This is a genomic window from Huaxiibacter chinensis, assembly GCF_022171985.1.
Classification (GTDB): Bacteria; Pseudomonadota; Gammaproteobacteria; order Enterobacterales; family Enterobacteriaceae; genus Enterobacter; species Enterobacter chinensis_A.
In genome coordinates this window covers 451,796-509,466 of record NZ_JAJVHF010000001.1, presented here as the reverse complement: position 1 = coordinate 509,466, position 57,671 = coordinate 451,796, and the positions used below count along the sequence as shown (strand labels likewise).

42 protein-coding genes (2 of these 42 running past the window's edge) are annotated in these 57,671 nt (G+C 54.5%); 31 read left to right on the top strand and 11 right to left on the bottom strand.

Going from position 1 to position 57,671, the window contains the following annotated elements; translation table 11 throughout:
* Nucleotides 1-1,833: the 3' portion of a macrolide ABC transporter ATP-binding protein/permease MacB gene (gene macB, locus LZP96_RS02490; RefSeq protein ID WP_064325534.1), read on the top strand. Its footprint begins 108 nt before the window's first position; 1,833 of the gene's 1,941 nt are visible here — the last part of the coding sequence; its start codon lies off the left edge, out of view; it ends in the stop codon at nt 1,831-1,833.
* 84 nt (nt 1,834-1,917) lie between these two features.
* On the opposite strand, the gene cspD is transcribed toward macB, so the two are convergent.
* Nucleotides 1,918-2,139, bottom strand: a complete 222-nt coding sequence (gene cspD, locus LZP96_RS02485; RefSeq protein ID WP_064325535.1) for a cold shock-like protein CspD — start codon at nt 2,137-2,139, stop codon at nt 1,918-1,920.
* Between the two features lie 267 nt (nt 2,140-2,406).
* Between cspD and clpS the strand changes: the two genes are divergently transcribed.
* On the top strand, nt 2,407-2,727 hold the full coding sequence (gene clpS, locus LZP96_RS02480; protein WP_064325536.1) for an ATP-dependent Clp protease adapter ClpS: 321 nt from the start codon (nt 2,407-2,409) through the stop codon (nt 2,725-2,727).
* 28 nt (nt 2,728-2,755) lie between these two features.
* Complete coding sequence (gene clpA, locus LZP96_RS02475) at nt 2,756-5,035, top strand: ATP-dependent Clp protease ATP-binding subunit ClpA (protein WP_064325537.1); 2,280 nt, start codon at nt 2,756-2,758, stop codon at nt 5,033-5,035.
* 848 nt (nt 5,036-5,883) lie between these two features.
* On the opposite strand, the gene infA is transcribed toward clpA, so the two are convergent.
* The 5 genes from infA to trxB form a co-directional block, all read right to left on the bottom strand.
* On the bottom strand, nt 5,884-6,102 hold the full coding sequence (gene infA / locus LZP96_RS02470) for a translation initiation factor IF-1 (protein WP_002211347.1): 219 nt from the start codon (nt 6,100-6,102) through the stop codon (nt 5,884-5,886).
* A 286-nt stretch (nt 6,103-6,388) separates the two neighbouring features.
* The gene (gene aat / locus LZP96_RS02460) at nt 6,389-7,093 is read right to left on the bottom strand and encodes a leucyl/phenylalanyl-tRNA--protein transferase (RefSeq protein WP_064325538.1); all 705 of its coding nucleotides are present in this window, start codon (nt 7,091-7,093) and stop codon (nt 6,389-6,391) included.
* Between the two features lie 45 nt (nt 7,094-7,138).
* Nucleotides 7,139-8,860, bottom strand: a complete 1,722-nt coding sequence (gene cydC, locus LZP96_RS02455) for a heme ABC transporter ATP-binding protein/permease CydC (RefSeq protein WP_064325539.1) — start codon at nt 8,858-8,860, stop codon at nt 7,139-7,141.
* Nucleotides 8,860-10,626 (bottom strand): heme ABC transporter permease/ATP-binding protein CydD, encoded by a 1,767-nt coding sequence (gene cydD / locus LZP96_RS02450; protein WP_064325540.1) that lies wholly within the window; start codon nt 10,624-10,626, stop codon nt 8,860-8,862. The genes cydC and cydD overlap by 1 nt, the downstream gene beginning before the upstream one ends.
* 114 nt (nt 10,627-10,740) lie before the next feature.
* Nucleotides 10,741-11,709, bottom strand: coding sequence for a thioredoxin-disulfide reductase (gene trxB, locus LZP96_RS02445; RefSeq protein ID WP_258925677.1), 969 nt, complete (start codon nt 11,707-11,709; stop codon nt 10,741-10,743).
* A 542-nt stretch (nt 11,710-12,251) separates the two neighbouring features.
* Between trxB and lrp the strand changes: the two genes are divergently transcribed.
* The 10 genes from lrp to LZP96_RS02395 all read left to right on the top strand — a co-directional run bounded on the left by lrp (nt 12,252) and on the right by LZP96_RS02395 (nt 26,391).
* Entirely contained in the window at nt 12,252-12,746 is a 495-nt protein-coding gene (gene lrp, locus LZP96_RS02440) for a leucine-responsive transcriptional regulator Lrp (RefSeq protein WP_000228473.1), read from the top strand.
* Between the two features lie 134 nt (nt 12,747-12,880).
* Nucleotides 12,881-16,696, top strand: a complete 3,816-nt coding sequence (gene ftsK, locus LZP96_RS02435) for a DNA translocase FtsK (RefSeq protein ID WP_064325542.1) — start codon at nt 12,881-12,883, stop codon at nt 16,694-16,696.
* Nucleotides 16,697-16,827: 131 nt separating this feature from the next.
* Nucleotides 16,828-17,442, top strand: coding sequence for an outer membrane lipoprotein periplasmic chaperone LolA (lolA, locus tag LZP96_RS02430; protein WP_064325543.1), 615 nt, complete (start codon nt 16,828-16,830; stop codon nt 17,440-17,442).
* A gap of 9 nt (nt 17,443-17,451) precedes the next feature.
* Nucleotides 17,452-18,795 carry a replication-associated recombination protein RarA gene (gene rarA, locus LZP96_RS02425; RefSeq protein WP_064325544.1) on the top strand — a complete coding sequence of 448 codons (1,344 nt, stop codon included), beginning with the start codon at nt 17,452-17,454 and terminating at the stop codon, nt 18,793-18,795.
* Between the two features lie 92 nt (nt 18,796-18,887).
* On the top strand, nt 18,888-20,180 hold the full coding sequence (serS, locus tag LZP96_RS02420) for a serine--tRNA ligase (RefSeq protein WP_064325545.1): 1,293 nt from the start codon (nt 18,888-18,890) through the stop codon (nt 20,178-20,180).
* A gap of 208 nt (nt 20,181-20,388) precedes the next feature.
* On the top strand, nt 20,389-22,833 hold the full coding sequence (gene dmsA, locus LZP96_RS02415; protein ID WP_064325546.1) for a dimethylsulfoxide reductase subunit A: 2,445 nt from the start codon (nt 20,389-20,391) through the stop codon (nt 22,831-22,833).
* A gap of 10 nt (nt 22,834-22,843) precedes the next feature.
* The gene (locus LZP96_RS02410) at nt 22,844-23,461 is read left to right on the top strand and encodes a DMSO/selenate family reductase complex B subunit (RefSeq protein WP_064325547.1); all 618 of its coding nucleotides are present in this window, start codon (nt 22,844-22,846) and stop codon (nt 23,459-23,461) included.
* A 1-nt stretch (nt 23,462) separates the two neighbouring features.
* Nucleotides 23,463-24,326 carry a dimethyl sulfoxide reductase anchor subunit family protein gene (locus tag LZP96_RS02405; RefSeq protein WP_064325548.1) on the top strand — a complete coding sequence of 288 codons (864 nt, stop codon included), beginning with the start codon at nt 23,463-23,465 and terminating at the stop codon, nt 24,324-24,326.
* Nucleotides 24,327-24,600: 274 nt separating this feature from the next.
* Nucleotides 24,601-25,749, top strand: coding sequence for an MFS transporter (locus tag LZP96_RS02400; RefSeq protein WP_064325549.1), 1,149 nt, complete (start codon nt 24,601-24,603; stop codon nt 25,747-25,749).
* 123 nt (nt 25,750-25,872) lie between these two features.
* Nucleotides 25,873-26,391 (top strand): anti-virulence regulator CigR family protein, encoded by a 519-nt coding sequence (locus LZP96_RS02395; protein WP_064325550.1) that lies wholly within the window; start codon nt 25,873-25,875, stop codon nt 26,389-26,391.
* Nucleotides 26,392-26,421: 30 nt separating this feature from the next.
* Here LZP96_RS02395 and pflA read toward each other — a convergent pair whose 3' ends face one another.
* The 4 genes from pflA to ycaO form a co-directional block, all read right to left on the bottom strand.
* Complete coding sequence (gene pflA, locus LZP96_RS02390; protein WP_064325551.1) at nt 26,422-27,162, bottom strand: pyruvate formate lyase 1-activating protein; 741 nt, start codon at nt 27,160-27,162, stop codon at nt 26,422-26,424.
* Nucleotides 27,163-27,355: 193 nt separating this feature from the next.
* The gene (pflB, locus tag LZP96_RS02385; protein WP_064325552.1) at nt 27,356-29,638 is read right to left on the bottom strand and encodes a formate C-acetyltransferase; all 2,283 of its coding nucleotides are present in this window, start codon (nt 29,636-29,638) and stop codon (nt 27,356-27,358) included.
* 51 nt (nt 29,639-29,689) lie between these two features.
* Nucleotides 29,690-30,547 (bottom strand): formate transporter FocA, encoded by an 858-nt coding sequence (focA, locus tag LZP96_RS02380; RefSeq protein WP_064325553.1) that lies wholly within the window; start codon nt 30,545-30,547, stop codon nt 29,690-29,692.
* Nucleotides 30,548-30,952: 405 nt separating this feature from the next.
* Nucleotides 30,953-32,713: a 30S ribosomal protein S12 methylthiotransferase accessory factor YcaO gene (ycaO, locus tag LZP96_RS02375; RefSeq protein WP_198324757.1), complete on the bottom strand. Its 1,761-nt coding sequence runs from the start codon at nt 32,711-32,713 to the stop codon at nt 30,953-30,955.
* A 127-nt stretch (nt 32,714-32,840) separates the two neighbouring features.
* Between ycaO and LZP96_RS02370 the strand changes: the two genes are divergently transcribed.
* From LZP96_RS02370 to LZP96_RS02310, 13 genes are all read left to right on the top strand, one after another.
* Complete coding sequence (locus LZP96_RS02370) at nt 32,841-33,533, top strand: DUF421 domain-containing protein (protein ID WP_064325555.1); 693 nt, start codon at nt 32,841-32,843, stop codon at nt 33,531-33,533.
* Between the two features lie 162 nt (nt 33,534-33,695).
* Nucleotides 33,696-34,784 carry a 3-phosphoserine/phosphohydroxythreonine transaminase gene (gene serC / locus LZP96_RS02365; RefSeq protein ID WP_064325556.1) on the top strand — a complete coding sequence of 363 codons (1,089 nt, stop codon included), beginning with the start codon at nt 33,696-33,698 and terminating at the stop codon, nt 34,782-34,784.
* Between the two features lie 69 nt (nt 34,785-34,853).
* Nucleotides 34,854-36,137, top strand: coding sequence for a 3-phosphoshikimate 1-carboxyvinyltransferase (aroA, locus tag LZP96_RS02360; RefSeq protein WP_064325557.1), 1,284 nt, complete (start codon nt 34,854-34,856; stop codon nt 36,135-36,137).
* Between the two features lie 185 nt (nt 36,138-36,322).
* Nucleotides 36,323-37,006, top strand: coding sequence for a (d)CMP kinase (gene cmk, locus LZP96_RS02355; RefSeq protein WP_064325558.1), 684 nt, complete (start codon nt 36,323-36,325; stop codon nt 37,004-37,006).
* A gap of 112 nt (nt 37,007-37,118) precedes the next feature.
* Nucleotides 37,119-38,792 carry a 30S ribosomal protein S1 gene (rpsA, locus tag LZP96_RS02350; RefSeq protein ID WP_064325559.1) on the top strand — a complete coding sequence of 558 codons (1,674 nt, stop codon included), beginning with the start codon at nt 37,119-37,121 and terminating at the stop codon, nt 38,790-38,792.
* 168 nt (nt 38,793-38,960) lie between these two features.
* A complete protein-coding gene (gene ihfB, locus LZP96_RS02345) occupies nt 38,961-39,248 on the top strand; it encodes an integration host factor subunit beta (RefSeq protein WP_064325560.1) in 288 nt (95 codons plus the stop codon).
* 215 nt (nt 39,249-39,463) lie between these two features.
* Nucleotides 39,464-41,728 (top strand): ComEC family protein, encoded by a 2,265-nt coding sequence (locus LZP96_RS02340; protein WP_064325561.1) that lies wholly within the window; start codon nt 39,464-39,466, stop codon nt 41,726-41,728.
* 36 nt (nt 41,729-41,764) lie between these two features.
* Complete coding sequence (gene msbA / locus LZP96_RS02335) at nt 41,765-43,513, top strand: lipid A ABC transporter ATP-binding protein/permease MsbA (protein WP_064325562.1); 1,749 nt, start codon at nt 41,765-41,767, stop codon at nt 43,511-43,513.
* A complete protein-coding gene (lpxK, locus tag LZP96_RS02330) occupies nt 43,510-44,487 on the top strand; it encodes a tetraacyldisaccharide 4'-kinase (protein ID WP_064325563.1) in 978 nt (325 codons plus the stop codon). The genes msbA and lpxK overlap by 4 nt, the downstream gene beginning before the upstream one ends.
* A gap of 42 nt (nt 44,488-44,529) precedes the next feature.
* A complete protein-coding gene (locus LZP96_RS02325) occupies nt 44,530-45,759 on the top strand; it encodes a winged helix-turn-helix domain-containing protein (protein WP_064325564.1) in 1,230 nt (409 codons plus the stop codon).
* 45 nt (nt 45,760-45,804) lie between these two features.
* Nucleotides 45,805-45,987 (top strand): protein YcaR, encoded by a 183-nt coding sequence (gene ycaR / locus LZP96_RS02320; RefSeq protein WP_064325565.1) that lies wholly within the window; start codon nt 45,805-45,807, stop codon nt 45,985-45,987.
* Nucleotides 45,984-46,730: a 3-deoxy-manno-octulosonate cytidylyltransferase gene (gene kdsB / locus LZP96_RS02315; RefSeq protein ID WP_064325566.1), complete on the top strand. Its 747-nt coding sequence runs from the start codon at nt 45,984-45,986 to the stop codon at nt 46,728-46,730. Before ycaR ends, kdsB begins: the two co-directional genes overlap by 4 nt.
* Nucleotides 46,731-46,870: 140 nt before the next feature.
* Complete coding sequence (locus LZP96_RS02310; protein ID WP_064325567.1) at nt 46,871-47,764, top strand: YcbJ family phosphotransferase; 894 nt, start codon at nt 46,871-46,873, stop codon at nt 47,762-47,764.
* On the opposite strand, the gene elyC is transcribed toward LZP96_RS02310, so the two are convergent.
* Nucleotides 47,741-48,520 carry an envelope biogenesis factor ElyC gene (gene elyC / locus LZP96_RS02305; RefSeq protein ID WP_064325568.1) on the bottom strand — a complete coding sequence of 260 codons (780 nt, stop codon included), beginning with the start codon at nt 48,518-48,520 and terminating at the stop codon, nt 47,741-47,743. The two genes, LZP96_RS02310 and elyC, sit on opposite strands and share 24 nt — an antisense overlap.
* A 124-nt stretch (nt 48,521-48,644) precedes the next feature.
* Between elyC and cmoM the strand changes: the two genes are divergently transcribed.
* From cmoM to ldtD, 5 genes are all read left to right on the top strand, one after another.
* The gene (cmoM, locus tag LZP96_RS02300) at nt 48,645-49,424 is read left to right on the top strand and encodes a tRNA uridine 5-oxyacetic acid(34) methyltransferase CmoM (protein WP_064325569.1); all 780 of its coding nucleotides are present in this window, start codon (nt 48,645-48,647) and stop codon (nt 49,422-49,424) included.
* A gap of 3 nt (nt 49,425-49,427) precedes the next feature.
* Nucleotides 49,428-50,750 (top strand): chromosome partition protein MukF, encoded by a 1,323-nt coding sequence (gene mukF, locus LZP96_RS02295; RefSeq protein WP_064325570.1) that lies wholly within the window; start codon nt 49,428-49,430, stop codon nt 50,748-50,750.
* Complete coding sequence (mukE, locus tag LZP96_RS02290) at nt 50,731-51,435, top strand: chromosome partition protein MukE (RefSeq protein ID WP_064325571.1); 705 nt, start codon at nt 50,731-50,733, stop codon at nt 51,433-51,435. Before mukF ends, mukE begins: the two co-directional genes overlap by 20 nt.
* Nucleotides 51,435-55,883, top strand: a complete 4,449-nt coding sequence (mukB, locus tag LZP96_RS02285) for a chromosome partition protein MukB (RefSeq protein WP_064325572.1) — start codon at nt 51,435-51,437, stop codon at nt 55,881-55,883. The genes mukE and mukB overlap by 1 nt, the downstream gene beginning before the upstream one ends.
* A 181-nt stretch (nt 55,884-56,064) precedes the next feature.
* A protein-coding gene (gene ldtD / locus LZP96_RS02280) for a L,D-transpeptidase (RefSeq protein ID WP_064325573.1) crosses the window boundary here: on the top strand, nt 56,065-57,671 show its 5' portion. The gene runs 217 nt beyond the window's last position; only the first 1,607 of its 1,824 coding nucleotides appear in the window; it begins with the start codon at nt 56,065-56,067; its stop codon lies off the right edge, out of view.

Here is a 57,671-nt window from a genome sequence, read left to right as displayed (position 1 = left end):
ATCGCCATTGTGGGGGCATCGGGTTCCGGTAAATCCACCTTGATGAATATTCTTGGCTGTCTGGATAAACCGACCAGTGGGTCCTACCGCGTGGCGGGCACGGACGTGTCGACGCTGGATAGCGATGCGCTGGCAAAATTGCGACGTGAACATTTTGGCTTTATCTTCCAGCGCTACCACTTGCTGTCGCACCTGACGGCGGCGCAAAACGTCGAGGTTCCGGCGGTGTATGCCGGGGTCGAGCGAAAAAAACGGCTGGAGCGGGCAAAAAGCCTGTTGACGCGGCTGGGGCTGGCGGAGCGCGTGGATTATCAGCCATCGCAGCTGTCTGGCGGCCAGCAGCAGCGCGTCAGTATCGCCCGCGCGCTGATGAACGGCGGCCAGGTCATCCTGGCGGATGAACCCACCGGGGCGCTCGACAGCCATTCAGGCGAAGAGGTGATGGCGATTCTGCATCAGCTTCGCGATCAGGGACATACGGTGATTATTGTCACCCACGATCCTCTGGTGGCCTCTCAGGCTGAACGGATCGTTGAGATCCACGATGGCGAACTGATCAGTAATCCTCCGCCCAAAACATCCCAGGCGGGCGTCGCCCGTGAGGTCCTTCCGCCACCGTCGGGCTGGGGGCAATTCGTCAGCGGATTTCGTGAAGCGCTGACCATGGCCTGGCTGGCGATGGCCGCCAATAAAATGCGCACCCTGTTGACCATGCTCGGGATTATTATCGGTATCGCGTCGGTGGTGTCGATTGTGGTGGTCGGCGATGCGGCCAAACAGCTGGTGCTCGCGGATATCCGGGCAATTGGCACCAACACCATTGATGTCTATCCCGGAAAAGATTTTGGTGACGATGAGCCGCAAAATCAGCAGGCACTGAAATACGCCGATCTGGCGGCCCTTCAGAAACAGCCCTGGGTGAATTCAGCGACCCCTTCGGTATCGCAAAGCCTGCGTCTGCGTTATGGCAACATTGACGTCGCCGCCAGCGCAAACGGCGTCAGCGGTGATTTTTTTAATGTCTATGGCATGACCTTCAGTGAAGGGGCGACGTTCAACGCAGAGCAGCTTGCGGGCAGAGCGCAGGTTGTCGTGCTCGATGAAAACTCGCGTAAGCAGCTCTTCCCCAATAAGACGCAGGTGGTGGGGGAAGTGATTCTGGTGGGTAACATGCCCGCCACGGTCATTGGCGTGGCGGAGGAGAAGCAGTCGATGTTTGGCAGCAGTAAGCTTCTGCGCGTCTGGCTGCCGTATACCACCCTCTCCGGGCGAATTATGGGGCAGTCCTGGCTTAACTCGATCACCGTGCGTGTGAAAGAGGGCTTTGACAGCACGCAGGCGGAACAGCAGCTTGAACGTCTGTTAACGCTGCGGCATGGCAAAAAGGATTTCGTCACCTTTAATATGGACGGTCTCTTGAAAACGGCGGAAAAGACCACACGTACTCTTCAGCTGTTCCTGACGCTGGTGGCGGTGATTTCACTGGTCGTCGGGGGGATTGGCGTGATGAATATCATGCTGGTATCGGTGACGGAGCGCACGCGAGAAATCGGGATCCGTATGGCGGTAGGCGCCAGAGCCAGTGACGTGCTGCAACAGTTTTTGATTGAAGCGGTGCTGGTTTGTCTGGTGGGCGGCGCGTTAGGCATTGCGCTGTCGATGCTGATAGCTTTTACGCTGCAGCTCTTTTTACCCGGCTGGGAAATTGGCTTTTCGCCCTTTGCGTTGCTTACGGCATTTTTATGTTCGAGCTTTACCGGCATTCTGTTTGGCTGGTTACCGGCCCGCAATGCGGCGCGACTGGATCCGGTCGATGCCCTGGCACGTGAGTAAACCGGGCACAGCACGCCCTGAATAAAAATGCCAGCCGATCGGGCTGGCATTTTGACCGCGTGATGTACACAATGAAGTTAAGAGCTAAGCAACCGTTTCTGCTTCAAGGGGCACAATGAGACTGGCATGATTGCCTTTCGGACCCTGATGAACATCAAACCGAACCGACTGCCCGGCTTTTAGCGTTCTGTAACCATCCATCTGAATGGTGGAATAGTGAGCGAAGATGTCTTCGCCGCCGCCTTCAGGGCAGATGAATCCAAACCCTTTGGCGTTGTTGAACCACTTAACAATACCCGTTTCCATGCTTCGACATCCTTCGTATATCTTATTAAGTAAGATGGAATGAACCGGAGGTGAAGTGGGGGCTGTTCAAAACCTCGCCAGTTCACGCTTGTACAATTTAGAGAAACCAACCCTAGCGTCAAGCGTTTGGCACCGGAGAAGGGTCAACAATTAATCAAAGTTTGAAGCAGTTAACGCTATTGGCGGGAATGTGACAGACATCGCGGATGGCAGTAATAGATGTTTGCTATCGGCTATCTGAGGTAGATTCAGAGATGAAAACTGACAATGGGTAAGACGAATGACTGGCTGGATTTTGACCAGCTGGCGGAAGATAAACTGCGCGACGCGCTAAAACCGCCATCTATGTATAAAGTTATGTTAATGAACGATGATTACACGCCGATGGAATTTGTTATTGACGTGCTACAAAAGTTCTTTTCTTATGATGTAGAACGTGCAACGCAACTGATGCTTACCGTTCACTATCGAGGGAAAGCGATTTGCGGGATTTTTACCGCTGAAGTCGCCGAGACGAAGGTCGCGATGGTGAACGACTATGCCAGGGAGAACGAGCATCCGTTGCTGTGTACGCTGGAAAAAGCCTGAAAAGGCATAAAAATTGGGGGAGGTGCCTATGCTCAATCAAGAACTGGAACTCAGTTTAAACATGGCTTTCGCCAGAGCGCGTGAGCACCGACATGAGTTTATGACGGTCGAGCACTTGCTGCTTGCACTGCTTAGCAACCCATCTGCCCGCGAAGCGCTGGAAGCCTGCTCCGTGGATCTGGTGGCGCTGCGTCAGGAACTCGAAGCCTTCATCGAACAAACCACACCGGTGCTGCCCGCCAGTGAAGAGGAGCGCGACACGCAACCGACGCTCAGCTTCCAGCGCGTCCTGCAGCGTGCGGTGTTCCACGTCCAGTCCTCTGGCCGTAGCGAAGTGACCGGTGCCAATGTGCTGGTGGCTATCTTCAGCGAACAGGAGTCGCAAGCGGCGTATCTGCTGCGCAAACATGAAGTCAGCCGGCTTGATGTGGTCAACTTCATCTCTCACGGAACGCGCAAAGACGAACCTAACCCGTCGTCGGATCCTGGCAGTCAGGTCAATAACAATGAAGAGCAAGCAGGCGGGGAGGATCGTATGGAAAACTTCACCACCAACCTTAATCAGCTTGCTCGCGTGGGCGGTATCGATCCGCTGATTGGCCGCGACAAAGAGCTGGAGCGTGCTATCCAGGTCCTGTGCCGTCGTCGTAAGAATAACCCGCTGCTGGTGGGGGAATCGGGCGTCGGGAAAACGGCGATTGCCGAAGGGCTGGCCTGGCGTATCGTCCAGGGCGATGTGCCGGAAATCATGGCCGATTGCACCATCTACTCGCTGGACATCGGCTCTCTGCTGGCGGGTACCAAATATCGCGGTGATTTTGAAAAACGTTTCAAAGCCCTGCTGAAACAGCTGGAACAGGACACCAGTAGCATCCTGTTTATCGATGAAATTCACACCATTATCGGTGCGGGTGCGGCCTCGGGCGGCCAGGTGGATGCGGCTAACCTCATCAAACCGCTGCTCTCCAGCGGCAAGATCCGCGTGATGGGGTCGACCACGTATCAGGAGTTCAGCAACATTTTCGAAAAAGACCGTGCTTTGGCGCGTCGCTTCCAGAAAATCGATATTACTGAGCCTTCTGTGGACGAAACGGTGCAGATCATCAACGGCCTGAAGACGAAGTACGAAGCGCACCACGACGTGCGTTATACCGCAAAAGCGGTGCGTGCGGCGGTGGAGCTGGCGGTGAAATACATTAACGATCGCCATCTGCCGGACAAAGCGATTGACGTGATTGACGAGGCCGGGGCGCGTGCCCGACTGATGCCAGTCAGCAAGCGCAAGAAAACCGTCAACGTGGCGGATATCGAATCCGTGGTGGCGCGTATTGCGCGTATCCCTGAGAAGAGCGTCTCTCAGAGCGACCGCGACACGCTGCGTACCCTTGGCAACCGTCTGAAGATGCTGGTGTTTGGTCAGGATAAAGCCATTGAGGCCTTAACCGAAGCCATCAAAATGGCGCGTGCGGGTCTGGGCCATGACCATAAGCCTGTGGGTTCATTCCTGTTCGCCGGCCCGACCGGGGTAGGTAAAACCGAGGTGACGGTACAGCTCTCCAAAGCGCTGGGCATTGAGCTGCTGCGTTTTGATATGTCCGAGTACATGGAGCGTCACACGGTCAGCCGTTTGATTGGTGCGCCTCCGGGATACGTCGGATTCGATCAAGGCGGTCTGCTGACCGACGCGGTGATCAAACATCCGCATGCGGTTCTGCTGCTTGATGAGATTGAGAAAGCGCACCCGGACGTGTTCAACATCCTCCTGCAGGTGATGGACAACGGAACGCTGACCGATAATAACGGGCGCAAAGCGGACTTCCGCAACGTGGTGCTGGTGATGACCACCAACGCCGGCGTGCGTGAAACCGAACGTAAATCCATTGGCCTTATCCACCAGGATAACAGCACCGATGCGATGGAAGAGATCAAAAAGATCTTTACGCCGGAGTTCCGTAACCGTCTGGACAACATTATCTGGTTCGATCATCTGTCAACCGAGGTGATCCATCAGGTTGTTGATAAGTTCATCGTCGAGTTGCAGGTTCAGCTGGATCAGAAAGGCGTCTCCCTGGAAGTGAGCCAGGAAGCCCGCAACTGGCTGGCTAATAAAGGCTACGACCGTGCGATGGGTGCACGTCCTATGGCGCGAGCCATCCAGGACAACCTGAAAAAACCGTTGGCTAACGAGCTGCTGTTCGGCTCGCTGGTGGACGGCGGCCAGGTCACCGTGGCGCTCGACCCGGCGAAGGATGAACTGACGTACGATTTCCAGAGTGCGCAGAAGCATAAACCGGAGGCGGCACACTAAGGTGTATGGTGTGTGACTCTAAAAGCCGGGTTCAAAAACCGGCTTTTTTATGCGTGTTATCCAGGAGAAATTGCCGGTCCGATTTTAGTCACTCTCCCATAGGGAGAGGGAATCTGGCCGCACCATCTCATTCCCTCTCCCTTCGGGAGAGGGGTAGGGTGAGGGAAAAAGACTGCACGACCTTCTCCTCGCCGGCAATTATTCACGCCATGGCTGATGAATTTACTGTCCTCACACTCGGATTCACAGTATCGATTTCAACGGTCTCCAGGTTCAATAACTCTAGGCCTGATTGCAGACCCTTATTTTTGGCATTAATCTAAGTTGTTGATTTTTATTATTGTAAATAATCGCCGAGAAAAAAGGGTTAAAGGAGGGACATGTTGATTATTTTATTCCGGAACAATAAGATAGCGACAGAGCGCCTCAGTTCACTGCCGTACAGGCAGCTTATAAAGTCCTGATGGGCAAGATCCAGTCGTCGTGGCAGTTCACTGCCGTACAGGCAGCTTAGAAAATGACGTTTGTCTACCGCGACGGCACTATCCGGTTCACTGCCGTACAGGCAGCTTAGAAAAATAAAAAAGGCCGCCTGAGCGACCTGTTTAAGTGCACTGCCGCACAGACAGCTCAAATAAAAACCCTGCCATCCTGATTAACATTCCCTGTCATTCTGGCGCCCAAAAATTACCCAATCCTTACCCAGAATATACCGCAGAAATCACTCCTGGCCGTTTGCGGCACGCCATTCATTGAATTCTATTAATCAGCTAACGAACCCAATAAATAAGGCCGGGAATTATCCCGGCCTTGTTTAAATATTCATCTGCCTTTACAGGCGAAAGCGATTAGCGACTACGGAAGACAATGCGGCCTTTGCTCAGGTCGTACGGGGTCAGCTCAACAGTCACTTTGTCGCCCGTTAAAATGCGGATGTAGTTTTTACGCATTTTACCGGAGATATGCGCGGTTACCACGTGACCGTTTTCCAGCTCTACGCGAAACATGGTGTTAGGTAACGTATCAAGTACGGTACCCTGCATTTCAATATTGTCTTCTTTGGCCATCTAATCCTCTGGGGTATCACTACCAAGTTTTGAACCGGCAAGATAATGCCGAAATTCATCAATTAAGTAAAGAATTGCGCGTTTAAAACGCAGCAAAACAGTTTCGGCGCATTGCCCAGTCGTCACGGTATAACCGCACGAGAAGCGCATTCGTAAAGGGGACGACAGGATAAACGTCAGGACGTTATCTGATGCGAAGGGTTCCCAAACGGCGGCGGGGCAACAGGCAGAACCTACTCTGCGGCACCAATTATAACACCGCTCGTCAAAAATGGGCGGAAAACATTTACATCTGAGGCAGAAACAGCGTGCGGGGAACCCAAAAGTTGTGCGGCAGCTTCTGTAAACGCAAGTTATCCAGCTGGTCAAGGTAGTGTCGGCGAGTGATTTCAACCGCGCCCAGCGATGCGGTGTGCTCGTTCAGCACCTGGCAGTCCAGCAGCTTGCCGCCGCGCTGGGCGAATTCCTGGCAAAAAACCAGCAGGGCGGTTTTGGAGGCATTAACGGCACGGCTGAACATCGATTCACCACAAAATAGCGTTCCTTGCGAAACCCCGTACATGCCGCCAACCAGTTCGCCTTCACGCCAGACCTCAATGGAGTGGGCATGCCCAAGCTCATGTAAACGATGATAAGCCACATTGATATCACGCGTGATCCAGGTCCCTTCATCCCTGTCCGCCGCGCATCCCTCCAGCACCTGTCCGAAGGCATGGTTGATAGTTACTTTATACGGTGATTTAGCATGAAAACGCTTCATGCTACGGCTCAGATGAAATTCTTCAGGAATCAGCACGGCACGCGGATCCGGTGACCACCATAAGATGGGATCGCCCGGCGAAAACCACGGAAAAATACCGCGCTGGTAGGCCATCAACAGCCGGGCAGGGCTGAGATCGCCTCCCAGCGCCAGCAGTCCGTTAGGTTCACGCAGCGCGCCCTCCGGGGAAGGGAACGCAATATTATGCCGAGAAAGCTGGACCAGGCGCATGACAGCAAAACTCCAGTACGCGAGTAGGATCGATAAGAATATAGTCTACAGACGTTGTTTTAACTGGAAGTATCGACCCTGTTTCGCCAACAGCTCTGCGTGATTACCTTGCTCAATAATGTGACCATTGTCCATCACAATTATCTGATCAAAGTGAGCCAGCCCACGCAGGCGGTGCGTGACCATCAGAACGGTTTTGTCCTTCATGACCTGTGCCAGCAAATCAAGAATTTGGCTTTCCGTTGTAGCATCCAGCCCTTCGGTCGGTTCATCAAGCAGCATCAGCGGCGCATCGTGCAGCAATGCCCGCGCAATTGCCAGACGACGCAGTTCTCCGCCGGAGAGTTGTCGACCGCCTTCCCCCAGCCAGCTGTTAAGCCCTTCATCCTCCAGCAGCTTTTGCAGACCCACCTGCTCAAGCGCCGCGCGCAGCCGTTCGTCAGTTGCCGTGGGTGACGCCAGCAGCAGGTTGTCACGCAGAGTGGCGCTGAACAGATGAACACGCTGTGTCACAACGCTCATGGCCTGACGCAGGGCAGATTCACTGCAGGCATTAAGCGGCATATCATTCAGCAGAAGGGTGCCTTCGCGGGGATCCCACGCGCGGGTTATCAGCTGCAGCAGGGTTGATTTGCCGCAGCCGGTACGTCCCAGGATAGCAACGTGCGTCCCCGCAGGAATCTCCAGGGTGATGTCGTTAAGGGCGCTCTGAAGTTGCCCGTCATAGGCAAACGTCACGTTTTGCAGGTGCAGCGACGCCTGCGTCGGTGCAGGCGTATTTTGACCGGTGAACTGCACTTCCGGCGTTTGCTCAGTCAACTGAGTGATGCGCACCGCGGAGGCGATCACCTGGCCCAGATGCTGGAATGCGCCTGTTACCGGCGCCAGTGCCTCGAAGGCGGCCAGCGCACAGAAGACAAACAGCGCAATCAGCGCACCGGGCTGCAGGTTATCCCCCACGCCGCCGGAGGCCATCCACAGCATGGCGATGACCGCCACGCCGCCAATCAGCGTCATTAATGCCTGGGAGAACGCCGTCAGCTCGGATTGTCTGCGCTGGGCTTCGTGCCAGCTCAGTTCCGTGCTGTCCATTCGCGCACGGTAGCGTCGGCTGGCACCAAAAATAGTCAGCTCGGCTTGCCCCTGCAGCCAGGCGGTCAACTGCTGGCGATACTCCCCGCGTAAGCGGGTAAGATTTTCACCGGCAGGCTTACCCGCGCGATAGAACAGAGGCGGCAGCAAAACCAGGGTCAGGAGCATGATCCCACCCAGGGTGAGTGCAATCTGAACGTCCAGGAAACAGAGCCCGAGCGTGACCACGACGATGACTACAAAGGCCCCGACCAGTGGCGACAACACGCGCAGATAGAGGTGATCCAGCGTATCCACGTCGGCCACGATGCGGTTAAGCAGTTCACCCTGACGAAAACGTGCCAGACCGGCAGGGGAGAGCGGCAGCAGCTTGCTGAACGCGAAAACGCGCAGGTGCTGCAGGACACGGAAGGTGGCATCGTGGCTCACCAGTCGCTCAAAATAGCGCCCGGCCGTACGGGCAATGGCGGTACCGCGGACGCCTGCCGCCGGGAGCATATAGTTAAAGCTATACAGCCCGGCAAAACCCGCCACGGCAGAGGCAGAAAGGAACCAGCCGGAGAGGGTGAGCAGACCAATGCTTGCCAGCAGGGTGAGGATCGCCAGCACGATGCCCAGCGTTAACATCCATTTATGGCGTGAATACAGAGCCAGATAAGGCAACAGGGCGCGCATTAAATATCCTCCTGACGGTTTGCCAGCAGGGCGGCAAAATGGCCCTGCGCGGCGGCGAGCGTGGCAAAATCACCTTGCTCAACGAGCCGTCCATTATCCATAACCCAAATATGATCCCAGTCGGTGATGCCTTCCAGCTGATGTGTCACCATCAGCGTCGTTTGCTGCGTAGACGCCTCGTTGAGGGCGTGCATTACGCGCTGTTCGCTGTGCGCATCCAGACTCGCGGCGGGTTCATCCAGCAGCATCAGTTGACAAGGGTTGAGCAGTGCGCGGGCGACGGCAACGCGCTGCGCCTGGCCGACGGATAAGCCTGCCGCCTGATCGCCGATAACGGTGTCGAGACCTTCAGGCAGAGTAGGCAGGAATTCGCTTACCCAGGCGCGGTCGAGCACGGCGTTCAGCTCATTTTCACGGGCATCCGGTCGGGCAAGAAGAACGTTTTCACGAAGCGTTGGTGCGGGGAGCTGAGGGTTTTGTCCAACCCAGCTGAGCTGCCTGCGCCAGGCGTCAGGTTCGAGCGAACGCAGCTCGGCACCGTTGATGCGCAGTGAACCGCTGTAGGCCATAAAGCCCGCCAGCGCATTCAGGAGCGAGGTTTTACCCGAACCACTGGTCCCGACCAGCACCACGCGGTGTCCGGCGGGCAGCGAGAAGTTAAGCGGCCCGGCCAGTATTTTACCTTCAGGTGACAGGATGCAGAGATCTTCTGCTTCTAATGAAACGGGCTCATTAGCGTTTAACGTCACATCGCCGCGCTCAGGATGCGCCAGCGGCGTTTCGAGGAAGGTTTTCAGGCTGTCGGCTGCGCCAACGGCCTGTGCTTTGGCATGATAAAACGTACCCAGATCGCGCAGCGGCTGGAAGAACTCCGGTGCCAGAATCAGAGCAAGGAATCCTGCTGAAAGCGTTACCGCGGTGCCGTAATGTCCAAAGTCCAGCGCACCCAGGTAGGAAAAGCCAAAGTAAACCGCGACCAGCGCAATCGACAGCGAGGTGAAGAATTCCAGTACGCCTGAGGAGAGGAAGGCCATCCGCAGCACTTCCATGGTGCGCTGGCGGAAATCCTGCGAGGCGAGACGGATATTCTCCGTTTCGGCTTCTCCGCGACCAAAGACGCGTAACGTCTCCATGCCGCGCAGACGATCGAGGAAATGCCCGCTCAGACGGCCCAGCGCCAGAAAGTTGCGTCGGTTCGCATCGGCGGCGCCCATACCGACCATCGCCATAAACATAGGGATAAGCGGGGCGGTGCCCAGTAAAATCAGAGCGGCGACCCAGTTAGTGGGGAAGATAGCGATCACAATCAGGAGCGGAACGAAGACCGCCAGCGCCATCTGTGGAAGATAGCGGGCATAGTAATCGTGCATATCGTCGATCTGCTCGAGGATCAGTGTAGCCCAGCTTCCGGCCGGTTTACCCTGAATCCAGGCGGGTCCGGCTTCCTGAAGCCTGTCCAGCACCTTGCGCCGTATCTCATAGCGGATATGTTGTCCGGCGTGAAAACCGACGCGTTCGCGCAGCCATACCACCCAGGCACGCAAAATAAATACCAACACCAGCACGATAAAGGGCAGCAGCAGCGCTTCCCGCGGGATGTTCTCCATGATCATATGATTAAGAATGCGGGCCAGCAGCCAGGCCTGACCGACAATCAACAGGCCACTGATAAATCCCAGAAGACGGGAGATATTCAGCCAGCGGCGGGAAAGAACGCTTTGCTCTTTTAGCCAGCGAGTTAACTCTTGTTGACGGTTTTTTTCCATTGCGCGCTTTGCAGGTGAGTTATAAGAAATTTTACTTCGGCAATGGTACATCCTGGAAAAAATAAAGGCGACTCATCGCCGCCTTTATTTACGTTTGTTACTGACTTGTAAAGATTATTTACTCAGTTCAGCCAGACCGTCGAGGTAACGTTCAGCGTCCAGCGCGGCCATACAGCCAGTGCCGGCAGAGGTGATTGCCTGACGATAAATGTGATCCATTACGTCGCCCGCAGCAAAGACACCCGGGATGCTGGTCTGGGTCGCGTTTCCGTGAATGCCAGACTGGACTTTGATGTAGCCGTTTTCCAGCGCCAGTTGGCCGTCAAAAATGCCGGTATTCGGGCTGTGGCCGATCGCCACGAAAAGACCCGCCACCTCGAGCGACTCGACGTTATCAGCGTTCTGCGTGTCGCGAAGACGCAGACCCGAGACGCCCATTTGATCGCCCGTCACTTCTTCCAGCGTACGGTGGGTATGCAGAACGATGTTGCCGCTTTCCACTTTATCCATCAGACGCTTGATCAGGATTTTTTCTGCACGGAACGTATCGCGACGGTGAATCAGATGCACCTCAGATGCGATGTTCGCCAGATAAAGCGCCTCTTCAACCGCGGTATTACCGCCGCCGATCACGGCCACTTTCTGGTTGCGATAGAAGAAGCCATCGCAGGTGGCGCACGCTGACACACCGCGGCCTTTATAGGCTTCTTCAGAAGGCAGGCCGAGGTAACGGGCAGAAGCACCGGTTGCAATGATCAGCGCGTCACAGGTGTACTCCCCGCTGTCGCCCACCAGGCGGAACGGACGATTTTGTAGATCAACCTTGCTGATATGATCGAACAGAATTTCGGTCTCGAACTTGGCCGCATGTTCGTGCATGCGCTCCATCAGCAGCGGTCCGGTCAGGTCGTTCGGATCGCCAGGCCAGTTTTCTACTTCCGTTGTGGTGGTCAACTGACCGCCTTTTTCCATGCCGGTAATTAGTACCGGGTGCAGGTTAGCGCGTGCAGCGTAGACCGCTGCGGTATAGCCCGCAGGTCCGGAACCCAGGATAAGTAGTTTACTGTGTTTGGCCGTGCCCATGAGATCCCCATTGTTGTTGGCAGACATTTGGCTGGATTGTAGGGAATTTGTTGCCGTAAAAAAAGAGCATAGCCGTTTTGATATCGATATCTGCAATAGCCACAGGCGATGGGTCGCCTGAACTGGCATCACACTTTCTCCTGAAAATCGGTTGATTATAAGGCGATAAAATGAGGATTAATTGCCGGTCGCAATGAATAACTGGCACGTTGTACTAAAAATCGATGTTTTGCTTTGACAATCCCCTGCGCTTTTGCGAAAACATTCAGAGAAGAAAAAAACGCGAGAAAAGTTTGCCGCATAGGCATGCATATTTTCGCCATTTTTACCGGGTCAGCAAAATCTACTTATGGCGTGGACAGATGCCATAGGTGATGTTGATGTCAGCCTTCGGGCGCCGGACTTCTATATACCGTAGACCCGCACCCACGTCGCGCATATAACATAAACAGGCGATGTGATGAGCAACGGGTACAGCTCTGAACAGTGATGTGAACAGAGTCCAGGCAGGAGTAGGGAAGGAATACAGAGAGACAATAATAATGGTAGATAGCAAGAAGCGCCCTGGCAAAGATCTCGACCGTATCGATCGTAACATTCTTAATGAATTGCAAAAGGATGGGCGTATTTCCAACGTCGAGCTTTCAAAACGTGTGGGACTTTCCCCAACGCCATGCCTTGAGCGTGTGCGCCGACTGGAAAGACAGGGTTTTATTCAGGGCTATACGGCTCTGCTGAACCCGCATTATCTGGATGCATCACTTCTGGTATTTGTTGAGATTACTCTGAATCGTGGCGCACCGGATGTGTTTGAGCAGTTCAACACCGCTGTGCAAAAACTTGAAGAAATTCAAGAGTGTCATCTGGTTTCAGGCGATTTTGACTATCTGTTAAAAACCCGCGTACCAGACATGTCGGCCTATCGTAAGCTGCTTGGGGAGACCCTGCTGCGACTGCCTGGCGTGAACGACACCCGCACCTACGTGGTGATGGAAGAGGTCAAACAGAGCAATCGTCTGGTTATTAAGACTCGCTAATACGGAACAGGTGCAAAATCAGTGTAATTTGATTACACTCCTGTTAATCCATACAGCAACAGTGCCGGGGCTCCCGGCGCTGTTGTCCGTTTTAGCAAACAGGCAGGAATTGCCTGGTACCTGGAGAGCTTTTCTTGAGCCAGGAATACACTGAAGACAAAGAAGTCACATTAAGTAAGTTAAGCAGCGGGCGCCGACTCCTTGAAGCGTTGCTGATTCTTGTTGCCCTTTTTGCCGTCTGGTTGATGGCTGCATTACTCAGTTTCAATCCTTCGGATCCCAGTTGGTCACAAACCGCATGGCACGAACCTATCCATAATTTGGGTGGGATCCCCGGTGCATGGCTGGCGGATACGCTGTTCTTCATCTTTGGCGTCATGGCCTATACCATCCCGGTGATTATCGTGGGTGGGTGCTGGTTTGCCTGGCGACATCGTCAAAACGAAGAGTACATCGACTACTTCGCCGTCTCGCTGCGTTTGATTGGCGCGCTTGCGCTCATTCTGACCTCCTGCGGGTTGGCCGCCATTAACGCGGATGATATCTGGTATTTTGCCTCCGGTGGCGTGATTGGCAGTCTGCTAAGCACGGCGCTGCAGCCTATGCTGCACAGTAGCGGCGGCACGCTTGCGCTGCTCTGCATCTGGGCGGCGGGTCTTACGCTCTTCACTGGCTGGTCATGGGTCAGCATCGCTGAAAAAATCGGAAGCGTCATTCTTAATATCCTGACATTTGCCAGTAACCGTACGCGTCGCGACGACACCTGGGTCGACGAAGATGAGTATGAAGATGACGAATATGAAGATGCCGACGCACCGGCGATACCAAAAGAGTCACGCCGCACGCGCATCATGCGTGGCGCACTGGCGCGACGTAAACGCGTGGCGGAAAAATTCGCCAATCCTTTAGGTCGTCAAACCGATGCGGCGCTTTTCTCCGGCAAACGCATGGATGACGACGAACAGGTGCACTACAGCGCCGCGGGCGTTGCAGCGGATCCGGATGACGTGCTGTTCTCAGGTAATCGCGCCCGTTCAAATGAGTATGATGAATACGATCCCCTGCTGAGCGGTTACTCCGTCACGGAGCCCGTCAACTCGGCAGCGGTGGCAACCACGGCTGCACAGGCTCATACCGCGCCTGTCGAGGCCGTCATGCCTGCTGCGCCGGTCCAGACGCCCGAACCTGCTATGCAGCAGCCGGTGATTGACTGGCAAACCGCGCCGGGCGTGCATACGCCTGAGCCTGTTATTGCGCCAGAACCGCAGAGCTATGCGCCAGTCGCGCCGCAAGAGCCATGGCAACAGCCTTATCAGCCAGAGCCTGCTTACGCGCCGCAGCCTGCTACGCAGTATGAGCAGCCAGACGTGCAGCCTTACTATGAGCCGCAATCCGTTCAACCCCATCAGGAATATGTGCCTCAGCCTGGGCCGCCTGCACAACCCTATGTTGAGCCCCAGCCTGAACCCGAACCGCCCGTGGAAGAGGTGAAGCCGTCTCGCCCGCCCATGTACTATTTTGAAGAAGTGGAAGAGCGCCGCGCCCGTGAGCGCGAGCAGCTGGCTGCCTGGTATCAGCCCGTGCCGGAACCGGCCCGCGATCCTGTCCCGGCCCCGACCATGCCTTCTCCTTCTGCCGCGAGTGTTGATCCTTCGGCCGTTACCCCTGTCGCTGCAAACGTGCATCAGGCCGCCACCGCTGCCTCTGCTGCCGCGCCTGTCTTTAATCTGGCTGCGGGTGGCGTTGCCCGTCCTCAGGTGAAAGAGGGGATTGGTCCGCAACTGCCGCGGCCTAACCGCGTGCGTGTCCCGACACGTCGCGAGCTGGCTTCTGCCTCCTTTGGTATCAAAATCCCGTCACAGCAGCGTCCTCATGACGACAAAATGACCGACGCAGAGTACGACGATGCAGAAGAGCTGCATCAGGATGAGCTGGCGCGTCAGTTTGCTGCCCAGCAACAGCAGCGCTATGGCGAAGAGCCTGCGGCCGATCCTTATGCGTCACAGGAAGAAGAGGATGATGCTGCAGAAGCTGAGCTGGCGCGTCAGTTCGCCGCATCTCAGCAGCAACGTTATTCCGCAGAGCAACCGTCTGGCGCAAATCCATTCTCACTGTCTGATTTTGAATTCTCACCCATGAAAGATCTGGTGAGTGATGCACCAGGCGAGCCGTTGTTTACCCCGGGTGTGGTGCCTGAGCCTGAACCCGTGCGTCAGAATTATGCTCCTGCGCAGTCGAAGCCTGTTGTGCCACAGCAGCAATACGCACAGCCACAGCAGCCGGCTGCGCCTGCTCAGCACTATGCGCAGCCGCAGCAACCCGCTGTGCCTCCACAGCATTATGCGCAGCCGCAGCCCCCACAGCCGCAGTACGCTCAGCCTCAGCAGGCCGTGCCGACCGCGCAAGAAAGCCTGATTCACCCGCTGTTGATGCGTAACGGTGACAGCCGTCCGATGCAAAGGCCTACCACGCCGCTACCGTCGTTGGATCTGCTGACATCGCCGCCAAGTGAAGTTGAGCCGGTTGATACCTTCGCTCTGGAACAGATGGCCCGACTGGTGGAGACCCGTCTGGCAGACTTCCGCATTAAAGCGGACGTCGTCAATTATTCCCCGGGTCCGGTGATCACCCGCTTCGAATTGAACCTTGCCCCAGGCGTTAAAGCGGCGCGAATTTCGAACCTGTCCCGTGACCTGGCGCGTTCACTGTCGACCGTTGCCGTGCGTGTGGTTGAAGTTATCCCGGGCAAGCCGTACGTCGGGCTTGAGTTGCCGAACAAAAAGCGCGAGACCGTCTACCTGCGTGAAGTGCTGGATAACACGAAATTCCGCGATAATCCGTCGCCGTTGACGGTCGTACTGGGTAAAGACATTGCGGGCGAACCCGTGGTGGCCGATCTGGCGAAGATGCCGCACCTTCTGGTGGCGGGTACAACCGGTTCGGGTAAATCCGTCGGTGTTAACGCCATGATCCTCAGCATGCTCTATAAAGCGCAGCCGGAAGATGTACGCTTCATCATGATCGATCCGAAAATGCTGGAGCTGTCTGTTTATGAAGGTATACCGCATCTTCTCACGGAAGTGGTGACCGACATGAAAGACGCGGCCAACGCTCTGCGCTGGAGCGTCAACGAGATGGAACGTCGTTACAAACTGATGTCGGCGCTTGGCGTGCGAAACCTGGCGGGTTACAACGACAAGATCGCTGAAGCCGCACGTATGGGCAGACCGATTCCGGATCCGTACTGGAAGCCGGGCGACAGCATGGATGCGCAGCATCCTGTGCTGGAAAAACTGCCGTACATTGTCGTTCTGGTCGATGAATTTGCTGACCTGATGATGACCGTCGGGAAAAAGGTTGAAGAGTTGATTGCCCGACTGGCACAGAAAGCGCGTGCAGCAGGTATTCACCTTGTACTGGCCACGCAGCGTCCTTCTGTCGACGTGATCACGGGCCTGATTAAAGCCAACATCCCGACGCGTATCGCCTTTACCGTTTCAAGCAAAATTGACTCGCGAACCATCCTCGACCAGGGGGGGGCAGAATCGCTGCTCGGCATGGGTGACATGCTCTATTCCGGGCCTAACTCCACCACGCCGGTTCGTGTGCATGGTGCGTTTGTCCGCGACCAGGAAGTCCACGCGGTGGTGCAGGACTGGAAAGCGCGCGGTCGTCCTCAGTACGTCGACGGCATTACCTCCGAAAGCGAAAGCGAAGGCGGAGGAGGCGGTGGCTTTGATGGCGGCGAGGAGCTGGATCCCTTATTCGACCAGGCGGTTAATTTCGTCACTGAAAAACGTAAAGCGTCTATCTCCGGCGTACAGCGTCAGTTCCGCATTGGCTATAACCGTGCGGCACGTATCATCGAACAGATGGAGGCGCAGGGCATCGTCAGCGAGCAGGGACACAACGGCAACCGCGAAGTGCTTGCACCGCCGCCGTTTGAATAACTCTTATGCGTTTGCAAAGATGGGTAAATCAGCCAAAATTAAGCATTTTCTCCTGTCACCTGCCGTCGGGCAGGTCCAGAATAGATGACAGAGACCCCCCATTTCGGGATGACGTATTTTAAGGATTAATAATGAAAAAAATCGCAATCGTCGGAGCATTACTGACCAGCTTTGTTGCCAGCAGCGTCTGGGCCGATGCCGCTAGCGACCTTAAAAATCGACTGGATAAAGTCAGCAGCTTCCATGCCAGCTTCACGCAAAAAGTGACCGATGGCAGCGGCAATGCGGTTCAGGAAGGTCAGGGCGATCTGTGGGTGAAACGCCCGAATCTGTTTAACTGGCATATGACCCAGCCGGATGAGAGCGTGTTGGTCTCTGACGGTAAAACATTATGGTTCTATAATCCGTTTGTTGAGCAGGCGACGGCGACCTGGCTGAAAGATGCCACCAGCAATACGCCGTTTATGCTGATTGCGCGTAACCAGACCAGCGACTGGCAGCAATACAATATCAAACAGACGGGCGACGATTTTGTGCTGACCCCGAAAGCGGGTAATGGCAACCTGAAGCAGTTCACGATTAACGTGAGCAGCAACGGGACGATCAACCAGTTTGGTGCCGTCGAACAAGATGACCAGCGCAGCAATTATCAGCTGAAGACTCAGCAAAACGGCGCGGTAGACGCATCTAAATTCACTTTCACCCCGCCACAAGGCGTTACGGTGGACGATCAACGCAATAAGTAAGAGGCGTGAGTGAGCAATTTGTCGCTCGATTTTTCGGATAATGCGTTTCAACCTCTGGCCGCTCGTATGCGGCCAGAAAATTTAGCGCAGTATATTGGTCAGCAGCATTTGTTGGCTGCGGGCAAACCTTTGCCACGGGCGATTGAAGCCGGTCATTTGCATTCGATGATCCTGTGGGGGCCGCCAGGCACCGGCAAAACGACGCTTGCCGAAGTGATCGCGCGGTATGCGAATGCCGATGTTGAACGTATTTCGGCCGTCACTTCTGGGGTTAAGGAGATCCGCGAAGCCATCGAGCGCGCGCGTCAAAACCGTAACGCTGGCCGACGTACCATTCTCTTTGTCGACGAAGTCCACCGTTTCAATAAAAGCCAGCAGGATGCTTTCCTGCCGCATATTGAAGATGGCACCATCTTCTTTATCGGTGCGACCACCGAAAACCCCTCCTTCGAACTGAATTCTGCACTTCTTTCCCGTGCCCGCGTCTACCTTCTTAAATCCCTTACTGTCGAGGATATCGAACAGGTACTGACCCAGGCGATGGAAGACACCGCACGCGGCTACGGTGGACAGGACATTGTCCTGCCGGATGAGACGCGCCTTGCAATAGCGCAACTGGTCAACGGCGATGCGCGTCGCGCACTTAATACGCTGGAGATGATGGCCGACATGGCCGAAGTGGATGATGCCGGTAAGCGCGTTCTACTGCCGGCGTTATTGACCGAGATTGCCGGCGAACGCAGTGCGCGCTTCGATAATAAAGGCGATCGTTTTTACGATTTAATCTCAGCTCTGCACAAGTCCGTTCGCGGCAGCGCGCCGGATGCTGCGCTGTACTGGTATGCGCGGATCATTTCTGCCGGTGGCGATCCGCTCTACGTGGCGCGTCGTTGCCTGGCTATCGCCTCGGAAGACGTTGGCAATGCTGACCCGCGCGCGATGCAGGTGGCGCTCTCAGCCTGGGACTGCTTCACCCGCGTCGGCCCGGCTGAAGGCGAGCGCGCCATTGCGCAGGCGATCGTTTATCTGGCCTGTGCGCCAAAAAGTAATGCCGTTTACACCGCCTTTAAAGCGGCGATGAAGGATGCGCGAGAATCTCCGGATTACGACGTGCCGGTCCATTTGCGTAACGCGCCGACTAAATTAATGAAAGAGATGGGTTACGGACAAGAATATCGTTACGCGCACGATGAACCGAATGCCTACGCCGCCGGGGAAGAATATTTTCCGCAGGAAATGGCACAAACGCGCTATTATCACCCCACAAACAGAGGTCTTGAAGGCAAGATTGGCGAAAAGCTCGCCTGGCTTACCGGACAGGATCAAAATAGCCCTATAAAACGCTACCGTTAGCGCGATCGTTGCGGTAATGTTGGCAATGTATCCCTGTGACCGCAGGCTGTGGTCACTTTTCCTCTTTTTAATTCGATAAGCACAGGATAAGCATGCTCGATCCCAATCTGCTGCGTAACGAGCCAGACGCAGTCGCAGAAAAACTGGCACGCCGAGGCTTTAAGCTGGATGTAGATAAGCTCCGCGCTCTTGAAGAGCGTCGTAAAGTTCTGCAGGTACAAACCGAAAATCTGCAGGCAGAGCGTAACTCACGATCGAAATCCATCGGCCAGGCGAAAGCGCGTGGGGAAGACATCGAGCCATTGCGTCTGGAAGTGAATAAACTGGGCGAGGAACTGGATCAGGCGAAAGCCGAACTGGATGTGCTTCAGACCGAAATTCGTGATATCGCGCTGGCGATCCCAAACACGCCTGATGATAGCGTGCCTGTCGGTAAAGACGAAAACGACAACGTTGAAGTCAAACGCTGGGGGACCCCTCGCGAATTCGATTTCGAGGTTCGCGATCACGTCACGCTGGGCGAAATGCACGCTGGCCTGGACTTTGCCGCAGCGGTAAAGCTGACCGGTTCTCGTTTTGTTGTCATGAAAGGTCAGATTGCTCACCTGCACCGTGCGCTGGCGCAGTTCATGCTGGATTTGCATACCGAACAGCATGGCTATAGCGAAACCTACGTGCCGTATCTGGTTAACCACGATACGCTGTATGGCACCGGCCAGTTGCCGAAATTCGCCGGCGACCTGTTCCACACCCGTCCTCTGGATGAAGAAGCTGACAGCAGCAACTACGCGCTGATCCCAACGGCAGAAGTGCCGCTGACGAACCTGGTGCGTGATGAGATCATCGATGAAGATGACCTGCCAATCAAACTGACGGCACACTCGCCGTGCTTCCGCTCCGAAGCAGGCTCCTATGGTCGTGACACTCGCGGTCTGATCCGTATGCACCAGTTCGACAAAGTCGAAATGGTGCAGATCGTCCGTCCTGAAGACTCAATGGACGCGCTGGAAGAGATGACCGGCCACGCAGAAAAAGTGCTTGAGCTGCTGGGCCTGCCGTATCGTCGCATGGCGCTGTGCACCGGTGATATGGGCTTCGGTGCCTGCAAAACCTTTGACCTGGAAGTCTGGGTTCCTGCTCAGAATACCTACCGCGAAATTTCTTCCTGCTCTAACGTAGGTGATTTCCAGGCGCGTCGCATGCAGGCGCGTTGCCGCACCAAATCGGATAAGAAAACCCGCCTGGTGCACACGCTGAACGGTTCCGGTCTGGCCGTGGGCCGTACGCTGGTTGCCGTGCTGGAAAACTACCAGCAGGCTGATGGTCGTATTGAGATCCCTGAAGTCCTGCGTCCTTATATGAAAGGTCAGCAGTACATCGGTTAATTTGACCTAAAGTAAAAAAGCGCCTTCGGGCGCTTTTTTTATGCCCTTGATTTGATTCGAAGCAATAACACCCCCCTCTAAAGTAGTAATACTCCTCCCTACAAAAGTCAGCATAAAAAACCATAAGCGAAGCAATTCGCTATATATAAAGCTATACAGCGGCCTGGTCCGCATCTCTTTTCTTTGTGAGCAACCAAAGTGAGTGTCTATGAAAATCAAAGCGCCTGATGCTTTACTGGCTGCCGAGGTGAGCCGTCGCGGATTGGTAAAAACAACCGCGATTGGTGGCCTGGCCGTTGCCAGCAGCGCGTTCTCCCTGCCTTTCTCACGTATGGCGTCTGCGGCTGAAGCCATCGCGCCTTCCGCATCCCCTGAGAAAATTGTCTGGAGCGCCTGTACTGTAAACTGTGGGAGCCGTTGTCCGCTGCGTATGCACGTGGTTGATGGTGAAATCAAATACGTCGAAACCGATAACACCGGGGATGATAACTACGAAGGGTTACATCAGGTACGCGCCTGCCTGCGCGGGCGCTCGATGCGTCGCCGGGTTTATAACCCCGATCGACTTAAATATCCGATGAAGCGCGTGGGAAAACGTGGCGAAGGCAAGTTCGAGCGCATCAGCTGGGATGAGGCTTACACCACCATTGCCACAAATATGCAGCGTCTGATTAAAGACTACGGCAATGAATCGATCTACCTGAACTACGGGACCGGTACGCTCGGCGGGACCATGACGCGCTCATGGCCGCCTGGAAAAACCCTGATTGCCCGCCTGATGAACTGCTGCGGCGGTTACCTAAACCACTATGGTGACTACTCCTCTGCGCAAATTGCAGCAGGGCTGAACTATACCTATGGCGGCTGGGCCGATGGCAACAGCCCGTCGGACATCGAAAACAGCAAACTGGTTGTTTTGTTTGGTAATAACCCGGGTGAAACACGCATGAGCGGCGGCGGGGTGACTTACTATCTCGAGCAGGCGCGTGCAAAATCGAACGCCCGCATGATTATCGTCGATCCGCGCTATACCGATACCGGTGCGGGTCGCGAAGATGAATGGATCCCAATCCGTCCGGGGACTGATGCCGCGTTGGTGAATGCGCTCGCCTGGGTCATGATCACTGAAAATCTGGTGGATCAACCTTTCCTCGATAAGTACTGCGTCGGCTATGACGAGAAGACGCTACCCGCCAGTGCACCAGCCAATGGCCATTATAAAGCCTACATTCTGGGTCAGGGCAGTGACGGTATCGCTAAAACGCCTGAGTGGGCGTCTACGATCACCGGTATTCCGGACGAGCGTATTGTGCAGCTGGCCCGTGAAATCGGCTCTGCCAAACCGGCTTATATCAGCCAGGGGTGGGGGCCGCAGCGCCATGCGAACGGTGAGATTGCCACCCGCGCCATTTCAATGCTGTCGATACTGACCGGTAACGTTGGGATCCACGGCGGCAACAGCGGCGCGCGTGAAGGCTCATATGAAGTGCCGTTTGAACGTATGCCAACGCTGGATAATCCGGTTCAGACCAGCATCTCCATGTTTATGTGGACCGATGCGATTGAACGTGGTCCGGAAATGACGGCGCTACGCGACGGCGTGCGCGGTAAAGACAAACTGGATGTGCCGATCAAAATGATCTGGAACTATGCCGGTAACTGCCTTATTAACCAGCATTCTGACATTAACCGTACTCATGACATTCTTCAGGATGATAAAAAATGTGAAATGATTGTGGTGATCGACTGCCACATGACCTCGTCGGCGAAATATGCCGATATCATTCTGCCGGACTGTACCGCGTCTGAACAAATGGACTTCGCTCTGGATGCCTCCTGCGGCAATATGTCATACGTGATTTTCACCGATCGGGCCATCAAGCCGCGCTTTGAGTGCAAAACCATCTACGAGATGACCACGGAGCTGGCAAAACGCCTCGGCGTCGAGCAACAGTTCACGGAAGGGCGTACGCAGGAAGGCTGGATGCGCCATCTGCATGAGTTGTCCCGCAAGAATATCCCCGATCTGCCCGATTTTGACACCTTCCGCAAGCAGGGAATGTATAAGCAGCGTGACCCGGAAGGGCATCATGTGGCCTATAAAGCGTTCCGCGAGGATCCAAAGGCCAACCCGCTGACAACGCCGTCTGGAAAAATCGAAATCTACTCCGAAGAGCTGGCGAAGATCGCTTCCAGCTGGGAATTGCTGGAAGGGGACGTTATCGATCCACTGCCCATTTATACGCCGGGCTTTGAGAACTATAACGATCCGCTCATTGCGAAATATCCACTTCAGCTGACCGGGTTCCACTACAAAGCCCGTGTTCACTCCACGTATGGCAACGTCGAGGTGTTAAAAGCCGCCTGCCGTCAGGAAATGTGGATCAACCCGATGGACGCCAAAAAACGTGGGATTCAGAACGGGGATCGTATCCGTATATTCAACGATCGCGGCGAGGTGCATATCGAGGCGAAAGTGACGCCACGTATGATGCCTGGCGTGGTTGCGCTGGGGGAGGGGGCCTGGTATAGCCCGGATGCCAATCGCATCGACCAGGCGGGCAGTATTAACGTACTGACGACGCAGCGTCCTTCGCCCCTGGCGAAAGGCAACCCGTCCCACACAAACCTCGTTCAGGTTGAAAAGGCGTAAGGAGTAACCGATGACAACCCAGTATGGCTTTTTTATTGATTCAAGTCGTTGCACCGGCTGCAAAACCTGCGAACTGGCCTGCAAGGATTACAAGGACTTAACGCCGGACGTCAGCTTCCGCCGCATCTATGAATACGCGGGCGGCGACTGGCAGGAAGACAACGGCGTCTGGCATCAGAACGTCTTTGCCTATTATCTGTCGATTGCCTGCAACCACTGCGAAGACCCGGCCTGCACCAAAGTCTGTCCGAGCGGGGCAATGCACAAGCGTGACGATGGCTTTGTGGTGGTGGATGAAGATGTCTGCATCGGCTGTCGCTACTGCCATATGGCCTGCCCGTACGGCGCGCCGCAGTACAACGCTGCTAAAGGCCACATGACCAAATGTGACGGCTGCCATACCCGCGTCGCGGACGGCAAGAAACCGATCTGCGTTGAGTCCTGCCCGCTGCGCGCGCTGGACTTTGGTCCGATTGACGAACTGCGTAATAAGCATGGCGAGCTTGCGGCCGTTGCCCCGCTGCCGTCAGCGCACTTCACCAGACCGAGCATTGTAATTAAACCTAACGCTAATAGCCGTCCGACGGGTGATACCACCGGCTATCTGGCTAACCCGAAGGAGGTGTGAGATGGGAAGTGGATGGCATGAATGGCCGCTGATGATTTTCACCGTCTTCGGGCAGTGCGTGGCCGGCGGTTTTATCGTTCTCGCGCTGGCGTTGCTTAAAGGACAGCTACAGCCTGAACAGCAGCAGCGTCTGGTGCTGAGCATGTTTGGTTTGTGGGTGCTAATGGGCATCGGGTTTATTGCGTCGACCTTGCACCTGGGATCCCCACTGCGGGCCTTTAACTCCTTAAATCGCATTGGCGCCTCATCCCTGAGTAATGAAATTGCCAGCGGTGCGATCTTCTTTGCCATTGGCGGGCTCGGCTGGTTGCTGGCAGCCATGAAAAAACTGCCTGCGGGCTTACGCACGTTGTGGCTGGTTGTGACGATGGTGCTGGGCGTGATCTTCGTATGGATGATGGTACGTGTCTATAACACCATCGATACCGTCCCAACCTGGTACAGCGTCTGGACACCCATGAACTTCTTCCTGACGATGTTTATAGGTGGACCGCTGCTGGGCTTCCTGCTGTTGCGCGTCGCGGGCGTTGATGGTTGGGCTATGCGATTACTGCCTGCCGTTTCACTGCTGGCGCTGGTGATCAGTGCGATAGTGGCGTTAATGCAGGGGGCAGAGCTGGCCACCATTCATAGTTCAATCCAGCAGGCTTCTGCGCTGGTGCCGGATTATGGATCGCTGATGGCCTGGCGTATCGTCCTGCTGGCCCTCGCACTGACCTGCTGGGTTATTCCTCAGCTCAAGGGTTATCAGCCTGCATTGCCGGTGCTGTCGCTGGCCTTTGTGCTGGTGCTGGCGGGAGAATTGATTGGTCGCGGCGTGTTCTATGGCCTGCATATGACGGTTGGTATGGCTATCGCCAGCTAGAACTCTTTTTCGTTATATCAAGCCGGGGCACTAACCCCGGCTTTTTTATTTTCTACCATGAAATTTTTCAACTGAGCGCTGTTAATTATTTGTCTCTTAGATTAATAAAAACAATTAGATAAATATTAGGTATACGGACGAAGCGGGAAGGAGGATAAGTTTTTTAAATCGACAGAGAACAAATCGTGCGAGGCCCCTAAGCCCATGGATTGACTTTGTTTTTGCTGGTGGCATGATGCGCTCGAAATCTTTACTTCCTCACGGTTTTTAATCCATGACCACCTATACCCGGCCAGTGCTGCTGTTGCTCTGTGGCCTGCTTTTGTTGACGCTGGCGATCGCGGTTTTAAATACGCTCGTCCCGCTCTGGCTCGCCCATGAAAACTTACCGACCTGGCAGGTTGGGATGGTTAGCTCGTCTTATTTTACCGGCAACCTGCTGGGAACCTTGTTAACGGGCAAATTAATTAAACGCTTTGGCTTTAATCGTAGTTATTACCTGGCGTCATTGATTTTTGCCGCGGGCTGCGTAGGCCTTGGCGTGATGGTCGGGTTCTGGAGCTGGATGACGTGGCGGTTTATTGCCGGTGTCGGCTGCGCGATGATCTGGGTTGTGGTTGAAAGTGCGCTAATGTGCAGTGGTACCGCCCGTAATCGCGGACGTCTGCTGGCGGCCTATATGATGGTCTATTACGTGGGGACGGTGTTAGGCCAGCTGATGATCAGCAAGATGCCGACCGACCTGATGAGCGTGCTGCCATGGGTTACCGGCATGGTGCTGGCGGCTATTCTGCCTCTGCTTTTTACCCGTATCGTGAACCAAAGCAGCGAACATCAGGAAGCGACCCAGGTCTGGCCGATGTTACGCCTGCGCCATGCCCGTCTGGGCGTGAACGGCTGCATTATTTCAGGCATTGTGCTGGGTTCGTTATACGGTTTAATGCCGCTCTATTTAAATCATCAGGGCGTGAGCGATTCCGGAATTGGCTTCTGGATGGCGGTAATGGTCAGCGCGGGTATCGTTGGGCAATGGCCAATCGGTAAACTCGCCGATCGCTATGGTCGATTACTGGTCCTGCGCGTGCAGGTCTTTGTGGTTATTCTGGGTTGTCTGGCAATGCTCAGCAATGCTGCCATGGCTCCCACGCTGTTTATTCTGGGGGCGGCAGGCTTTACGCTCTATCCCGTTGCGATGGCCTGGGCGTGCGAGAAGGTGGAGCATCATCAACTGGTGGCAATGAACCAGGCTCTGTTGCTGAGCTATACCATCGGCAGCCTGCTTGGCCCGACGTTTACCTCAATGCTGATGCAAAACTATTCTGATAATCTGCTGTTTATTATGATTGCCAGCGTCTCGTTTATTTATCTTTTAATGTTGCTGCGCAAAGCAGGCGAACATCCCACGCCGGTGGCACATGCCTGATGAAATAAAAGCCTGTCGATGACAGGCTTTTTTATTCGAGTCACAAATAAGAGTTTTGGACATTGTTAGTTTCAGGCGCCAGGCGATAATTCCATTGAGTTCACCTGGCAAAAGGCCGTCATCATGTCTGGACATCGTTTTTCCGCTACTGCTCTGGCAGTAGTGTTGTCTTTAACCTTTGCTACTGCTCCGGCAATGGCAAATCCTGGTAATGGTCAGGGTAACGGTAGTGGCGGTAACCACGGTAATAGTGGGGGTGGCCAGGGTAACAGCGGCAAGCATGGCAATGCAAACGGCGGGAACCACGGCAACAAGCAGAATAATGATTATCAGCATTCCGGCAAATCAAATAAAAACGTAAGCGATGATGTTGATGCGCGTGTCAGCTTCGACCATGCCCGCCATCTGGCACTGAACTATGGCTTAACGGGCTATGACTCCCTGCCACCGGGAATTGCGAAAAATCTCGCACGCGGTAAACCCCTTCCTCCGGGAATTGCGAAGAAAACCGTTCCTGCATCGATGCTGGGCCAGTTACCTTCTTACCCAGGTTATGAATGGCGGATGGTGGGGGACGATCTGGTATTAATTGCCCTCAGTACCGCTATTGTGACCACCATTATTAATGGCGTATTCAAATAACAAAAAGCCCGGCGTAAGCCGGGCTATTTTTTAATACATGACCTTGTGGCCATACTGCTCAAGAATGCCCTTGACGCGCTCCATGGTCTCTTTCTTTGGCGGCTTCACGCCATCCAGTTTGTACTCTTCGCCCATCGCTACCCATTTGTGTTTGCCTAACTCATGGTAGGGAAGAAGCTCGATTTTTTCGACATTGCCCATATCGCGGGTAAATTCCCCCAGGCGATGCGCAGAATCATCGTCGTCAGACCAGCCCGGAACAACCACATAGCGGATCCAGGTTTTAATGCCTTTATCCGCGATGTATTTCGCAAACTCCAGCGTGCGATGATTTGATACGCCCACCAGGTTCTGGTGGATCTCATCGTTCATTTGTTTCAGATCGAGCATCACCAGATCGGTTACTTCAAGCAGTTCATCAATCACCGGATCGTAGCGACGTACAAATCCGTTAGTATCAAGACAGGTATGAATCCCTTCCTGATGGCAGGCGCGGAACCAGTCGCGAACGAATTCAGCCTGAAGTATGGCTTCACCACCGGATGCCGTTACGCCGCCGCCCGATGCATTCATAAAGTGGCGATAGGTCACCACCTCTTTCATCAGCTCTTCTACGGTGATCTCTTTGCCGCCGTGCGTGTCCCAGGTATCGCGGTTATGGCAATACAGGCAGCGCATCAGGCAGCCCTGGAAAAAGGTGATAAAGCGGATACCCGGGCCATCGACAGTGCCGCAGGATTCAAAGGAGTGAATACGACCAATAATAGACATTGCGGTGATATCTCCAGATTTGGCCCGTCCGGGACCTGTTTATGTGCACAGCTCGTGTGGCTGTGTCGAGTCTGTTTTGGCTGTTATCCATAAAGTATAGATAGCGGACAAAAGAGACTGAATGGGGAGAGGTGTTAAAAAGGCCCCACAGGTGTGGAGCCTTTATTGTACGCTTTTTCAGTCAGACAAGATATTAGATGGACTGAGTGAAGGTACGGGTAATAACGTCCTGCTGCTGCTCTTTCGTCAGGGAGTTAAAACGTACTGCGTAGCCGGATACACGGATGGTCAGCTGAGGATATTTCTCAGGATTTTCCATCGCATCAAGCAACATTTCACGGTTCATCACGTTCACGTTCAGGTGTTGACCACCTTCGATGGACGCTTCGTGGTGGAAGTAACCATCCATCAGACCCGCGAGGTTAGTTTTACGCACTTCGTCGTCTTTACCCAGCGCGTTTGGCACGATGGAGAAGGTATAAGAAATACCATCTTTCGCGTAAGCAAACGGCAGTTTAGCAACGGAGGTCAGAGAGGCTACTGCACCTTTCTGGTCACGACCGTGCATTGGGTTAGCACCTGGTCCGAATGGCGCGCCTGCACGACGACCGTCTGGGGTGTTACCGGTTTTCTTACCATACACAACGTTAGAGGTGATGGTCAGAACAGACTGAGTCGGGATAGCGTTGCGGTAGGTGGTCAGTTTCTGAATTTTCTTCATGAAACGTTCTACCAGGTCAACGGCCATGTCATCGACGCGAGCGTCGTTGTTACCAAACTGCGGGTATTCGCCTTCGATTTCGAAGTCAGTCGCCAGACCGTCTTCATCACGAATTGGTTTAACTTTCGCATATTTGATAGCAGACAGGGAGTCAGCTGCCACAGACAGGCCTGCGATACCGCATGCCATGGTGCGAACGACATCACGGTCATGCAGAGCCATCAGTGATGCTTCGTAGCTGTACTTGTCGTGCATGTAGTGGATAACGTTCAGCGCGGTGACATACTGTTTTGCCAGCCAGTCCATGAAGTGATCCATGCGATCCATCACTTCGTCGAAGTTCAGAACGTCGCCTTTGATTGGTTCAGATTTAGGACCAACCTGGATTTTCAGTTTTTCATCAACGCCGCCGTTGATTGCGTACAGCATGGTTTTCGCCAGGTTAGCACGTGCACCGAAGAACTGCATTTGCTTACCGACAACCATTGGGCTTACGCAGCATGCGATAGCGTAGTCATCGTTATTGAAATCAGGACGCATCAGGTCATCGTTCTCATACTGCAGAGAAGAGGTATCGATAGACACTTTAGCGGCGAATTTCTTGAAGTTCAGTGGCAGTTTTTCAGACCACAGAACAGTGATGTTCGGTTCCGGAGATGGACCCATGGTGTACAGGGTATTCAGGAAACGGAAGCTGTTTTTGGTGACCAGCGTACGGCCATCAACGCCCATACCACCGATGGATTCTGTCGCCCAGATTGGGTCGCCAGAGAACAGTTCATCATATTCAGGCGTACGCAGGAAGCGAACCATACGCAGTTTCATGACCAGGTGGTCAATCATTTCCTGAGCGTCTTGTTCGTTGATTTTGCCTGCTTTGATATCACGTTCGATGTAAGCATCCAGGAAGGTGGATACGCGACCGAAGGACATTGCTGCGCCGTTCTGAGACTTAACAGCGGCCAGGTAGCCGAAGTAGGTCCACTGGATAGCTTCCTGAGCATTGGTGGCAGGACCAGAGATATCGCAGCCATATTTAGCCGCCATTTCTTTGATCTGACCCAGCGCACGGTGCTGTTCAGCAATTTCTTCGCGCAGACGGATAGTCGCTTCCAGGTTTACGCCGTTTTCCAGATCGGACTGCAGAGACACGAACTGTGCGTATTTGTCTTTCATCAGGAAGTCGATACCGTACAGCGCAACGCGACGGTAGTCACCGATGATACGGCCACGGCCATACGCATCTGGCAGACCAGTCAGAACGCCAGATTTACGGCAGTTCAGAATGTCTTTGGTATAAACATCGAATACACCCTGGTTATGGGTTTTACGGTATTCGGTGAAGATTTTTTTCAGCATTGGGTCCAGCTCGCGGTTGTACGCTTTGCAGGAACCTTCAACCATTTTGATACCACCGAACGGGATAATCGCACGTTTCAGTGGTGCTTCAGTCTGCAGACCAACGATTTTCTCAAGGGCTTTGTTGATATAGCCAGCATCATGAGAAGTGATGGTAGAAGCAACGGAAGTATCGAAGTCAACTGGCGCATGGGTGCGGTTTTCCAGTTTAACGCCTTCCATTACGTTGTCCCACAGCTTGGTTGTTGCGTCAGTCGCGCCAGCCAGGAAGGATTCATCGCCTTCATACGGGGTATAGTTTTTCTGAATGAAGTCACGTACGTTAACTTCTTTCTGCCAGTCACCTTTCGCAAAACCTTCCCAGGCTGTGGCTAACTTTTCATTAAGCTCGGACATATGATACCTACCTTCTTAAGTGGATTTTTTATTTACTGCCTGAGATAACCATCAATGATGGTCGTCACCACGCAGGTAAATGACCCAGTATGTCAACCCAACCAGCAGACCCCCACCGATAATGTTCCCTATAGTCACAGGAATCAGGTTATCCGTGATGAAATTCATGATAGTCAGGTGAGAGAAACTTTCCGGACTCGAACCGATGGCGGTCCAAAACTCCGGGCTCGCAAAGTGACGAATGACGATACCCATTGGTATCATAAACATGTTTGCAATACTGTGCTCAAAGCCGCTGGCAACGAACATGGCTACCGGTAAAACCATGATCATGGCTTTATCCATCAGGCTGCGTCCGGAGTAACTCATCCAGACAGCCAGGCAGACCATCAGGTTTGCAAGGATGCCCAGCGCAACGGCTTCAATAAAGGTGTGATGCATTTTGTGGTCGGCAGTTTGCAGGACATTGAGCCCCCAGCCGCCGTTGGCAGTCATATACTCGCCAGATAACCACATCAATAAAACGAAGAGCAAACAGCCAATCAGGTTGCCAACATAGACATTAAGCCAGTTGCGCCCCAGTTGACCCCAGGTAATCTTGCCGCTTGCTTTAGCCACAACGATAAGTACGGTTGAGGTAAAGAGATCTGCACCGCAGATAACGCAAAGAATCAAACCCAGCGAGAAGCAAATGCCGCCGATAAGTTTTGCAATACCAAATGGCATCGCCGCTGTACCGGTGGTCGCAGTAATGTAGAAGACAAACGCGATGGAGATGAACACACCCGCGGTAATCGCCAGGAAGAACGTCGTCATCGGGCGTTTTGTGGCTTTATAGACACCCGCTTCTTCGGCAACTTTGGCCATTGCAGCGGGGAGTATTAGATCAAAAGGGTTGTCAGCTTTCACACTAACTCTCTCTTTATTAAGTCGGCGACGAGATACTAACAAAGCATTATAGAAGAGAAATTGATATAGATCATATCTCGCCTGGCTTATAGGCCCGCAAAGCGTATGGTTTTACGGCAATTGCGGAGTAAGTATTTGATTATCCGTATAAAAATAAATTTTAAAAGTTATGAAAAGAGTTGAATTTTTTCTTTCGCCCCCTATAAAACAGTTAATTAAAATGGAGTATTTTCCAAAAAAAGTAACAGTAAAGTTCAATTGACCATAATAATATTTACTTGCAATTAACTTTATTATTACAAGAAGAGTTGCCTGCGATGAATATAAAAAAACGGGGCAATTAAATTGCCCCGTAATATAGCCTGGTCGACGGAATACACCTACAGTCCGTCATGTTAAGTGCGCTTATTTTGACCAGTAAGCCGCTTTTGCGCGTTGCAGCTTTTCATAGGCCCGCAGCAGCGACTGATGCGCCGGGAAGGCGTTAAGATCGCTATCAACAGCTTGCAGACCATAGAATGGCGCTTCGCCGCTGAGCGCCGCGCTGGCGGCTTCAACGGCAGCAGCACCGTACATGCGTACGAAGGCATTCAGGTATTGCAGCGGCTGGCGATCGTCTTCCTGCGCCAGCAGCAGCAGGGTTTGCAGGCAACGATAGTAGTTAGCGCGCTCCGCAGAGAAAACGGACTGGTTAAATTCAATGGTCCATTCTGTCCAGGCCAGTGCCTGATCCAGATCGCCGCCCGCCAGCGCCAGCATCGCTTTCAGTTCGCCGATACGCAGGGTATACCAGCCATTGTCTTTACCTGTTGCCAGACCAAGCAGCTCGCGAACGCGGGTGAAGTCATCGTGACCTTCATCGTCCAGCTGTGCGATAAGGTTCAGATAGTCTTCTTTTTCCCACTCGCTGCCGGGCAACGCCAGCAGGGTTTCGCGCAGATGGCTGCCCATGCTGTTGTTCGCCAGCCACAAATCTTCAGCAGGATAAATATCAGACATGCCAGGCACGATGATACGGCAGGCATATACACCCAAATGCTCGTAATCGGCAATATAGACTTCCTGGTCTTCAGCACTGAAGATCGCCATCAGCGTGGCGAACTCTTCTTCAGTGGTGCCGGAGAAGTTCCAGTCTACGAACGGATAATCTGCATCCTGTTTAAACATATCCCAGGAGATCAAACCGCTGGAATCGATGAAGTGGGTTTCGAGGTTAGTGTGTTCAGCCACTTCTTCGTCGTCGAAGGTTGGCGGTGTAAACACGTCGAGATCTTTCAGGCTACGACCCTGCAGCAGCTCGGTCACGGTGCGCTCCAGCGCTACGCCGAAATCAGGGTGTGCCCCGAAGGAGGCGAAGCAGGTGCCGTTGGTCGGGTTGAACAGGACGACGCAGATCACCGGATATTTACCGCCCAGTGAGCCATCGTAAGCAAAGATTGGGAAACCTTCTGCTTCCAGTTTGGCGATAGACTCAACCACGCCCGGATAGCGTGCCAGTACGTCGGCCGGGATCTCTGGCAGGCTGATGGATTCCGCGATAATACGGTTTTTGATGTGACGCTCAAAGACTTCGGACAGGCCCTGAACGCGCGCTTCGTTACGGGTATTACCGGCTGACATGCCGTTAGAGACATACAGGTTGCCGACGATATTCATCGGGATATAGACGGTCTCTTCATCGGACTGTCGGGTAAAGGGCAGGGCGCAAATACCGCGATCGTCATTGCCAGATTGCAGATCCACCAGCATGCCGGCGGTCAGTTCATTTTCTGGATCGTAGAACGCGCGCAGACGGGCATCAAGGATGCCTTCCGGCAGCGCATCGTCTTCCGTCAGCGGGAACCATTTTTCATTCGGATAGTGGACGAAAGGAGCGTTCGCCACGGTGTTGCCCAGCCAGAAGTCGGCAAAGAAGTAGTTGGTGGACAGACGCTCAAAATACTCACCCAGCGCGGAGGCCAGTGCCGCTTTTTTGGTTGCCCCTTTACCGTTGGTGAAGCACAGCGCGCAGTCTGTATCGCGAATGTGCACTGACCAGACGTGAGGGACCGGATTAAGCCAGGACGCCTCTTCGATATTAAAGCCCAGGTCGGTCAGTTTTTGTTGGAAACGTGCAATGGAGTCTTCCAGGGCGGCGTCTTTGCCGGGGATGAATGTTTGAGTCATGGCGATCACTTTTATCGTACGGAAAGCGCGCAATGATACGGGTTTTGCGTGGCAGGCGCTATCTTCGGTGAAAATAAAAGCCTGAGCTATGCTTACAGGTAGTAACTGACTGTTAAGGCATAGAAAAATGAAAGCGTTTGATTTACAGAGAATGGCATTCGATAAAGTGCCACTGGAGTTTTTAGGGGAAGTCGCACTACGCAGTCTGTATACCTTTGTTTTGGTTTTTCTCTTTCTCAAAATCACCGGGCGTCGCGGTGTCAGGCAAATGTCCCTCTTTGAAGTGTTGATCATTTTGACGCTGGGCTCGGCGGCAGGGGACGTTGCTTTCTACGATGACGTACCGATGATCCCCGTTTTTGTGGTCTTCGTGACGCTGGCTCTCTTATATCGACTGGTAATGTGGCTCATGTCGAAGAGCGAAAAGCTCGAAGATCTCTTTGAAGGTAAGCCGGTCATTATCGTGGAGGACGGGCAGCTCGCCTGGGAAAAGGTGCAACGTGCCAATATGACCGAATTCGAGTTCTTTATGGAGCTGCGGCTGAACAGTGTTGAACAGCTTGGGCAACTGCGTCTGGCGATCATGGAAACCAATGGTCAGGTCAGTCTTTACTACTACGAAGATGAGGAAGTAAAACCGGGGCTGTGTATTTTGCCGGATAAATGCATTGAGCGATTCACCACCGTTCCCGAAGCGAATAAATATGCCTGCGTCCGCTGCAGCCACGTGGTCGATATGCAGGCAGGCGATCATCAATTATGTCCGCGTTGCGCCCATCCGGAATGGTCGAAGGTTAGCTGGGCTAAACGCATCACCTGACAGCGATTTTGTCCGTTTTGTCGCACAGAGCCGACAGATTGTTTTGTGTGACGACGGACACATTTTGCCGGTCATAAGTTTTAGACATTGCGGCGCGTGTCACTGAATGATAAAACCGATATCCACAGTAATAACTTATAGCGTTAAGCGTGGTGAGGGGAAATGGCTCAGGTTTTCAATTTCAGTTCAGGTCCGGCAATGTTACCGGCAGACGTGCTTAAACAGGCTCAACAGGAGCTTTGCGACTGGCAGGGTCTTGGCACATCGGTGATGGAAATTAGCCACCGTGGTAAAGCGTTTATCAAGGTGGCTGAAGAGGCAGAACAAGATTTTCGCGATCTGCTCAATATCCCCTCGAACTACAAAGTTTTATTCTGTCACGGCGGCGGACGCGGGCAGTTTGCCGGTATCCCCCTGAATCTGCTGGGCGATAAAACCACCGCAGACTACGTAGACGCGGGCTACTGGGCCGCCAGCGCGGTCAAAGAAGCGCATAAATACTGCACGCCGAACGTTATCGACGCGAAAGTCACCGTTGAGGGGCTGCGTGCCGTTAAGCCGATGAGCGAATGGCAGCTTTCCCGTGATGCGGCCTACCTGCATTACTGCCCGAATGAAACCATCGACGGCATTGCTATTCATGAAGAGCCTGATTTTGGCGAGAACGTGGTGGTTACCGCGGATCTCTCGTCGACCATTCTTTCCACGCCGCTGGATGTCACCCGTTATGGTGTGATTTATGCCGGTGCGCAGAAAAATATCGGTCCTGCGGGTCTGACGCTGGTCATTGTGCGTGACGATCTGCTGGGCAAGGCGAACAAAGCCTGTCCGTCTATCCTCGATTACACCGTTCTGAACGATAACGACTCCATGTTCAATACGCCGCCGACCTTTGCCTGGTATCTTTCTGGCCTCGTCTTCAAATGGCTGAAGCAAAATGGCGGTGTGACGCAGATGGACAACATCAATCAGCAAAAAGCCGGGCTGCTTTACGGCGTGATTGATAAGAGCGACTTCTACCGCAACGATGTGGCGCAGGCGAACCGTTCGCGCATGAACGTGCCGTTCCAGTTGGCCGATAGCACCCTGGACAACCTGTTCCTGGAAGAGTCTTTTGCAGCCGGCCTGCACGCTCTGAAAGGCCACCGTGTCGTGGGGGGTATGCGCGCGTCTATCTATAATGCGATGCCGCTGCAAGGCGTCAAAGCGCTGACCGATTTCATGATCGACTTTGAACGTCGCCACGGTTAATTGCGCTGTTTTCTTCCCCTGTCGGATCCGGCAGGGGTTTTTATTCTGTTGAGTTGAGAGTTAAGTTTCATGGAATCCCTGACGTTACAACCTATTGCGCGCGTGGACGGCACCATCAATTTGCCGGGTTCAAAAAGTGTCTCGAACCGCGCGTTGCTGCTGGCAGCACTGGCTAATGGCACCACCGTCCTGACCAATTTGCTGGACAGTGATGACGTCCGCCACATGCTCAATGCGCTAAAAGCGTTGGGAGTTCATTATACGCTTTCCCATGATCGCACCCGCTGTGAAGTCACCGGCAACGGCGGGGCGCTGCACTCTGCCGACGCGCTGGAGCTGTTCCTGGGGAATGCCGGTACGGCCATGCGTCCGCTGGCGGCCGCACTTTGCCTTGGGCGTAATAATATCGTGCTGACCGGCGAGCCGCGCATGAAGGAACGTCCCATTGGCCATCTGGTGGATGCCCTTCGTCAGGGCGGCGCGCAAATCGATTATCTGGAGCAGGAAAATTATCCTCCCTTGCGCCTGCGCGGTGGGTTCACCGGCGGCAATGTGGAGGTTGACGGCAGCGTATCGAGTCAGTTCCTGACGGCGCTCCTGATGACCGCGCCGCTGGCACCGCACGACACGGTTATCACGATTAAAGGTGAACTGGTTTCTAAACCCTATATCGACATCACGTTGCACCTGATGAAAACCTTCGGTGTTGACGTTGAAAATCAGGCATACCAGCGTTTTGTGGTACGTGGAGCGCAGGCGTATCAGTCGCCGGGTCACTATCTGGTGGAAGGTGACGCCTCCTCTGCGTCTTACTTCCTGGCCGCTGGCGCGATTAAGGGCGGTACGGTGAAAGTCACCGGTATTGGCCGTAACAGCGTGCAGGGCGATATTCGTTTTGCGGATGTGCTGGAAAAAATGGGCGCGAAGGTCATCTGGGGCGATGACTACATCTCCTGTACGCGCGGCGAACTTAACGCCATCGATATGGACATGAACCATATTCCGGATGCGGCGATGACCATTGCAACGGCAGCATTGTTTGCTAAAGGCACCACCACAATGCGCAATATTTATAACTGGCGCGTAAAAGAGACGGACCGCCTGTTTGCGATGGCGACAGAGTTGCGCAAAGTCGGGGCGACCGTTGAAGAGGGCGAAGATTACATTCGCGTGACGCCGCCGGCACAGTTGCAGTTCGCTGAGATTGGCACCTATAACGATCACCGTATGGCCATGTGCTTCTCGCTGGTGGCGCTGTCTGACACGCCGGTGACGATTCTCGATCCGAAATGTACCGCGAAAACCTTCCCGGATTACTTCGAGCAGCTGGCGCGGATTAGCACTCTGGCCTGATGATGCTCTGCCGCATCCACCCGATGCGGCTTTTCCTTACGCTTTCTGACGTTGTTCCCTGCGATTTCTTCTACACTCTCCTTCAAACTTTCCGTAATTGACACGCAAAGATAACAGTTGCGTGCGTTGGCGCGTATAATGCGCGGCGTTTATGTAAACGGTATGCCTTAATGAAGGAGAAAGAGATGACGGCAGTTGCCCCGGTAATCACCATTGATGGACCTAGCGGCGCAGGAAAAGGGACGCTGTGTAAGGCGATGGCGGAAGCATTGCAATGGCATCTTTTAGACTCGGGAGCAATTTATCGCGTGCTGGCTCTGGCTGCGCTGCATCACCATGTTGATGTAACCTCCGAAGAAGCGCTGGTACCGTTAGCTGCACACCTTGACGTGCGTTTTGTCTCCACCGACGGCAATCTCGAAGTGATTCTGGAAGGGGAAGATGTCAGCGGTGAAATTCGTACCCAGGATGTGGCAAGCGCCGCCTCGCAGGTTGCGGCTTTCCCGCGCGTGCGTGAAGCCTTGCTTCGCCGCCAGCGCGCATTCCGCGACGCGCCAGGCTTAATCGCCGACGGTCGTGATATGGGCACGGTAGTTTTCCCCGATGCGCCGGTGAAAATATTCCTTGATGCTTCTTCTGAAGAACGCGCGCAGCGCCGCATGCTTCAGTTGCAGGAAAAGGGGTTTAGTGTTAACTTTGATCGCCTTTTATCCGAGATAAAAGAGCGCGATGACCGCGATCGTAACCGCGCCGTCGCACCACTTGTTCCCGCAGAAGATGCATTAGTGCTGGATTCAACCAGTTTAACTATTGAGCAAGTGATTGAAAAAGCGCTACAATATGCGCGCCAGAAATTGGCACTCGCGTAATCGCGACAGAATTTGTAGTACCCCCGCTGCAATGGAGTGTGAGCGGGTATGTGAAACAACCCCATCCGGCATGAAGCCAGGTGGACGTTAAATCTAACTCTGAAGATTAAACATGACTGAATCTTTTGCTCAACTATTTGAAGAATCTTTAAAAACAATCGAAACCCGTCCGGGTTCCATCGTTCGTGGCGTTGTTGTCTCTATCGACAAAGACGTAGTCCTGGTTGATGCGGGTCTGAAATCTGAATCTGCAATCCCTGCAGAGCAGTTCAAAAACGCAGCCGGCGAGCTGGAAATTCAGGTCGGTGACGAAGTTGACGTTGCGCTGGACGCAGTAGAAGACGGCTTCGGTGAAACTCTGTTGTCTCGTGAGAAAGCTAAACGTCACGAAGCTTGGATCACGCTGGAAAAAGCGTACGAAGAAGCTGAAACTGTGGTCGGTGTTATCAACGGCAAAGTTAAAGGTGGCTTCACTGTTGAGCTGAACGGTATTCGTGCGTTCCTGCCAGGTTCACTGGTAGACGTTCGTCCAGTGCGCGATACGCTGCACCTGGAAGGCAAAGAGCTTGAGTTCAAAGTCATCAAGCTGGACCAGAAACGTAACAACGTTGTTGTTTCTCGTCGTGCCGTTATCGAATCCGAAAACAGCGCAGAACGCGATCAGCTGCTGGAAAACCTGCAGGAAGGCATGGAAGTCAAAGGTATCGTTAAGAACCTCACTGACTACGGCGCATTCGTTGACCTGGGCGGCGTTGATGGCCTGCTGCACATCACCGACATGGCGTGGAAACGCGTTAAGCACCCAAGCGAAATCGTGAACGTTGGCGACGAAATCACTGTTAAAGTGCTGAAGTTCGACCGTGAGCGTACTCGTGTGTCTCTGGGCCTGAAACAGCTGGGCGAAGATCCATGGGTCGCTATCGCTAAACGTTACCCAGAAGGTACTAAACTGACGGGTCGCGTTACCAACCTGACCGACTACGGCTGCTTCGTTGAAATCGAAGAAGGCGTTGAAGGCCTGGTGCACGTTTCCGAAATGGACTGGACCAACAAAAACATCCACCCATCCAAAGTTGTTAACGTTGGTGATGTAGTGGAAGTAATGGTTCTGGATATCGACGAAGAACGTCGTCGTATCTCCCTGGGCCTGAAACAGTGCAAAAACAACCCATGGCAGCAGTTCGCGGAAACCCACAACAAGGGCGACCGTGTTGAAGGTAAAATCAAGTCTATCACTGACTTCGGTATCTTCATCGGCCTGGACGGCGGCATCGACGGCCTGGTTCACCTGTCTGACATCTCCTGGAACGTTACAGGCGAAGAAGCAGTTCGTGAATACAAGAAAGGCGACGAAATCGCAGCGGTTGTTCTGCAGGTTGACGCAGAGCGTGAGCGTATCTCCCTGGGCGTTAAACAGCTCGCAGAAGATCCGTTCAACAACTGGGTTGCTGTGAACAAGAAAGGCGCAATCGTAAACGGTAAAGTGACTGCAGTTGACGCTAAAGGCGCAACCGTAGAACTGGCTGACGGCGTTGAGGGTTACCTGCGCGCTTCTGAAGCTTCACGTGACCGTGTTGAAGATGCCACTCTGGTTCTGAGCGTTGGCGACGATGTTGAAGCTAAGTTCACCGGTGTTGACCGTAAGAACCGCGCTATCAGCCTGTCTGTTCGTGCTAAAGACGAAGCTGATGAGAAAGACGCTATCGCAACTGTTAACAAACAGGAAGAAGCTGGTTTCTCCAACAACGCAATGGCTGAAGCTTTCAAAGCAGCTAAAGGCGAGTAATTCAAGCGTTCTGAATCCTTTGAGCTATAACGCAGTTACGGTTCGAAGAATGACGAGCAGACTTGACAGATTGCAGGATTCGTCCTGTAATCAATAACAAAGGGCGGCTACGGCCGCCCTTGTTTAATAAGCTGTTCAGCTAATTGGTTTGAAGGAACCGGAGGAATCATGACCAAGTCAGAATTGATTGAAAGACTTGCCAGCCAGCAATCGCACATTCCTGCAAAGGCAGTGGAAGATGCAGTCAAAGAGATGCTGGAGCATATGGCCTCGACTCTGGCCCAGGGCGAGCGCATTGAGATCCGCGGTTTCGGTAGTTTCTCTCTGCACTATCGTGCACCACGAACCGGGCGTAACCCGAAGACTGGCGATAAAGTAGATCTGGAAGGTAAATACGTTCCTCACTTTAAGCCGGGTAAAGAACTGCGCGACCGCGCCAACATTTACGATAACTGAGTTTTACCTGCGGGTGAAAACTGGGTTAGAAAAGAAAGCACCTTCGGGTGCTTTTTTTGTTTTTACGATCCCGCTTCTGAATCATTCTCGCATTTTTAATGAGGATGGCTGTACAGCCGCAAAGCGTTTACAGCCACGCTCGCAAAGCTGATTTTTCTCGCCTGACAGACCTCTCTCACCGCGACACACTTCCCGGACGAAACAGGGAGGTGTCAATGGGTATACCCGCCGTAAGCGCATGTGTGATTCTGGGGATCTTTCCTCTGTTGTGGTTGCCCGCGCTACCCGATCTTGCCACCACCGGCGTCATTATTGTGGCAGGAATAGGGTGCGCGATGCAGAAAACACCCGGCTTTCGCTATGCCGGACTCGGGTTACTCTTTTTTGCGTGGGGAACGCTTGCCGCGCGGGAGTCTGTCTGGCCCATGCAAAACCTGACAGCGGGCCCACAGCAGGCAGAAATTGTGCTGACCGCGACGGATGGCGCAACAACGCATCAGGGCGTTATCGTCACGCTTAATGGTAAACCCTGGCGGGCGAATACCGGTATTACCCTTTATGGAAACTACCTGCCGCAGGCCGCCTGTGCCGGTCAACGATGGGCCATGACGCTGCGTTTACGGGCTATCCACGGTGAGCTTAACGACGCGGGATTTGATGCTCAACGCAATGCGCTGGCTCTGCATAAACCCTTAAGCGGCAGATTTACCCATGCCGAAGTGCGCAACGCTACATGCAGCCTGCGTGCGCGCTATCTGACCTCGCTGACCTCAACGCTCGAGGGTTATCCCTGGGGGACGGTCATACTGGGCTTAGGGATGGGCGAGCAGCTGGCGGTCTCGCAGGAGATCAAAAGCCTGATGCGCGAGACCGGCACGTTGCACCTGATGGCCATCTCGGGCCTGCACATCACCCTGGCGGCGTCTATTTTTTGGTTTCTTGCAAGGGGAATACAGTTTCTCCTGCCGTGCCGCTGGATTGACTGGCGGATGCCGCTGCTGGCGAGCCTCTGTTTTGCTTGTTTTTATGCCTGGCTTACCGGTTTGCAGCCGCCGGCGCTACGCACGGTTGTGGCGCTTGCCGTACTGTCACTGCTTCGCATCAGTGGACGTCAATGGTCCCCCTGGCAGGCGTGGCTGACGTGCTTAGCCGCCATCTTGTTTAGTGACCCGCTGGCTGTTCTCTCCCAAAGCCTGATGCTGTCAGCATTTGCGGTTGCCGCGCTGATCTTCTGGTATCAGTGGGTGCCTGCTCCTCGCTTTTCCGGACCTTATTGGATCGCGCCCGTCATTAATTTACTGCATTTGCAGTTGGGGATGCTGCTATTGCTGTTGCCCATACAGGTCATGATTTTTCATGGTTTCAGCCTGTCGTCGCTTGTCGCAAATTTATTCGCCGTGCCGCTGGTCACGCTGGTATCGGTGCCTTTGATCCTGGTGGGGATGGTGTTACATCTTTTTCCCTTCGGCGCAGGGGAGGCTGCCGCCTGGTATCTGGCGGATAGATCGCTGGCATGCCTGTTCTGGCTATTGAAGCAACTTCCCGATGGCTGGGTGGATGTCGATGCGCGCTGGGTCCCCGTAACGCTTTTTCCGTGGTTCGCCCTTATCGGCTGGCGTTTACGTGTCTTAGGACAGATGCCAGCCCTCTGCTTAGCCGGCTGTGTTTTGGCGCTTTATCCCTTCTGGCGTGGAAACAAAATCGACGGCTGGACGCTGCATATGCTTGATGTTGGGCAGGGGCTGGCGATGGTCATCGAGCGCAACGGGCGGGCCATTCTGTACGATACCGGGCTTGCCTGGCCCGGAGGCGATAGCGCAAAACAGATTATTATTCCCTGGTTACGCTGGCACCATTTAACGCCTGAGGGCGTCATCGTCAGCCACGAGCATGCCGACCATATCGGGGGGCTCAACTCGCTTCGCGCGGCCTGGCCGCAGATGTGGATACGCAGCCCCTTAAACCGGGCGCAGCATAGGCCGTGCTTTCGGGGCCAGCACTGGCAGTGGCAAGGATTGACCTTTACGGTGCACTGGCCACCGGTGGGCTACCCGGCACAGGGCAATAACCGCTCGTGCGTGGTAAAAGTCGATGATGGTCTGCATAGCGCATTGCTTACCGGGGATATTGAAGCAAATGCAGAACAAAGGATGTTGAGCCACCACTGGCAATATCTGACGTCTACACTTATCCAGGTGCCCCACCATGGGAGCAATACTTCGTCCTCCTTGCCGCTCATCCAGCGAGCGGAGGGGGCGCTAGCGCTGGCCTCAGCCGCACGTTATAACGCGTGGCGGTTTCCCTCAACAAAGGTGATTGGGCGCTACAGAAAGGAAGGTTATCAATGGTTCGATACCCCGCAAAGCGGACAACTATCCGTCTCATTTACGCAACAGGGTTGGCAAATCCGACGCTTACGAGATCAATATTTACCGCGTTGGTATCATCAGTGGTTTGGCGTGCCTGCAGATAACGGGTAGAATATGCGGCTATTTCAACAAATGCTGGTTTTATGAATGCATAACGACAAAGATCTCTCCACGTGGCAGACCTTCCGCCGACTCTGGCCGATGATTGCCCCTTTCAAAGCAGGTCTCATCGTGGCGGCTGTGGCGTTAATCCTCAACGCAGCCAGCGATACTTTCATGTTATCGCTCCTCAAACCGTTACTGGATGACGGTTTTGGTAAAACGGATCGCTCAGTGTTGCTCTGGATGCCTCTGGTGGTTATCGGGTTGATGATCTTACGAGGTATCACCAGCTATATTTCCAGTTACTGCATTTCATGGGTATCGGGCAAGGTTGTCATGACCATGCGCCGTCGCTTGTTCAGCCATATGATGGGCATGCCGGTTGCGTTCTTCGATAAGCAATCCACCGGGACGCTATTGTCTCGTATTACCTATGATTCCGAACAGGTTGCGTCATCGTCATCCAGCGCGCTCATTACGGTGGTTCGTGAAGGCGCCTCCATCATCGGTCTGTTCGTGATGATGTTCTATTACAGCTGGCAGCTGTCAATTATTCTCATCGTGCTGGCACCCATTGTCTCAATTGCGATTCGCGTGGTGTCTAAGCGTTTCCGTAATATCAGCAAAAATATGCAGAACACGATGGGGCAGGTGACCACCAGCGCTGAGCAGATGCTGAAGGGCCATAAAGAGGTGTTAATTTTCGGCGGTCAGGATGTCGAAACCAAGCGCTTTGATAAGGTGAGCAACAGAATGCGCCTGCAGGGCATGAAAATGGTCTCTGCTTCGTCCATTTCCGATCCTATTATCCAGCTGATCGCCTCGCTGGCATTAGCCTTTGTGCTGTATGCAGCCAGCTTCCCAAGCGTGATGGAAACGCTGACGGCGGGGACAATTACGGTTGTCTTCTCCTCTATGATCGCGCTGATGCGCCCGCTTAAGTCGCTGACCAACGTCAATGCGCAGTTCCAGCGTGGCATGGCAGCCTGTCAGACGCTCTTCAGCATTCTGGATTCTGAACAGGAAAAAGACGAAGGTAAGCGCGTCATCGACCGTGCAAAAGGCGATCTTGAGTTCCGCAATGTGACCTTTACCTATCCAGGCCGCGAAACCCCCGCGCTGCGTAATATCAGCCTCAATATTGAGGCGGGTAAAACCGTGGCGCTGGTGGGGCGTTCTGGCTCCGGTAAATCGACCATCGCCAGCCTGATCACCCGCTTTTATGATATTGATGAAGGCGAAATTCTGCTGGATGGCCACGATCTGAAGGAGTACAGCCTGCGGTCATTACGTAATCAGGTTGCGCTGGTCTCCCAGAACGTCCATCTGTTTAACGATACCGTGGCGAATAACATCGCCTATGCCCGTACCGAAGAGTACAGCCGCGAAGATATCGAAAAAGCGGCGCGCATGGCCTACGCAATGGACTTCATCAATAAGATGGATAATGGCCTCGACACGATCATTGGTGAAAACGGCGTGCTGCTTTCGGGCGGTCAACGTCAGCGTATTGCCATTGCGCGTGCGTTACTGCGAGATAGCCCGATTCTGATCCTGGATGAAGCCACCTCCGCGCTGGATACCGAATCCGAGCGTGCCATTCAGTCCGCGCTCGATGAGCTGCAGAAGAACCGCACATCGCTGGTGATCGCGCACCGTCTGTCAACGATCGAACAGGCGGATGAGATCGTGGTGGTGGAAGATGGCGTCCTCGTAGAACGCGGCAGTCATGCCGATCTTCTGGCACATCGTGGCGTGTACGCCCAGCTTCACAAGATGCAGTTTGGTCAATGATAGCCCGCATCTGGTCCGGCGAATCACCGCTGTGGCTGTTGCTGCTGCCGCTCTCCTGGCTGTATGGCCTGGTGAGCGGCGTGATACGCGCGTGTTATCGCCTGGGGTTTAAACGTGCCTGGCGAGCGCCGGTTCCGGTTGTCGTGGTAGGTAACCTTACCGCGGGTGGCAATGGCAAAACGCCGGTCGTCATCTGGCTGGTTGAAAAGCTAACCGAACGCGGGGTTCGTGTAGGTGTGGTGTCACGGGGCTATGGCGGCAAAGCAGCACGCTATCCCCTGCTGCTGAACGCGCAAACCTCTACCGCAGAAGCAGGGGATGAGCCCGTATTGATCTTCCAGCGTACGGGCGTACCGGTTGCCGTTTCCCCTAAACGCAGCGAGGCGGTACAGGCGCTGCTGGCAGAACAGGCGGTGCAACTGGTCATCACCGACGATGGTTTACAGCACTATGCACTGGCCCGTGATAAAGAGATTGTCGTGATTGACGGCGTACGCCGTTTTGGTAATGGCTGGTGGCTCCCCGCCGGACCGATGCGTGAGCGTGAATCTCGGCTGCGGTCGGTCGACGCCGTTATCGTCAATGGCGGAGAGGCAAAAGCGGGCGAAATTCCAATGCGACTGGCACCCGGGCTTGCGGTAAATCTGCTGACCGGTGAACGCCGTGACGTGACCGGCTTATCCTCGCTGGTTGCAATGGCCGGGATAGGGCATCCGCCTCGCTTTTTTGCCACTCTGGAAAACCAGGGCGCGACGCTTGAAAAATGCGTTCCCCTGGCAGATCATCAGGCGTTAACGGCGGAAAAAGTGGCATCACTCTTATCGCCGGGTCAGACGCTTGTCATGACTGAAAAAGATGCGGTGAAATGCCGCGCCTTCGCGAAAGCGCACTGGTGGTATTTGCCGGTGGATGCCGAGCTTAGCGGAGAAAAACCTGAACAGTTGCTTGAGGAACTGATAGCGCTGGTGAAGTAACGCGAGCGGTATTCCCCAGGCGCGAAACGCACAGGAAGACCCATGTCCATACCGCACCTTTCACTCACCGCAGCGCGTCATTTACATCTTGCGGCGCAGGGGCTGTTAAAAAAGCCGCGCCGCCGCGCCACGTCCATGGATATCCTTCCTGCCATTCAGCGTATGTCGCTGCTGCAAATCGATACGATCAATATTGTTGCCAGAAGCCCGTATCTGGTCCTGTTTAGCCGTCTGGGAAATTATTCGCCGCAGTGGCTGGATGAGGCCCTGTTACGCGGCGAGCTGATGGAATACTGGGCGCACGAAGCCTGTTTTCTGCCACGCAGTGATTTTGCTCTGGTGCGGCACAGAATGCTGGCACCCGATAAAATGGGGTGGAAATTTCGCCAGGACTGGATGCACGAGCACGCGCAGGAAATTGAGCAGCTTATCGCGCATATCCATGAGAAAGGCCCGGTTCGGTCTGCCGATTTTGAACATCCGCGCAAGGGCGCCAGCGGCTGGTGGGAATGGAAACCCCACAAGCGACATCTCGAAGGGCTTTTTACCTCAGGCAAAGTGATGGTCGTCGAGCGGCGTCATTTTCAGCGCGTTTACGATCTTACCCATCGTGTGATGCCGCACTGGGACGACAGTCGCGATCTGATTGAACAGAGTGTCGCCGAGGCAACCATGTTAGCTAACAGCGCCAGAAGCCTGGGCATATTTCGTGGCTCCTGGCTGGCGGATTATTATCGATTGCGTCAGCCAGCGCTTAAGCCTTTGCTGGAAAACTGGGAAGAAGAAGGGCGCGTCGTGCGTGTGGATGTCGCGTCGCTGGGGGAAATGTGGCTGCACGCCGATTTGCTGCCGCTGTTGCCTCAGGCCCTGGAGGGCAAGCTCGCCGCGACGCACAGCGCGGTGTTATCCCCCTTTGATCCCGTTGTCTGGGACCGCAAGCGAGCAGAGCAATTTTTTGATTTTCACTATCGCCTGGAGTGCTACACCCCTGCGCCGAAGCGGCAGTATGGCTATTTTGTCCTGCCATTGTTACACAAAGGCCGGCTCGTCGGGCGCATGGACGCCAAAATGCACCGAAAAACGGGCGTGCTGGAGATCTTTGCGCTGTATCTTGAAGAGGGGGTCGCAGTGAATGCGTCGCTGGAAAAAGGACTCATCCTCGCGATTAGCCAGTTTGCCGAATGGCAGCATGCTAAACGGGTGACGCTGGCCCGTTTGCCTGATGGCCTGTTTACATCGTGTCGGAGTGGCTGGGAAATAGACATAGCCTGAAAAAGGAATGTGGTAAGCTTTATTGATTACCTATTCGGAGGAACTATGGATCACCGTCTACTCGAAATTATTGCCTGCCCGGTCTGTAACGGCAAACTGTATTACAGCCAGGACAAACAAGAGCTGATTTGTAAATCGGACAACATGGCCTTCCCGCTGCGTGAGGGGATTCCGGTGTTACTGGAAAACGAAGCCCGTACCCTTTCTGCAGAAGAGAAACGGCCATGAGTTTTGTCGTCATCATCCCGGCACGTTTCGCTTCCACCCGTTTGCCGGGCAAGCCGCTGGTTGATATCAACGGGAAACCGATGATCGTTCATGTGCTGGAGAGAGCGCGTGAATCCGGCGCGGATCGTGTGATTGTCGCAACGGATCATGAAGACGTCGCGCGTGCGGTCGAAGCAGCAGGCGGCGAAGTATGCATGACCCGTGCCGATCATCAGTCCGGAACGGAACGCCTGGCTGAAGTGGTCGAGAAATGTGGCTTCAGCGATGATACCGTCATTGTGAATGTGCAGGGCGATGAGCCCATGATCCCGGCGGTCATTATTCGTCAGGTGGCTGAAAACCTTGCCCAGCGTCAGGTCGGCATGGCCACGCTGGCGGTACCGATTCATCATGCGGAAGAGGTCTTCAATCCTAACGCGGTGAAAGTGGTCATGGATGCCGAAGGTTATGCGCTCTATTTCTCTCGCGCCGCCATTCCATGGGATCGCGATCGCTTTGCGATTTCTCAGGAGACAATTGGCGAGACCTTCCTGCGTCATCTGGGCATTTATGGTTATCGTGCCGGTTTTATTCGCCGCTACGTCACCTGGGCGGCCAGCCCGCTGGAACAGATAGAAATGCTGGAACAGCTGCGTGTGCTCTGGTACGGCGAAAAAATCCACGTCGCCGTCGCTGAGGAAGTGCCGGGGACCGGCGTCGATACACCCGAGGATCTTGAGCGGGTTCGCGCAGAATTACGCTAGTTCTTCTCTATCCCCTCATTCGGGGGGATAGCCACGTTTCCTGCCTGACCTTTTCGCCTTTATCCTTGATCTCATGAGGGTGACTTCTGCCGACGATACGCTCATTATAAAAGCAGTAGCGTTGATGGGGGTAATCTCAAATGGAACAGTTGCGGGCCGAGCTCAGCCACCTGCTGGGGGAAAAGCTCAGCCGGATGGAGTGCGTAAACGAGAAGACAGATACCTCGCTGTGGACTCTCTATGACAGTCAGGGAAACCCGATGCCGTTAATGGCACGCTGTTTCTCAGCGCCGGGTGTCGCCAGCCAGCTGGCGTGGAAAATGTCGATGCTGGCGCGAAGCGGCACCGTTCGCATCCCCACGGTCTACGGCATCCTGACTCACGAAGACCATCCGGGTCCCGATGTCTTACTTATCGAACGTCTGCGCGGGGTGCCTGTCGAAGCGCCCGCCCGCACGCCTGACCGCTGGGAGCAGCTCAAAGACCAAATCGTCGAGGCGTTGCTGGCATGGCATCGTCAGGATAGCCGCGGGCTTGTCGGTCCGGTTGACTGCACGCAGGAAAATCTGTGGCCGCACTGGTATCGCCAGCGGGTCGAAGTGCTCTGGGGAACCTTAAACCAGTTCAGCAATACCGGCCTGAGCATGCAGGACAAACGTATTCTGTTCCGGACACGAGAGTGTTTACCGGCGCTGTTTGACGGATTTAACGACAACTGCGTGCTGGTCCACGGTAACTTCACTTTACGCAGCATGCTGAAAGATGCCCGCAGCGATCAGCTGCTGGCGATGGTGGGGCCCGGGATAATGCTCTGGGCACCCCGCGAGTACGAGCTGTTCCGTCTTAGTGAAAGCGGGCTGGCGGAAGATCTATTGTGGCATTACCTGCAGCGAGCCCCCGTGTCGGAGGCTTTTCTCTGGCGGCGCTGGTTGTATCTGCTGTGGGACGAAGTGGCGCAGTTGGTCAATACGGGGCGTTTCAACCGCGCCACTTTCGCAATGGCGTCGAAATCACTCTTGCCCTGGCTCGCCTGACGAGCCTTTCAGCCACTGCCAGAGGCGGCCGAGGGTTTCGTATCCTGCGCGATCGCTATGCATCAGCCACGCAGGCGAGGGGATAATTCTTTCCCAGAGATTCAGCGGTGCGTTAATGGCAAGCTGATTGGCGGGCGCAGGCAGCGGGTGCAGGCCAGCCTGTTGAAAGAAAACCATCGCCCGCGGCAGGTGCGAAGCCGACGTGACGAGCAGGAACGGCACATCACCAATCGCCTGTTTCACGGCCGCGGCCTCTTCTTCCGTGTCTTTTGGGCTATCCAGCGTGATAATGGCTGAGCGCGGGACCCCGAGAGATTCTGCAACGCGCGCACCTGCCTCAGCCGTACTGACAGGGTTCGTTTTGGCTGCCGCACCGGTGAAGATCATTTTTGATCCGGGATTCGCCCGCCACAGCCGTATACCTTCGTTCAGGCGCGGCAGACTGTTGTTGATTAAATTTGAGCTGGGGGCCCAGTTCGCGTCCCAGGTGTAACCCCCACCCAGCACCACAACATACTCCACTTTCTGCTTCCCCTGCCACGTCGGGTACTTATTCTCGATGGGGCGCAATAGCCCATCGGCGACGGGTTGCAGGCTGAGCAACAGAAGCATCAGCCAGCCAACGGTGATGATGATTTTGCCGCTTTTCTGGAAACGACTAAACCAGACCAGCAGTAGCCCTAATGCAATGAGCGAGAGCAGGAGCGGCAAGGGAAGCATCATGCCTCCGATATATTTTTTTAGGGTAAAAAGCATCCTTTTTGGTTCCTTTTTTAACCATACAGCAGGCGATTATCGGTGATATTACACCAGACAGGTTCATTCTCCCTCCGGGTGTGACAAAATAGCGGTTTTGGTGTCAGAAGGTGGAACTCTCCCAATGCGGGATCGCAATTTTGATGACATCGCGGAAAAGTTTTCGCGGAACATTTACGGCACGACCAAGGGGCAACTGCGTCAGACGATCCTCTGGCAGGATCTGGACAAACTGCTTGCTACTTACGGAAGCCGAAAGTTGCGCGTGCTCGACGCCGGTGGGGGAGAGGGTCAGACCGCCATTTTAATGGCCCAGCGCGGCCATCATGTCACGCTCTGCGATCTCTCTGCTGAAATGGTTGCCCGGGCAAAGCTGGCGGCAGAAGAAAAAGGTGTGAGCGAGAACATGCATTTTATACATTGCGCCGCTCAGGACATCGCTCAGCATTTGGAAACGCAGGTTGATCTGATATTGTTTCACGCTGTGCTGGAGTGGGTTGCAGAACCGCAGGCGATGCTCAAAACGCTATGGTCGGTATTATGCCCTGGCGGTGCGCTGTCATTGATGTTTTACAACGCAAACGGCCTGTTAATGCGTAACGTGCTGGTGGGCAATTTTGGCTATGTGCAGCAGGGAATGTATAAAAAGAAACGCCGCACGCTCTCACCGGACTTCCCGCGGGATCCGCAGCAGGTGTATCACTGGCTGCAGGAAATGGGCTGGGAGATCACCGGAAAAACAGGCGTAAGAGTCTTTCATGATTATCTGCGTGATAAACAAAAACAGCATGACTGTATTGACGCCTTAACAGAAATAGAAACGCGGTATTGCCGCCAGGAGCCTTATGTCAGCCTTGGTCGTTATATTCACGTCACCGCGCACAAGCCGCAGATGCAAGGATAACCTATGAGTGATTATTCCCAGACAGTCCCCGAACTGGTTGCCTGGGCCAGGAAAAATGATTTCTCCATCGCGCTGCCTGTCGACAGACTCTCTTTTTTGCTGGCTGTCGCCACGCTGAACGGTGAGCGTCTGGATGGGGAAATGAGCGAGGGTGAACTGGTGGACGCGTTCCGCCATGTCAGTGATGCGTTTGAGCAAACCAGCGAAACCATTAGCGTGCGTGCCAACAACGCAATCAACGATATGGTGCGTCAACGTCTGCTGAACCGCTTTACCAGCGAGCAGGCGGAAGGAAACGCCATCTATCGCCTGACCCCACTGGGTATCGGCATTACCGATTATTACATCCGCCAGCGCGAATTTTCGACGCTGCGTCTCTCCATGCAACTGTCTATCGTCGCCGGTGAGCTTAAGCGCGCCGCCGATGCCGCAGATGAAAACGGGGATGAATTCCACTGGCATCGAAATGTTTACGCCCCGCTGAAATATTCGGTGGCGGAAATATTCGACAGTATCGATCTGACGCAGCGCCTGATGGACGAACAGCAGCAGCAGGTGAAAGATGATATCGCGCAGTTACTGAATAAAGACTGGCGCGCGGCCATCTCCAGCTGCGAAATGCTGCTGTCAGAAACCTCCGGTACCCTGCGTGAATTGCAGGATACGCTGGAGGCGGCAGGGGACAAGCTGCAGGCGAACCTGCTGCGGATCCAGGATGCGACGCTCGCCCACGATAACCTGCATTTTGTCGATCGCCTGGTGTTTGATCTGCAGAGCAAACTCGACCGTATTATTAGCTGGGGCCAGCAGTCCATCGACCTGTGGATTGGCTACGACCGCCATGTGCATAAATTTATCCGTACCGCGATCGATATGGATAAAAACCGCGTGTTCGCCCAGCGGCTGCGGCAGTCCGTGCAGACTTACTTCGATGCGCCATGGGCGCTGACCTTTGCCAACGCCGATCGTCTGCTGGATATGCGCGACGAAGAGATGACGTTGCGCGATGAAGAGGTCACCGGTGAACTGCCGCCGGATCTTGAGTTTGAAGAATTTAACGAAATTCGCGAGCAACTGGCGGCAATGATCGAAGAGCAACTCGCCGTCTATAAAACCAGACAAGTGCCGCTGGACCTCGGTCTCGTGGTACGCGACTATCTGGTGCAATATCCGCGCGCGCGCCATTTTGATATTGCCCGCATCGTCGTCGACCAGGCCGTTCGCCTGGGCGTCGCGCAAGCTGATTTTACCGGGCTGCCGCCGAAGTGGCAGCCGATTAACGATTACGGAGCCAAGGTACAGGCGCATGTCATTGACAAATATTGAACAAATGATGCCAGTTAAGCTGGCCCAGGCGCTGGCAAATCCGTTATTCCCGGCGCTGGACAGCCAGTTGCGTGCTGGCCGTCATGTCGGTCTTGATGAGCTGGACAATCACGCCTTTTTGATGGATTTCCAGGAATATCTGGAAGAGTTTTATGCGCGTTATAACGTTGAACTGGTTCGTGCGCCGGAAGGTTTTTTCTACCTCCGTCCGCGTTCCACCACGCTTATTCCGCGTTCCGTGCTCTCTGAGCTGGATATGATGGTAGGCAAAATTCTTTGCTATCTCTACCTCAGTCCTGAGCGTCTGGCCAACGAGGGGATTTTCACTCAGCAGGAGTTGTACGACGAACTCCTGACCCTGGCTGACGAAGGCAAACTGCTTAAACTGGTGAACAACCGTTCTACCGGGTCGGACCTTGATAAACAGAAATTACAGGAAAAAGTTCGCTCTTCTCTGAACCGCCTGCGCCGTCTCGGTATGGTCTGGTTTATGGGCCATGACAGCAGCAAATTCCGCATTACCGAATCCGTTTTCCGCTTTGGCGCCGATGTGCGCTCTGGCGACGATCCGCGTGAAGCGCAGCTGCGCATGATCCGCGACGGTGAAGCCATGCCGGTAGAAAACCATTTGCAGCTCAATGACGAGCATGAAGACAATCTGCCGGATAGCGGGGAGGAAGAGTAATGATTGAACGCGGTAAATTTCGCTCACTAACGCTGATTAACTGGAACGGCTTCTTTGCCCGTACCTTCGATCTTGATGAGCTGGTGACGACGCTTTCCGGCGGTAACGGTGCGGGTAAATCCACCACCATGGCGGCCTTTGTCACGGCGCTGATCCCCGATTTGACGTTACTTCACTTCCGTAACACCACCGAAGCAGGCGCGACCAGCGGTTCACGCGATAAAGGTCTGCACGGTAAGCTGAAGGCCGGCGTCTGTTATTCGGTGCTGGATGTGATCAACTCCCGCCACCAGCGTGTGGTCGTGGGTGTGCGTCTGCAACAGGTAGCAGGCCGTGACCGTAAGGTTGATATCAAACCGTTCGCCATTCAGGGGCTGCCAACCTCCGTACAGCCCACCGCCTTGTTGACGGAAACACTGAATGAACGTCAGGCGCGCGTGCTCACACTGCAGGAGCTGAAGGATAAACTCGAAGAGATCGAGGGCGTTCAGTTTAAGCAGTTCAACTCGATAACGGATTACCACTCGCTGATGTTCGATCTCGGTGTGGTGGCGCGCCGCTTACGTAGCGCCTCCGATCGTAGTAAATATTACCGTCTGATTGAAGCCTCCTTGTACGGGGGGATTTCCAGCGCGATTACGCGCTCACTGCGTGATTACCTGTTGCCAGAAAACAGCGGCGTGCGAAAAGCCTTCCAGGACATGGAAGCCGCGCTGCGCGAAAACCGCATGACGCTGGAAGCGATTCGCGTCACCCAGTCCGATCGCGATCTGTTCAAACATTTGATCAGCGAAGCCACCAACTATGTGGCGGCAGACTACATGCGGCATGCCAACGAACGCCGTATCCATCTTGATAAGGCGCTTGAGTATCGTCGTGAACTGTTTACCTCGCGTAAACAGCTGGTGGCAGAACAGTATAAGCACGTTGAAATGGCCCGCGAACTGGGCGAGCACAACGGCGCTGAAGGCGATCTGGAAGCGGATTATCAGGCGGCAAGCGATCACCTGAATCTGGTCCAGACTGCGCTTCGTCAGCAGGAAAAAATCGAACGTTACGAAGCCGACCTTGAAGAGCTTCAGGTGCGTCTCGAAGAGCAGAATGAAGTGGTGGCGGAAGCCATCGACATGCAGGACGAGAACGAAGCCCGCGCCGAAGCCGCAGAGCTGGAAGTCGATGAGCTGAAAAACCAGCTTGCAGATTATCAGCAGGCGCTGGACGTGCAGCAAACGCGCGCTATCCAGTACACACAGGCGTTACAGGCCCTGCAACGCGCCAAAGCGCTTTGCCATCTCCCGGACCTGACGCCAGAAAGCGCCGATGAGTGGCTGGAAACCTTCCAGGCGAAAGAGCAGGAGGCCACGGAAAAACTGCTCTCCCTCGATCAGAAAATGAGCGTGGCGCAAACGGCTCACAGCCAGTTTGAACAGGCTTATCAGCTGGTCGCTGCCATCAATGGCCCGCTGGCGCGCAGTGATGCCTGGGAAGTGGCCAGAGAGTTACTGCGTGAAGGCGTGAATCAGCGTCACCTGGCGGAACAAGTTCAGCCGCTGCGTATGCGCCTGAACGAGCTTGAACAGCGCCTGCGCGAACAGCAGGAAGCCGAGCGTCTGCTGGCGGAGTTCTGCAAACGTCACGGTAAACGTGTTGATATCGATGAACTGGAAGCCCTGCACAGCGAGCTGGAAGCGCGTATCGCGTCGCTCTCTGACAGCGTTACTGGCGCCAGCGAACAGCGCATGACGTTGCGCCAGGAGCTTGAGCAGATTCAGTCGAGGACGCAGAAGCTGTTGCAGCGTGCGCCCGTCTGGTTAGCGGCCCAAAGCAGCCTGAATCAGCTCAGCGAGCAGTGCGGCGAGGCGTTTGAATCCAGCCAGGACGTAACGGAATATCTGCAACAATTGCTTGAGCGTGAGCGCGAAGCCATTGTCGAACGCGACGAAGTGGGCGCCCGTAAACGCGCTGTCGATGAAGAAATCGAACGCTTAAGCCAGCCGGGCGGTGCCGAAGACGGGCGCTTAAATGCCCTGGCGGAACGCTTTGGCGGTGTCCTGCTTTCTGAGCTCTATGACGACGTCAGTCTCGACGATGCGCCTTACTTCTCGGCGCTGTATGGCCCGTCACGCAACGCGATTGTGGTGCAGGATCTGTCGCTGGTGGCCGATCAGCTCGCTGGACTTGAAGATTGCCCGGAAGATCTCTATCTGATCGAAGGCGATCCGCAGTCGTTCGATGACAGCGTCTTCAACGTTGAAGAGCTGGAAAAGGCGGTTGTCGTTAAAATTGCCGATCGTCAGTGGCGTTACTCGCGTTTCCCGACGCTGCCGCTGTTTGGCCGTGCGGCCCGTGAAAGCCGCATTGAGAGCCTGCATGCTGAGCGCGAAACGCTGTCAGAACGCTTTGCAACGCTGTCCTTTGACGTGCAAAAAACCCAGCGCCTGCATCAGGCGTTCAGCCGCTTTATCGGCAGCCACCTCGGCGTGGCGTTTGAAGCCGATCCTGAGGCAGAAATTCGTCAGCTCAATACGCGTCGTGGCGAGCTTGAGCGTGCAATCAGCGCGCACGAGAACGATAACCAGCAAAGCCGCGTGCAGTTCGAACAGGCGAAAGAGGGCGTCAGTGCCCTGAACCGCATCCTGCCGCGTCTGAACCTTCTGGGCGATGAGACGCTGGCCGATCGCGTTGATGAAATTCAGGAGCGTCTGGATGAAGCGCAGGAAGCCGCGCGCTTTGTGCAGCAGCATGGTAACCAGCTGGCTAAGCTGGAGCCTGTGCTCTCCGTGTTGCAAAGCGATCCGGAGCAGTTTGAACAGCTGAAAGAAGATTACGCTTATTCGCAGCAGGTGCAGCGAGATGCGCGTCAGCAGGCGTTCGCCCTGACGGAAGTCGTTCAGCGTCGTGCCCACTTTGGCTACAGCGACTCGGCGGAAATGCTGAGCGGCAACAGCGATCTTAATGAAAAACTGCGTCAGCGTCTTGAGCAGGCAGAAGCCGAACGAAGCCGTACCCGTGACGCGCTTCGCAGCCATTCGGCGCAGCTGAACCAGTACAATCAGGTGCTCGCCTCGCTGAAAAGCTCCTTTGATACCAAAAAAGAGTTGTTAACCGACCTGCATAAAGAGTTGCAGGATATCGGCGTGCGTGCGGACAGCGGGGCGGAAGAGCGTGCGCGCATTCGTCGCGATGAACTGCACAGCCAGTTAAGCAATAACCGTGCGCGTCGCAATCAGCTGGAAAAAGCGCTGACCTTCTGCGAAGCGGAAATGGATAACCTGACCCGTCGACTGCGCAAGCTGGAACGCGACTACTTCGAGATGCGCGAGCAGGTCGTCACCGCAAAAGCCGGCTGGTGTGCGGTGATGCGCATGGTGAAAGACAACGGCGTGGAGCGTCGTCTGCACCGTCGCGAGCTGGCCTATCTTTCCGGTGATGAACTGCGTTCAATGTCGGATAAGGCGCTCGGTGCGTTACGTCTGGCAGTGGCTGATAACGAACATCTGCGTGATGTGCTGCGCATGTCAGAAGATCCAAAACGCCCGGAACGTAAGATTCAGTTCTTCGTTGCGGTTTATCAGCACCTGCGTGAACGTATCCGTCAGGATATTATTCGCACGGACGATCCGGTGGAAGCGATCGAGCAGATGGAGATCGAACTGGGCCGTCTGACCGAAGAGCTGACCTCCCGCGAGCAGAAACTGGCGATCAGCTCGCGCAGCGTGGCGAACATCATTCGTAAAACCATCCAGCGTGAGCAGAACCGAATTCGCCAGCTGAACCAGGGTCTGCAAAACGTGTCGTTTGGCCAGGTGAACAGCGTGCGTCTGAATGTGAACGTGCGTGAAGCGCATGCGACCTTGCTCGAAGTGCTCTCTGAGCAGCATGAACAGCATCAGGATCTGTTTAACAGCAATCGCCTGACCTTCTCAGAAGCGCTGGCGAAACTTTATCAGCGTCTCAATCCACAGATTGATATGGGCCAGCGTACGCCGCAAACGATCGGCGAAGAGCTGCTGGACTACCGTAACTATCTGGAGATGGAGGTTGAGGTTAACCGTGGTTCGGACGGCTGGCTGCGTGCGGAATCCGGTGCGCTGTCTACCGGTGAGGCGATCGGTACCGGTATGTCTATTCTGGTGATGGTTGTGCAGAGCTGGGAAGATGAAGCGCGTCGTCTGCGCGGAAAAGATATTTCGCCATGCCGCCTGCTGTTCCTTGATGAAGCCGCACGTCTTGATGCCCGTTCAATCGCCACGCTGTTTGAGCTGTGTGACCGTCTGGACATGCAGCTTATTATCGCCGCGCCGGAGAACATCAGCCCTGAAAAAGGGACCACCTACAAACTGGTGCGTAAAGTCTTCCAGAACAGCGAGCATGTTCACGTGGTGGGTCTGCGCGGTTTTGCCCCGCAGCCGCCGGAATCCCTTCCGGGAACGGCAGACGCGTCTTAGAGCGTTAAACCAGCAAGAGCGGCGCACGAGCGCCGCTTTTTTTATGGGTTTCGCTTGTATTGACGGCTGCGTTATCTTTAAACTTCTTTACATAAGGCAAGGCAACAGCGTCTGTGCCTTTCTATACTGATGTAAAGCCCCGATGTGCGGGCATGTCGTAAAGTCAAACAGGGGGCAAGGGATGTTGCTAATAAAAACTCATGGTCGTCAGCTGTCAGCGCTGAGTTTGTGTCTGGCAGTGATATTTGCTCCGCTGTTTAACGCCCAGGCCGATGAGCCTGAAGTGGTGCCGTCTGACAGTTCGGCAACAACGGGCGTCACGCCTGTATCGCTCACACAACCGCTGGAGCAGTCTCCGGCGACGGCCCTGATGGCGGGCATCACACCGCTGCCCGCCGATATCAACCCGCAAACCCTGCGGGATCAGCTGCAGTCCGCGTTACCGTCCGGCTACACGCCTGCGTATATTAATCAGCTGACGCTCCTTTATGCCGCACGGGATATGAAACCGATGTGGGAAAACCGCGATGCCGTTCGGGCGTTTCAGCAGCAGCTTGCCGAAGTGGCGATTGCCGGTTTTCAGCCTCAGTTTACCGCGTGGGTTGAACTGTTAACCGATCCTGCCGTTACCGGTATGGCACGGGATGTGGTGTTGTCAGATGCCATGATGGGCTACCTGCAGTTTGTTGCGGGTATTCCGGTCAACGGCACGCGCTGGCTGTACAGTGAAAAACCCTACAAACTGGCGACGCCTGCGTTATCAGTGATAAACCAGTGGCAGCTCGCGCTTGATCAGGGCACGCTACCGCGGTTTATCGCGAGCCTGGCACCTGCGCATCCGCAGTATGCCACGCTGCATCAGTCGTTACTGAGTCTGGTGTCTGATACCCGTCCCTGGCCTCAGATGAAAAGCACCGCGACGCTCCGTCCGGGGCAGTGGAGCAGCGATGTGCCTGCGCTGCGTGAGATTCTGAGACGTTCCGGCATGCTTGAAGGGGGGCCGAAGATTGCTCTGCCTGGAGACGATGCGCAAAATGTGGTCGTGAGTCCGTCAGCACCTTCCGTTGCGCCGAAAAAAGTAGCCTCTCCTGATAAACCGGCGGCTTACGATCGCGAACTGGTGGCGGCGGTGAAAGCGTTTCAGGTCACACAAGGTCTGGGCTCGGATGGGGTGATTGGTCCGTCCACGCGAGACTGGCTGAATGTCTCTCCCGCCCAGCGGGCCGGCGTGCTGGCACTGAACATTCAACGCCTGCGCCTGCTGCCGGGAACGTTATCGACCGGCATTATGGTGAATATTCCGGCTTATTCGCTGGTCTATTATCAGAACGGGAGCCAGGTGTTAGCCTCCCGGGTGATTGTCGGGCGTCCTGACCGTAAAACGCCAATGATGAGTAGCGCGCTGAATAACGTGGTGGTTAATCCGCCGTGGAACGTCCCTCCGACGCTGGCGCGCAAAGATATTTTGCCAAAAGTGTGGAACGATCCGGGATACCTCGAGCGCCATAACTATACCGTGATACGAGGCTGGAACAGCACTCAGGCTATCGATCCCTATCAGGTTGACTGGTCTACCATTACCCCGTCGAACCTGCCATTCCGCTTCCAGCAATCGCCGGGCGCGCATAACTCGCTGGGCCGCTATAAATTCAACATGCCCAGTTCCGACGCTATCTATCTGCACGATACGCCAAACCATAATCTGTTCCAGAAAGATGCACGAGCACTGAGTTCAGGCTGCGTGCGCGTGAATAAGGCCTCTGAACTGGCGAATATGCTGTTAGGCGA

What these genes read in the sequence shown, in the direction of transcription:
- infA (WP_002211347.1), bottom strand. Translation starts at nt 6,102, where the DNA reads ATGGCCAAAGAAGACAATATTGAAATGCAGGGTACCGTACTTGATACG.
- cydD (WP_064325540.1), bottom strand. Translation starts at nt 10,626, where the DNA reads ATGGAAAAAAACCGTCAACAAGAGTTAACTCGCTGGCTAAAAGAGCAA.
- elyC (WP_064325568.1), bottom strand. Translation starts at nt 48,520, where the DNA reads ATGCTTTTTACCCTAAAAAAATATATCGGAGGCATGATGCTTCCCTTG.
- cspD (WP_064325535.1), bottom strand. Translation starts at nt 2,139, where the DNA reads ATGGAAACGGGTATTGTTAAGTGGTTCAACAACGCCAAAGGGTTTGGA.
- LZP96_RS02325 (WP_064325564.1), top strand. Translation starts at nt 44,530, where the DNA reads ATGTCCATACCGCACCTTTCACTCACCGCAGCGCGTCATTTACATCTT.
- cmoM (WP_064325569.1), top strand. Translation starts at nt 48,645, where the DNA reads ATGCGGGATCGCAATTTTGATGACATCGCGGAAAAGTTTTCGCGGAAC.
- mukB (WP_064325572.1), top strand. Translation starts at nt 51,435, where the DNA reads ATGATTGAACGCGGTAAATTTCGCTCACTAACGCTGATTAACTGGAAC.
- lolA (WP_064325543.1), top strand. Translation starts at nt 16,828, where the DNA reads ATGAAAAAAATCGCAATCGTCGGAGCATTACTGACCAGCTTTGTTGCC.
- kdsB (WP_064325566.1), top strand. Translation starts at nt 45,984, where the DNA reads ATGAGTTTTGTCGTCATCATCCCGGCACGTTTCGCTTCCACCCGTTTG.
- LZP96_RS02400 (WP_064325549.1), top strand. Translation starts at nt 24,601, where the DNA reads ATGACCACCTATACCCGGCCAGTGCTGCTGTTGCTCTGTGGCCTGCTT.
- serC (WP_064325556.1), top strand. Translation starts at nt 33,696, where the DNA reads ATGGCTCAGGTTTTCAATTTCAGTTCAGGTCCGGCAATGTTACCGGCA.
- LZP96_RS02405 (WP_064325548.1), top strand. Translation starts at nt 23,463, where the DNA reads ATGGGAAGTGGATGGCATGAATGGCCGCTGATGATTTTCACCGTCTTC.
- lpxK (WP_064325563.1), top strand. Translation starts at nt 43,510, where the DNA reads ATGATAGCCCGCATCTGGTCCGGCGAATCACCGCTGTGGCTGTTGCTG.
- dmsA (WP_064325546.1), top strand. Translation starts at nt 20,389, where the DNA reads ATGAAAATCAAAGCGCCTGATGCTTTACTGGCTGCCGAGGTGAGCCGT.
- LZP96_RS02310 (WP_064325567.1), top strand. Translation starts at nt 46,871, where the DNA reads ATGGAACAGTTGCGGGCCGAGCTCAGCCACCTGCTGGGGGAAAAGCTC.
- aroA (WP_064325557.1), top strand. Translation starts at nt 34,854, where the DNA reads ATGGAATCCCTGACGTTACAACCTATTGCGCGCGTGGACGGCACCATC.
- lrp (WP_000228473.1), top strand. Translation starts at nt 12,252, where the DNA reads ATGGTAGATAGCAAGAAGCGCCCTGGCAAAGATCTCGACCGTATCGAT.
- clpS (WP_064325536.1), top strand. Translation starts at nt 2,407, where the DNA reads ATGGGTAAGACGAATGACTGGCTGGATTTTGACCAGCTGGCGGAAGAT.
- LZP96_RS02370 (WP_064325555.1), top strand. Translation starts at nt 32,841, where the DNA reads ATGAAAGCGTTTGATTTACAGAGAATGGCATTCGATAAAGTGCCACTG.
- pflA (WP_064325551.1), bottom strand. Translation starts at nt 27,162, where the DNA reads ATGTCTATTATTGGTCGTATTCACTCCTTTGAATCCTGCGGCACTGTC.
- mukE (WP_064325571.1), top strand. Translation starts at nt 50,731, where the DNA reads ATGTCATTGACAAATATTGAACAAATGATGCCAGTTAAGCTGGCCCAG.
- serS (WP_064325545.1), top strand. Translation starts at nt 18,888, where the DNA reads ATGCTCGATCCCAATCTGCTGCGTAACGAGCCAGACGCAGTCGCAGAA.
- ycaO (WP_198324757.1), bottom strand. Translation starts at nt 32,713, where the DNA reads ATGACTCAAACATTCATCCCCGGCAAAGACGCCGCCCTGGAAGACTCC.
- LZP96_RS02410 (WP_064325547.1), top strand. Translation starts at nt 22,844, where the DNA reads ATGACAACCCAGTATGGCTTTTTTATTGATTCAAGTCGTTGCACCGGC.
- ycaR (WP_064325565.1), top strand. Translation starts at nt 45,805, where the DNA reads ATGGATCACCGTCTACTCGAAATTATTGCCTGCCCGGTCTGTAACGGC.
- rpsA (WP_064325559.1), top strand. Translation starts at nt 37,119, where the DNA reads ATGACTGAATCTTTTGCTCAACTATTTGAAGAATCTTTAAAAACAATC.
- cmk (WP_064325558.1), top strand. Translation starts at nt 36,323, where the DNA reads ATGACGGCAGTTGCCCCGGTAATCACCATTGATGGACCTAGCGGCGCA.
- aat (WP_064325538.1), bottom strand. Translation starts at nt 7,093, where the DNA reads ATGCGCCTGGTCCAGCTTTCTCGGCATAATATTGCGTTCCCTTCCCCG.
- ihfB (WP_064325560.1), top strand. Translation starts at nt 38,961, where the DNA reads ATGACCAAGTCAGAATTGATTGAAAGACTTGCCAGCCAGCAATCGCAC.
- msbA (WP_064325562.1), top strand. Translation starts at nt 41,765, where the DNA reads ATGCATAACGACAAAGATCTCTCCACGTGGCAGACCTTCCGCCGACTC.
- clpA (WP_064325537.1), top strand. Translation starts at nt 2,756, where the DNA reads ATGCTCAATCAAGAACTGGAACTCAGTTTAAACATGGCTTTCGCCAGA.
- mukF (WP_064325570.1), top strand. Translation starts at nt 49,428, where the DNA reads ATGAGTGATTATTCCCAGACAGTCCCCGAACTGGTTGCCTGGGCCAGG.
- trxB (WP_258925677.1), bottom strand. Translation starts at nt 11,709, where the DNA reads ATGGGCACGGCCAAACACAGTAAACTACTTATCCTGGGTTCCGGACCT.
- LZP96_RS02340 (WP_064325561.1), top strand. Translation starts at nt 39,464, where the DNA reads ATGGGTATACCCGCCGTAAGCGCATGTGTGATTCTGGGGATCTTTCCT.
- cydC (WP_064325539.1), bottom strand. Translation starts at nt 8,860, where the DNA reads ATGCGCGCCCTGTTGCCTTATCTGGCTCTGTATTCACGCCATAAATGG.
- LZP96_RS02395 (WP_064325550.1), top strand. Translation starts at nt 25,873, where the DNA reads ATGTCTGGACATCGTTTTTCCGCTACTGCTCTGGCAGTAGTGTTGTCT.
- pflB (WP_064325552.1), bottom strand. Translation starts at nt 29,638, where the DNA reads ATGTCCGAGCTTAATGAAAAGTTAGCCACAGCCTGGGAAGGTTTTGCG.